A 57,671-nucleotide genomic window follows, 5' to 3' on the forward strand; every position below is an offset into this window, starting at 1 on the left:
CATTATTTGTAAGATTAATTTTGATAAATTTCTCTATTTTATCGTTTGTTCCAATTGGTACAGTTGACTTTATGACAACCACACAATCTTTTTCAATACTTTGAGCAATTTGTAATGCTACTGCATAAACAGAGCTTAAATCAGCTGAACCATCTTGTTTTTCAGGCGTGCCAACACCTATGAAAATTACATCTGCGCTTCTATATGCTTCTTTATAATTGGTAGTAAAATTTAGCCTCTCCATATTACTAACCATTAGCTCCTCTAATCCTTGTTCATATATTGGAGATATACCAGACTGCATTAATTTAACTTTGTTTTCATCGATATCTACACATGAGACAAAATATCCGTGTTCAGCGAGACATACACCTGTTACTAATCCGACATAACCTGTCCCTGCTACTGCAATTTTCACACAAAACACCCTTTTTCTAGAATAATATTTTCCGTAATTTTAAATTAACTATTAGGTTAAATTATTATGTTCCACTGTTGAAATCCACAATATAAAATTTCCATACCTATTTTTATTATTAATAGTTTAATATATATAAATAGTTCATCAGAAGAATAATTACATATATTTTTATATGCTGTTACCATCTAAGTGGATCTTTTGACAGTAACATACACTAAAATGAAAATTATATGTAGATATTCAATTACCTTACTATTTTTTTGCCTGGAAATAGAACAATGAAAAAGAAGAATATAATTATTATACTCATTAAAGTCTGAGTTATCCTTAAGTTACTAAGATGAAAGTTCAACATAATAAAACAATATACCATTATAGAAAAACCATTGTAATTGGATCTTTTCATATAATGATATGCTAATTTGTAAATAATACCTAGTAGAAACATCCCTAAAACAATTCCAGGTATCCAAAAGTTCATATACATAGTCCCTAACGTTTCTGAGGGAAACGATGATGGATATAAATCTTTAAATGGCATAGAAGGTTTAACTTCCAAGTACCAGTTTTGTACAATTGTCTGTAAATAGACCCCTTCATCACTTGGTGGTTTATTCGGAAATATTGAACTAGGAATAGGAGCATATAAAAGATCAATAAAGCTCCGACCAAGCCAAATATTATTTATAGAGAAATGGTTTAAAACCAATAAATAGTTATCTACATAACTTATTTGCTGGGTTAATTTCCCTATATTATTCCCTATCTCCTCTATTAAAGCTCCTGGGGTATTCATATAGTAATCAACGCCTGCAGGATTCCTTAATATAGGTACAGCTATGATGTATACTAATAAAAGAGGAACTAGTAACCATATCTTTACGGGTATCCGTTTAAAACGTTTAACTCCATAGTGCCAAGCGATGATGCAAAACGCAATCAACTGAAGAGTCTGCTTTCTACCGCCAAATGATGATAATATAAACGCCACACATAAAATTAAAAGAACTAAAAATAAATATTTCAAAAATGTTTTTTTAAATCTAAAGCTACAAATATAACATACTACTGACATCATTAACAAAGTAGTAGTAAGGGACATTAGGTAACCATTGCCGGCAGTCAATTGAGTTCTAATATTTAAATTAGTAACTAGTGAATTAAAGCCCCCTACTTGTTTCAAAAATAGCATATATCCTGAAAAACCTAGACCAAAGGTAACGAAGAACGCGAAAAGGTACCTTTTTCCGCTTTCAATTCTTGCTATGACTGGAATCTTTGTAAACTTTTCAATTAGTGGTAATTTTAATCCTAAAAGTAAGGATAAAGAGCCAATAACTAAAATAAACGCAAAATATGCGATCGATTGATTTAGATTATTTAATCCAATCTTACTTAAAATAAGGGGATAAATAATAAAATTGTTTCCAGATATAGTGAATAAGTATGGAACAGTTGATATAATTAGGAAAAAGAATGCAACCATTCTGGGAGCTAAAATTTCTCCTCCCTGATTTCTCCATCGAATCATAGGCACTAATAGGATGATTAACAATAAAAAAGCAACAAACGCAATGATCATTATAACCTTCTCACTATCAATTAATATTTTTTCTTAATTATTTCTGTCATCCCAAATCTTTTTATATCAGGGAAAAACAGGGGTTAATTAATATTTTTTTGTTGATATGTTATTCATAGGCGTAGGATATGGAAATCCTTCCTTTCAAATTTAAGAAAAGTTAGGATTTCCTTCACAAACGCTCTTGATACTCTATTTCCCTCGTTAGTCCTCTTAAAAGTTCGTGGCTATTTCTCTGATAAAGGTCAATATCCTTAGTAAAAGAGGTAAAGCATTGTAAGAGGGTTATTTTAAGGAATTTAATTTTTCGTGATTCCCGATGAAAAAAGCATAATACTATCTTTTACTACACTAGTATCTATAATATGCTTATTAATATATTCATTAATATTATCTGACCTTCTTTTCATCTCAATATCATCCATGTTATAAATCTCTTTAAATGCTGCAGAAAAACGGTTATGTTCCCCAAGTGGAATATCCCAACCAACACCACTTTTTTCTAGTTCTCTCCATGGAGTTTGATCACTCAAGATTACCAGACACTTAGATAATAGGGCTTCAACTATAACATGACCATAATTTTCTCCATGAGTAGGGAAGAAAAATGCATCATGTCTTTTAAAAACATCTTGAACTTTATTGTTATTAATTTCCCCTTGATAATTAACCTTAATATTACTTGGTAGGGTTTTTATGATCTTTTGACATTCTTTCCAATAATCTAAGTCTTCAATTGGTCCATATACATTAAATGTTAACGGGAAAGATACGTCCTTTAACATTCTAAGGGCACCATCTAGGTTTTTCTTTGGTGAGATTCTAGACAAAAAAACTAACTTTAAGCTTTCTTTCTCTTTCTCCCTATTTTTAAAGTCTCCTTTATTAATTGAAGGAAGATTAGGGACAACTTGGGTTGCTATTGCATTCCCGAATTTTTGTTTAATATGTTCTTGTTCTTCAAAGCTTGTGGCATGCCAAATGACGTTAGAATGCATATCTATTAATTTTGATAGTGTCATAAAAACTGATTTTTTTAGTTTCTTGATGTTAAGAGCTCCTGGTGAAAATTCCCCTCTAGGCGCTAATATTATAGGCCGGTAAGGAACTAATTTTAACTTTCTTAATAAAACTTGTACTATAGAGAACTTAAATGAAAAGAAGCTGTTTAAATAAATTGAATCGTACTCAGTGTTTTTTAATAAGCTTTTTATATTACCGAAGGACAACCATTTGTGACTAGCATAAAATACTTTTGCATTTCCAAGGTCATTCCAGGAATTCTGTACAATACCATCGTATGGACTTTCATCCCCTAAATCTCTATCATAGGTAATGATTTTAAAGTTAAAATCATTACCTATACTAGCCACTAAATTACTAATAGATCGTATAGGTCCTCCACCTTTGAACCCTGGGACATAGTAAGGAGTAAATATTAAAATTGTTTTTTTCTCTGCCATGGCTACCTCCATAATATTTGTATAAATCAAAAACAAAAATTTAGTATTTAATACTGCTTACTAAATACTAAATCTCTTAAGTAGTTAAAAATCACCTAACCCTATTTTTTATAATTTTACAGTAGATGAATGTAGTAACTATTAATCTTGCTATATGGCTAAGTATAATTAGTAGACCAGCACCCAATAATCCATATGAAGGTATTAAAAATATTGCACCAATGATAGAAACTACTGTAGTAATAATATAAATTAGCATTTGACTATTGAATTTCCGAGTTGCCATTAAAGCAGTTCCTATAAAACTTGATATGTACCATATAGTCGCAGCAATCATTAATAAAATAAAAAGAATATTAAATTTACTGTAATCTGGACTGTATAAAACCGATAATATTAAGTCCCCAAAAAATAAACTTATAATAATGCCAAGGAGCCCTAAAACTATTGCAAATACAATAAGCTTCTTTAACAATAAAACAAACTGTTTTGTACTTTCATTATATAGACGAGCCAATCTTGGCGTTGCGGATTGGGCCAATGCAGTAATTATAGTGCCTCCACTCGCCATAATAAAAAATATAGCAGAGAAGTACCCTACATACTTTTCATTCATAAAGTACTGTAAAAAATATCTAGGAATATTTGCATTAAACGAGTCAAGCGAAGCAGCAATTCCTAAAGGTAATCCAATAATAAATAGCGACCATACCTTTTTGTAGCTAAAGTTATTTTTAATATTAAATACTTCCGTTTCTAGCTTTATCCCCGTAATCTTATATATTTTATACAAATTATAAAATATAAATGTTAACAAGAATGATACCCCATTTAAAACAACTGCTAAAAATAGATTATTAAAAGTGACAATCGCAAAAGTGACAAAAAGTATAGATAATAAACTCTGAATAACCTTGGACATTGATACATAGTCCATTCTTTCATTTTGTTGAAACAAGCCGAAAGATACATCGCATATAGTTTCTAGAAACTTACATATACTCATAATAAATATAATAATTTGAGTCTCTTTATTTAGATTAAGTCCACTAATAATACAAAGAACAACCAATACACCTATTAAATTTGTAATATTTCTATTATAGAAATAATCAATAAAATTGTACTCACTTTTAGTGTCAGTTGCTTGTATCGCTCTCAAATTAACATTTAAGAATAGAAAAACAGGGGCCGTTATCGCTAGACCTAATGAGTATCTTCCAACCATTTCAGGTGTACCAAACTTCGCTATCAACATTACTATAATCCACTGACTAAAAGCATAGCTCAAATTTCCTGCTAGCGAGTAAGTAAAATTTCTCTTTAAAGAAAAACGTTTTGAAGACATGTTTTTTTGGGATTTATCAAGTAATTGCATTTAAATACTCCATAGGTTTTTGTATATATTTTTTTGCTTTAGTATTAAACATCATTAAAATATTTGATTTCTATTTATTCCATACAACCTTATTAATTATTTTTACGTAGCTTTGAATTATTTTGACGACTTTTACAGAAACATTTTTATCTGTATAATCTAATGCTAATTCCACCTGTTCTTGATTTTTTGACATTTCACGAGATAATTCTACAGATTGTACAATATCTTGTTCTGCAATGCCACCTATTACGACTGTTCCTTTATCTAAAACTTCCGGTCTTTCTGTGGACGTTCTTATTAATACACCTGGGAAACCAAGTATTGCAGATTCCTCAGATAAGGTTCCACTATCCGAAAGTGTGCAAAATGAATTCAATTGTAGCTGGTTATAATCAAAAAATCCAAAAGGTTTTAATTGTTTTATTAGCTTATGAAATTTAAATCCACTTTCTTCAATCCTCTTCCAACTTCTTGGATGAGTAGAATAAATAATAGGTAATTGATACGTTTCAGCAATATTATTGAGAGCGTTCATTAATGATAAGAAATTCTTTTCATTGTCAATATTTTCTTCCCTGTGAGCAGAGACTAAGATATATTTTTCTGCTTCCAGTCCAAGTTCATCTAATACATTACTTTTCTCTATTTTATCCATATTTTTATATAAAACTTCTGCCATAGGAGAACCAGTAACAAAAATATGCTCTTTTTTAATACCTTCTGATAGCAGGTATCTTCTACTATGCTCAGTATACGCAAGGTTAATATCTGAAACATGATCCACAATTTTTCTATTAATCTCTTCAGGAACATTTTGATCAAAACAGCGATTTCCAGCTTCCATATGAAAGATAGGTATTTTTAAACGTTTAGCTGAAACCGCACTTAAACAACTATTTGTGTCCCCTAAAATTAATAGAGCATCCGGTTGTTCTTGTTTCAAAATTTTATATGATGCGGAAATAATATTTCCCATAGTTTCCCCAAGGTCTTCACCTACAACTCCTAGGAAATGATCGGGTTGTCTTAAGCCTAACTCTTCAAAGAATATATCATTAAGTGTATAATCCCAGTTTTGTCCTGTATGGACTAGAGTATGATCAAAGTACTTGTCACAAGCTTTTATAACCTCAGATAATCTTATAATTTCAGGTCTTGTTCCTACTATAGTCATAACTTTTATTTTATTCATTTCTTTTAAACCTCCAGGTAATATGTGTCAGGTTTTTCTAAATCAAAGCATTCATTTGCCCACATTATTGTTACGAGATCATTCTCTCCTACATTCACGATTGAGTGAGTATATCCAGTTGGAATATCTATAACTTGCAGCTTTGATCCACTTACTTTATATTCAATTATTTCATCCGAGTGTAGCTTTCTAAATCTAATTAAACCTTCCCCACTTACTACCAGGAATTTTTCATTTTTAGTATGATGCCAATGGTTACCTTTCGTTATTCCAGATTTTGATACGTTTACCGAAACCTGGCCTCTCTCAGGCGTCCTGATAAATTCTGTAAAAGACCCTCTATGGTCAATATTCATTTTGAGATCATATGAAAACATATCTTCCGGTAGAAAGCTTAAATAAGTACTATAAAGCTTTTTACTTAGTTCCTCTTTCATATTTGGAATACTTAAATTTTCTCTGCTTTCTTTAAAACTCTTTATTAGCTCAGCTAACTCCCCAAGTTTAATATTATGTGTTTTGGGTACAATACAATAATTATTTTGAATAGTGGGTTTTCCCTCTAGAGCTCTTAAAAACTCTTCTAACAAATCATCTATATAACATAGATTAAGATCTGTATCTGGATTATTTACATGGATATCCATACCCCTAGCTACATTGTGACAAAATGTAGCTACAACCGTATTGTAGTTAGGTTTGCTCCACTTGCCAAATAAGTTCGGGAGCCTATATACATAGACTTTCGCATCTGTTTCCATATAATGATTAATTAGCAAATCTTCTCCAGCCTTCTTACTTCTTCCATAAGGATTATCCATTTCTGCTTGAATAGATGAAGTAATCAGAATAGGGGCTTTATTTTCATGCTTTCTAAGTAATTCTATTAATTGAGCAGTGAAACTAAAATTACCTTCCATAAATTCACTTTCATTCTGTGGCCTATTTACACCAGCTAAATGGAATACAAAATCACATTTTTTTGTATATTCTTCAAGCGATGATAGGTCACTTTCTCTAGTAAATTCAAATATATTATTATATCCTCTATTTTTAAGCTCGGCGATAAGATTTTTCCCTACAAAACCTTTTGCACCTGTAACAAGAATATTCATAAATTAATTCCATCCTTTAGTTTATTACGTGCACATCTTTAGTCCATTTTGTCAATTCGTTTTGAACATATTCTAATTCAAGTAGCTTTTCTTTAATTTGTTCGATGGTTAGAATTTGTGTATTATCAGAATTATATTCCCCTATAGTGGTAAGTTTTTTATCTCCTTCGGCGAAATACTTGTCATAGTTAAGGTCCCTTGTATCAGCAGGAACTCTAAAGAAACCACCTAAATCTTCTGCTACTACATATTCCTCTTTTGTGAGAAGAGTTTCATAGCGCTTTTCCCCATGTCGAGTTCCAATAACTTTAATTTCATTATCAACATTAAATAATTCCTTTATAGCTTGGGCAAGATCACCAATAGTGCTAGCAGGGGATTTTTGGACCATAATATCTCCCGCCTCAGCATTTTGAAAAGCAAATATAACTAACTCGACTGCTTCTTCTAAACTCATTAGAAATCTTGTCATATTTGGGTCAGTTACTGTTAAAGGCTGTCCATTCTTAATCTGTTCAATAAATAATGGGATTACCGATCCACGTGAAGCCATTACATTACCATATCGCGTTCCACAAATGAGAGTTTTATCTGGAGACACAGTTTTAGATTTTGCTACGAAAACTTTTTCCATCATTGCCTTCGATATGCCCATTGCATTGATTGGGTAGGCTGCTTTGTCAGTTGAAAGACAAATTACTTTTTCAATGCCATACTCTATTGCAGCTGTTAAAACATGATCTGTACCTAAAATGTTAGTTTTTACAGCTTCGATTGGGAAAAATTCACATGAAGGTACTTGCTTCAATGCAGCAGCATGGAAGATATAATCAACACCATGCATAGCATTTTTAACACTTGCTAAATCTCTTACATCTCCAAGGTAAAACTTAAGCTTAGCATTTTTATACTGTTTTCTCATATCATCTTGTTTTTTCTCATCCCGTGAAAAAATACGAATTTCTTTTATATCAGTATCTAAGAATCCCTTCATAACTGCATTACCGAAGGATCCTGTACCACCCGTTATTAATAGAGTTTTATCTTTAAACATATTCTTTACCTCACTTTTTTGAAATGGCTCTCTAATATTTCAACAGAACGTTTTACATTAAATTTATCTTCTAAATAATTGCGGCCGTTGATACCTATCATCTTCAACTTTTCTGATTTAGACATTTCTCTAACTTCATTTATGAAATCCTGGGTATCACCTGACCATACCCAACTACCAAAATTAGCCTCTTCAATCAATTCCTTAAGGTCTGTCACTTTATCAGTAGCTGCGATTACAGGCTTAGCGTACTCCATGTAAGATAGGATACGAGATGGATAGTTTGGTATAGAGAACCGTGGATCAAGTACAATCAGTCCAACATCACATTCTTTAGTTATCTGTTCATACTCATTTCTTGGTAGGTTCTCAATCACCTGAGCGTTGTTAATACCAAACTCTTCTATTGTTTGCTCCAATTTATATCTATCTGTTCCCCTGCCAATAAAGAGGAAATATATATCTTTTTCTTCCTTGCACCCTTTAATAACTTCGCATAAAAGATCGATATTCTGTGGTCTCCCCATGTTTCCACCAAAAAGAAAAACACATGTATCTTCAGGGATTCCAAACCTTTTTCTCATTAGAAATTTTTCTGGATTTATATTATTTGTCAATTTCTTGGTGTTAGGGAATATTTCAATTTTTGTCGAATCAATCCATGCATTGTTATTTATCACATATTTCTTATTGGCATCAGACATACAGCCAATATAGTCTGCAGATTGTAATAATTTCTTTTCTTTTCTTTTGAAATATCGGTGCAAAATGCCGCCCTCATTTATAATTCCTAAATCTACTGCATTCTGAGGAAAAATATCTTTAAGCATTAGATAGGACGGACAATTGAAATATTTTTTTGCCCATGCTACCAAATTTGCGTTAGTCACTGGTGGTGATTCAAATAAGATGAAGTCAAACTTCTGTTTTCCTAAATACTTTTTAATACTTTTTTTCATTAACAATGGTATTTTTAATGTAGTTATACCTTTTTCTATAAAACCTACATCGTAATAGTTTCCAGTAACAGTTCGCAAGACATCAAAACCACGTTCTTTCTTCATTTCCGTATGTTGTTTATTCTTCGCTTGTTCAGATACAGCTACTGTAATATCATGTCCAGCTTCATTTAATGCTTCTGCCAGATCTGTATATATTGTAGCTCCCTTCTCAGGCTCCGGAAATGAAGTTGCAATGTATAGTACTTTCAAAAGAATCTCTCCTCAATCTCTGATGACAACGTTTTTTTGTGCAATCCATTCTAAAAATTCCACAAATGATAAACTTGATGGCATCCTACTTGTTTACATCCAACTTTATTATAAAAGTTAATTGCTCTTGTGTTCCGTACTTGGGTACCTACATTAATTTTCCTGCAGTCATTTTTATATGCTTCATATTCCACGGCTTTAAATAAGCTAGTTCCAATACCAGTATTCTTCTGATCTTGAGATACAGCAATAAGCTCAATTACACATGTCTTATCTGAATAGGAATATAAAAGAAAACCATTTATTTCATCATTTTCATTCCTGGATAACACGTAAAACTTGTCTGGTCTGTTAAAAGAATTTATAACCCATTGACGATATACTTGATCGCCTCCACGTTTAGCTAATTCAGGATCCTCTATAAATTTTGAAAACTGAAAATTTGCCATTTTGATGATTTGATCATTTTTCTTTAGGGAGTTATGAATAGTAACGTTTTTTGGAAATTCATATGGACCTAAAAGTTTCTTAACAAATTGAATATTGACATCCGATAAAAATGATGAAGTATCTTTTCCTATTATCCACGCATTTGTAGGTTCTGAATTTTGATTCACAATTGTAATGAACTGAAAATCTTTAAACTTTACTTTTAACTCATCCCATTGATTCAATGTGAGAGACTTATGTAAAGTGGCTCTAGCACTAATAACCCCAAAAAACTCGGTATCCCACTTTAATTCACTGAAAGTTACTGTATTTTCTAATTCTTTTCCCCTCATAAATAAACTCCTACCTTAGGATCCTATGCCGGTATTTTTATTTGATTTAGTATTCTTATCATCTATAAATACATCTTCACGCTTCAAAACGGATATAGCAGTTTTAAAAAATATTTTAACATCGATCAGCCAGGAGAGATGATCAATATAGTAGATATCATGTTGGATTCTCTCTCTCCAAGGCACAGTATTTCTAAAGTAAGCTTGGTTATATCCAGTAACTCCTGGTCTAACCTCTAGTTTTCGTTCTTCGTTATCTCTGTATAATTTAAGATGTTCTGGCAAGTCAGGCCTTGGTCCGATAATACTCATGTCACCTTTGATAATATTTAACAGTTGCGGTGTTTCATCAAGACTTGTTTTACGAATGAATTTTCCAATCTTAGTTAATCGAGGGTCATCTTCGGCATTAAAAGTTGAACCATCTTCATTTCTAAGGTCGGGTGCATTCATTTTCATAGAACGAAATTTATACATTTTAAAAACTTTTCCATCCTTGCCTAGACGCGGAGCATTGTAGAAAATGGAACCTTTATCCTGGAAATAAATAGTTGGTCCTATAATCATTAAAATAACAAACCAGAATGGAAGGGCTAATATTGCTATTATTAAGTCAAATACTCTTTTAAAGAAATACTTATACATTTTGTCATCCCACTTTATATTTCATTTAAAATCCTTTTTAGATTCTCTATTACATATTCCACATCCTCATTGCTCAAAAGAGTATGGAGTGGAAGGGTAATTTCATTCACATATTGATTGTAGGAATTTGGGAAATCTTTAATGTCAAATCCTAGGTTCCTATAAGCCGTAAACATAGGTAATGGCTTATAATGAACGTTACATGCAATCCCAGCCTCAGCCATTTTAACTATTATTTGATTTCTCTTGGCTTCGTTAATACCAGGTATTCTTGTTAAATAAAGATGACCGGAAGAAGAGAAGTTCTCATTGTAATGCTGTAAGCTATGAATACCTAATGGTAAAAGTGCTTTATCATATGTTTTAATAATCTCTTTTCGCTTTTTCAATAGGCTTTCATATCTTTTTAATTGTATTAAGCCAAAACCAGCCATAATGTCGGTCATGTTACACTTATATGCGGGATAAACAATGTCATACTCCCATGCGCCTTTTTGTGTTTTAGCTAGAGCATCCTTAGATTGACCATGAAGGCTATATAGCATGAATTGCTTATACAGCCATTCATCATCCAATCCTAGGTCTCTGTTCCAAACCACTGCTCCACCTTCAGCTGTTGTTAGGTTCTTTACTGCATGAAAAGAGAAGCAAGTAAAATCTGCAACCTGTCCACACTTTAAACCATTTCTTACGGCCCCAAAAGCATGAGCCGCATCGGTCATTACAATTACTCTATTAAATAACTGTTGAAGTTGGTTGTTAGCTTTAAATAGTTCTTTCTTGCTTTCTACAATCTCATATATTGTATCGTAATCACACATCTTGCCGGCTATATCTACAGAAATAATGGCTTTTGTTTTCTCCGTAATAGCCTCAGAAAGCTTCGAATAATCCATCTCAAAAGAATCTGGAGCAGTATCAACTAGCACAATTTTTGCCCCAACATGATCTATAACTGAGGCAGATGCTGTATAGGTATATGCAGAAGTTATAACCTCATCTCCTGGACCAATTCCTAAAATTCGAAGTGTAAGTTCCATAGCTGCTGTAGCAGAATTTAAACAAACAGCCTTATTAGTACCAATATATTGAGCTATATTCTTCTCAAACTCCTTCGTTCTAGGGCCAGTTGTAATCCAACCGGATTTCATAGCTTTTATAACTTCATCAATTTCTGCATCTGTAACATCAGGTGGAGAGAAAGGTATATTTCTTTTTTTAGTAGTAATCATTTTAGAATTCCTCACTTTTGTGAATATTTGTCTCATTTCCTCGCTTGACGCCTCTAACCTACTCTACGAATCAATTAAATTAAAACACTTCGAATTAAAATATTAAGGATCATTATTTGGTTCCATTCTCTCAATAAAATAATTCAAACCTAGTATTTTAAAAGGACGCAATGATTCCATATTAATGTGCTTCATTCTCAGGTATATTTTGTGAATCTATAATATAAACATCTATCCTAAATTTAGTTAGCGCTCTTCACGGATAATACATCTTTTTTATTAGCCAATCCCAAAACATACTCCCTAATGTATGATGAATTATAACCTTCATAATTTTCAATTAAATTTCTCACTTGAGAATAATCTACCTTGACCGATTTGCCAACGAATATCTTAGGAAACACAGCTTCACCATGAATTTCATTCTCCCCTAAGAGTTCCTCATACATCTTTTCCCCTGGACGAATCCCAGAATATTTAATGCCAATTTCATCTTCTGCATAGCCAGACAGACGAATTAGATTTTTTGCTAAATCAACTATTTTTACTGCCTCTCCCATATCCAAAACGAAAATCTCACCACCAGAAGCTAGTGCACCAGCTTGCATTACTAAACGTGATGCTTCCGGAATGGTCATAAAATATCTTGTCATATCAGGATGTGTAACAGTAACTGGTCCTCCAGCTTGAATTTGTCTTTTAAATAATGGAATAACACTACCACGGCTACCAAGGACATTTCCAAAACGAACAGCTACAAACTTCGTTTGACTATGTTTGTCTAATTCTTGAATAACCATCTCCGCAATCCTTTTGGTAGAACCCATTACATTTGTTGGGTTAACTGCTTTGTCAGATGAAACAAGTACGAAAGTACTAACCAAAAAGGTATCCGCGGCTTCTGCTACATTCTTTGTACCAATTACGTTATTTTTCACGGCTTCCTTTGGATTATATTCCATTAAAGGAACATGCTTATGAGCAGCCGCATGATAAACAACATCAGGTTTATGTATGTCCATGACATCAAAAATCCGGTGACGATCCTGTATATCTGCAATTATAGGGATAATTTCAAATTCATCCTTGTATTGATTCTTTAATTCCATATCAATAGAATAAATTGAATTTTCTCCATGCCCGAGTAACAGCATTTTTTTCGGTTTGAATTTACTTACTTGTCGGCAGATTTCTGAACCAATAGATCCCCCTGCACCAGTCACAAGGATCGTCTTTCCGGTTAACTTCTTAGATATACTTTGAATATCAAGCTCTACTGGATCACGTCCCAGTAAATCCTCAACTTGCACATCCCGGAATTGATTGACGGATACTTTACCTGTAATAATATCTTCTATCATTGGCATAATTTTTATTTGGGCCTTTACTTTACTACACTCCTGATAGATTCTTTGAATTTCAAATTTGCTAAGTGATGGAATCGCAATAATAATATGATCAATTTCTCTCTTGTCTACAATATCGGGGATATCTTCTATTTTTCCAAGTACCGTTACGCCATAAATTTGAAGCTTCTGTTTTTTTATATCATCATCTACAAAAGCAACTGGTTTTAGTTTACTGTCATTATTTTTTAATAATTGGCGAACAAGCATAGTACCAGCTGCACCTGCCCCAACAATAAGTGCATTCTTTGTCTGAATGTTTGATCTAATAAACCTTCCTCTAACCATTCTCCAAGAGAATCGGGATCCACCTATAAGGCACATGTGTAAAAGCCATGTAATGAATAACACTCGAACGTATGTATTTCCATTTACAAGAAACTGAACAATGGCCGCGGTTGCGATTGAGAACGTGATAGCTTTCACAATTGCAATAAGCTCTCCTACACTTGCATATTCCCAAGCCTTATGATATAAGCGATAAATAAAAGCAAATACATGATGACTTAACAGTAAGGTCAAAGAACTAATCATTAACATTTCTAGACTGTAGACGTTAAAATAAGGATTTAGAATATAATATCCAATAAATATCGAGAATAGGACGATAAGTGAATCCATTCCTATGAGCAATGAAACTCGCTTTGAGTAACTCAATTTGACCCCTTCTTTACATAAAATTTTATTATAAAAGATATCTGATAAAAAAAAGCAACGTTTGTACTCTCTAATTAGACATCTATAAATGTCTATCTAGTACTTTCTCTTTTTCTCTTATCAATTGCATCATTTATTACCTTTTGAATATCTACTAATTTCTCTAACGGTGCATCTTGGTAGATATAGCGAACTGCTTTTTTTATTGTTTTTGGTAAGTCCTTAAAATTACTCATAGTTCTCTCCTATTAGCAAAATTAAAAAATTCCTAAAAATTTTTTACACTTAATTTTACTTGGCTCTTGTCTGTATACAGATTGATCCTGCACGAGAAGCTCAGCGTTCTCCTGAAAATAATAAACAACCTGACTCCCAAATTCTTTATGTACTTTAGAAATCGATTCCCTCATATGAAAATTTCTTGTTGACGTGTTATGCGCGTCAGAAGCAATAAAATGGGTAGAGTTTGCCTCAATCAACTGTAACGAAAACTTCTGCACCTTTTTCCCAAAGTGTCCCGTCAAACTACCAGCAGTAAGCTGGGTAAGCGCACCTTTCTTAACAAGACTAAGTAATTTCTCAGGGTTCTTCAAAACTTCAGCATTTCTCTCCGGATGCACGATAATTGGTGTCACCCCTTTTAATTGCATCTCAAACAGGAGTTGTTCCGTATACCTTGGAACATGCCCAGAAGGCAATTCAACAAATAAATAGTTTGTGTGATTAAGAGTTAGAATATCCCCCTTCTCAAAATCATCTAACAACGATCCATAAATTCGTGTTTCCTGACCTGGCAAAACCTCTAAGGAAATATTCTCACTTTGAAGCACATTATTGAGCTCTTTTACTCTTTTTAAAATATCTTGTTTCTTGTTAAAATACATTCCATTCTGGTGATGTGGGGTAGCAATTATCTTCGTAATCCCTTCGTCCAGCGCTAGTCTCGCCATATTAACAGCATCTTCCATGGCTGACGCACCATCATCAACACCAGGCAAAATGTGACTATGAATGTCAATCAAACTACTCGCCTCCAACGGACTTTTTGTAGATTCTTCTTATTTTTCTCCATAGTAGTAAGGGGTATCTTTCTCTTTTTTATTATTGTGTACAACCCCAAGAATTTTCGCTTTCGCACTCTCGAGTAGTTCCTTTGCCTTCTTGGCAGAATCTATCTGTGTATTCCCGCTACTAATAACAAGAACCACTCCGTCAGTTAAATTTGCCAATACTTGCGCATCTGTCAAAGCTAATACTGGTGGTGAATCAAGAATAATGAGATCATATTCATTCTTTACCTCGTTCAATAAAGCATTCATACCTTTTGAACCAAGAAGTTCTGAAGGGTTTGGTGGAATCGGTCCACTCGTTAAAACCCATAAATTTTCTTGTCTAGATGTCTTCACTGCTTCTTGAAGTGTTACTTGTCTAGTTAGGACATTAGATAAACCAACATGGTTCTCTGTATGGAATGTATAATGGACAGTCGGTTTACGTAAATCAGAATCGATTAACAAAACACGCTTTCCTTGCTGAGCAAATACAACAGCAAGATTAGCAGTTATTGTTGATTTTCCTTCCGCTGGATTGGGAGATGTAATAACCACTGACTGTAAATCCGTATCAACACTTGAAAATTGAATATTTGTACGAAGTGTTCGAAATTGTTCAGCTATTGATGATTTTGGATTTGTTAAAGAAATTAAACTTCTATTTCTTAACTGAAAAATCTTCTCTTTATCTTTACGAGCCAATTGAATCACCCCTTGTTTCATTAATATATATTTTGCTACCGTTTTTCCTTGTGGCCTCATCTATATTAATAATAGTTATTGCGCCTAGGACAGGAAGACCAAGTTGGTCTTCGATATCTTGATCTTCTTTAAGTGTGTTATCTAAGTACTCAAGTAAGAACGCTACACCTACGCTGACCATTAATCCCACTACTAAAGCAATGATCATATTTAATATAGGATCAGGTTTAATCCGTGCACCTAATTCGGCTTTTGTTAAGATGCTCACATTATCAACATTCATAATAGATTTAATTTCACTTTGAAATGTTGTTGCAATCGTATTTGCAATATTCTTCGAATCTTTTGGATTTTTATGTTGTACTGTAATATTGACAACTTGTGATTCTTGTTCGTTTGAAACAGAAATTAATTTGTTCAATTCTCCAGTAGTCATTTCTAAATTTTCCTTTTTAATGACCTTATCTAAGATTGCTGGACTCTTAATGATGGCATTATATGTGTTGATCAATTGAAGGTTGGTCTGTACTTCATTAGGACTATAAACTGCATTCTCACTTTTTTCCTGATTCACAAGAATCTGTGTTGAAGATTGGTATATTGGTGTTAGAAAAAAGTAACTAACTATTCCACTTATTGCTGTAAAAATAGCTGTGATAATAATAATAAGCAAGAGACGTTTCTTTAATGTTTGAAGCAACTCTTTTAGGCTGATTGTTTTCTCCATGATGACCTCCAAAGGTTTTTGATCTATTAATTTAGTAAAGATAGAACATTAAAGAATACTCTAATTCACTTTATTATAAAGGTAAAATAACTTGAAAAATAAGGGTGTATTTCAAGTGTTTTCCGATTGAAAGCTTAGCTTTAAGATCATCTTTACATTTTTTACAGAATATATACTAAATTCTTAATGAAAGCGCTACCCTCGTTTATAAGATAGTAGAGTTATGAAATGATTCACCTATTATTCAAGTTTTAAAATGATTCTAGAACTATCATGCGTTTAGAGAGAATTTTTGGTGTAGTTATGAAACTACTTATGTAATGGTTTATCGTTGATCCTTTAACCCTTTCTATCCTATAAAATGGTATATCGAAACTATAATAAATACCCAAATGGGAATGGCAATAGCTAATCCCCATAAACATCCCTTCATGAAACTATTTTTTTGCATATGATACTCCTATGTGAGAAAAACATTTGCTTCTCTGATTGATTTTATGTTCTAGCCAAAATAAATGACACCAACACTTCCTGAAACGGGCATAATTGTTTTAGTATGTATTCTAAATTAAAACGTTGACATTCCTATTCATTTAGGTTAAAAAACTAAAATGCTAATAAAAACTATAATAATTTCTTAATTTATCTTAGTTTTTAAATCATCTGGATTTAAATTAAGCAGATGCTCACTTTTTTTTCCTTGTTTCCTCAGCTGCAATTCTTTATATTTGCTTTCTATTAAGCTACAAACTACATCCTTCATAGTTATTTCATATTCTTTTGATATTTCAGACAACATTTTTTTTATAGAAGGATGAGCATCTATTACAATTCTTTCAGTTACTGGCATATCAAATTCCCCTTATTTTGATATTTTTTTACAACTTTTTCATTATAATGTACGTACATAGGATATTCAACCTCTTACCTAAAAAAATTACAATTATTCTCACCTAATGTTTTATAATAGGTGTGGAAAGCAGGAATATAGGCATGAAAAGTAAAATGTAAGTTATGATATAAGGCAAAGGACTTACAAAGACTTTAAAGTATTTACATTAGAGCTTAAAACAAAAAAGACACTTTCATATTCTTATTTAATTAAGAGTACGAAAGTATCTTTCCTATAGTGTTAAATATTAAAAGTTATTGTTTTATTACAGATTTTCTGAATGGGAAAGCTAACTCTTTTTTATTGTATATCTGTTGGAGTTTATAAGCAAAACTAATACAATGTGTATATGAACGAATATAGAGGAACAAATACAACCGTATCATTCTTTACTATCATTTCGTTTTTTGTCCCCGGTATAGAAGGAAAATATTCCTTCGTACTGATGTAGAGGAACGATTTAAACAGTTGGTACAAGAAATATGTGAAGAATTGAAAATTGTCATTGTTGCTTTAGAGTGCGACAAAGACCATACACATATGTTTCTTCATACACTACCAACGCTTAGTCCCGCTGATATTATGGCAAAAATCAAAGAAGTAACTTCAAGAAAATTAAGAGAAGAGTTTCCTCATCTTCAACACTTGCCAAGTCTATGGACACGTTCCTAGTTTGTATCTACCGCAGGGAACGTATCGAGTGAAACGATTAAGCGTTATGTTGAACAACAAAAAACAAGGAGGTGAAACGTATGTCACAAACAATAACAGTTAAAATCAAACTGCTTCCAACAAAAGAGCAGGCTTCTATTTTGCGTGAGATGAGTCAAACGTACATCTCCACCATCAATGCGCTTGTTTCTGAAATGGTTGCTAAAAAGAAAAGCACAAAGAAATCAAGCAAGGATGTTCCTGTCCATTTGCCAAGTGCGGTCAAAAACCAAGCAATCAAAGATGCAAAAAACGTATTCAAGAAAGCAAAGAAAAGTAAATTCACTACCATTCCTGTGCTTAAGAAACCTGTATGCATTTGGAATAATCAAAACTACTCTTTTGATTTCACGCATATTTCAATGCCAATTATGGTTAACGGCAAAACAACTAAAACGCCTATTCGTGCTTTGTTAGTCGATAAAGATAATCGAAACTTTGATTTGCTAAAACACAAACTAGGTACGCTTCGAATCACAAAGAAAGCGAACAAATGGATTGCTCAAATTTCTGTCACCATTTCTACAAGCGAAAAAACAGGGTTAAAAGTCATGGGAGTAGACTTAGGCTTAAAAGTACCTGCTGTTGCTGTAACAGACGATAAAAAGGTACGCTTTTTTGGCAACGGCAGACAAAACAAATACATGAAGCGAAAATTCCGTTCTGAACGCAAAGCATTGGGCAAAAAGAAAAAGTTAAATGCTATTCGTCATTCAAAAGATAAAGAACAGCGATATATGAAAGACCAAGACCACAAAGTGAGTCGTGCAATCGTCAATTTCGCTAAGGAAAATAAGATTTCTGTCATTCGTTTAGAACAATTAACGAATATCCGGCAGACGGCAAGAACGAGCCGTAAAAACGAAAAGAATTTGCACAACTGGTCATTCTACCGCCTATCTCAATTCATTGAATACAAAGCGAATTTGGAAGGTATTAAAGTTGAATATGTGAATCCTGCTTATACTAGTCAATCATGCCCAAAGTGTCCTGAAAAGAATAAGGCACAAGACCGCAAGTATAAATGTAAATGTGGATTCGAAAAACATCGTGATTTAGTCGGTGCTATGAACATTCGGTATGCACCTGTGATTGATGGTAATAGTCAATCAGCCTAAGATGCTATATGCACTGTCTTAGGAGGGGCAATGAGATGCCCTCATCTTGAAGGCTGTTCAAAACGGAAATGGACTGCGAACGCTTAGTCATTCAAGAATCCCACCCGTCATACCGTAAGGTGTAGGGCTTGCGACTTTAGTCGTGGGAATCTCAATTTGGAGAAACGGATCCTCCTGAGTATATTTTATGTGCTCTTTGAGTTTTAAAACTATTACAACTTTCATCAGTTCTCACTTTGATTTTATGTTCCCCACAATACTTTGAGATAGTATTGAAAAAACAACATTTAGCACAGTTCTTTTTTGAGTCTTCAGTTGTATTAATTCCAGCTTTGTTCTTATAAAATTCTCTAATTTCCTTTTTACTGATACCCTTTGACAAAAGTTTCCCCTTCTTTCTAATCGTTCTAACAATTTATCGAGTGCTAGCTAGACTAGACATATGAATACTTTCTTTCATTGTAATGTTGCTGAGTCATCTGAAAAAAAAGTACATGAAACATCTTTATCTAGAAACTAAAATAAGTTATACCTCACTATATATAATGTTATTATGTATCTTCGACATGAATTTTACAATCTTTGTATGATAGCTGTTGATAAGAATTCTAACTATTTTATAGTTAGAGATGATCTAAAAAAAGCCGTCAAAATTCTGACGGCTTTTTTTGCTGCGTTAAAATTATCCAAAGCTTATAAGTTAGTAACCTTACTACGGTACTTACATAGTATCTAAAGGATAGCTACTGCAGTTATTAATCAGTAGCTACTTCTTTAGTGTTACCGCATTAATACAAGCTATATGCACGTAGTGGAGCTAATTTTGTTTAAAATATATATAAAAGGCTACCATGCATAGTTATGGTAGCCCTTTTTATTTATTGTTTATTTAACCCTTTTTTGATTAATTCGCGAATCGTTTCATTTCGGTTTTGTAGTCTTTTTTCGTGCCAGTATGTTTCGATTTCTTCTAATAGATCATGAGGTATTGTGACAAGTACTTGAGTATTTTTTTTCTTATCCACTACCATATTTTCATTCCCTCCTTTCAACGAGTATATCTCATATCGGTTATAAAACATATATGATAAATATTACTCATAATTTGTAAAAATTATCTTTTGAAGAATAAATTTACATGATATAATCTATGTACATAATATTTGTAAAATAACCAATATTATGTATAATTTCTACATTGGTTATATAACCTAAATAAGTTATATTATTTAAAGGGGATGGGATTGTGAAAAAAGTAGTTAAATATCTATCAGTGTGTTTGATTGTGCTGTTTGCGGCAGGTAGCTTTGTAAAAGCGCCTTTAGCATCAGCAGCAGAAAAGAACAATGATTTAATTATCATTAACAAACAGTACAATAAGCTAGCTTATTATCATAATGGATACTTAGAAATGATTGAGCCAGTAGCGACGGGGAAATCATGGGAGAAAACGCCGGTTGGATTTTTTAAGGTAGTGAATAAAATAAAAAATCGTCCATATTATACGGGACATATCCCTGGCGGAGATCCACGCAATCCTTTAGGGAAACGGTGGATAGGGATTGATGCTAACGGAACTAAAGGTGATACATACGCTATTCATGGTAACGCGAATGAATCAAGCATCGGTAAATACGTGAGTCAGGGTTGCGTTAGAATGCATAATGACGCTGTAGCAAAGTTATTTGATAAAGTGAAGGTTGGAACACCTGTTACAATTACAAATTCTTATCGGAGCTTTGAAGAGTTAACTAAACTCTACGGATATGACTTCAAAGGATATAATACAAAATAAACAAAAGGCACTCGCTATATGCAAGTGCCTTTTTTCTACGTTGAAATTGTTGAATAGATATTGTTAAACATCCATTTTATTATAAGTAAATGTTCTTTAATATGCTACCAAAGTACAAACATAAAGCCCTTACTCTTCAATTTCAAATAACTCTTCTAGAGATACATTTAAAGCTTTAGCGATCTTAATTAAGTGTAAATCAAGGTGTTGAGAGTTTTTATCAAAACGAGATATGCTAGCTTGTGGAATGCCAGTCATATCAGCAAGTTGATTTTGCGTAAGTTTTTTTTCTTTCAGTAGCTCGCGTAATTTTGGTTTTACGTTCATATAAACAAACACCCCATCTATCAGTGGTCATTACTCAATCATTATACAGTATACACAAGTGCATAAAAAGATAATGTTATTTACATGCAAATTCCACTAGTGTATAATGTATATATTGTGAATTATATGGAATAAAATAACATTTATAAGTGGAGGTATTAAAAATGAGAGAAAGTTATTATCGCTTGGTCCTTCGTCATTTTTTGAAATACCCTAACGAAATGTTGAACGCTATGAATGACGATGATTGTGAAGAAGAATACGAAAAAATTGTTAGTAATGCTGCTTGGAGTGAAAATCTTTACGTGTGAAAGAATAAAAGTTTTACTACATTTTTAAATTCTAAATGTGTAGTAAAACCCAAAAGGGAGCTGGTTTTATGAAAGTGAAAACAACAGAACCTGGATATCTTGCAAAACAAAAAGCAAAAGGAAAAACGTATTTGTTTATTAAAAAAACCTATCGTGAAGGAAAAAAAGTGAAGAGTAAATCGTTATATAGTTTAGGAGCCATGCCGGAAGCACTTGAACGTCTTTATTGGCTACGCGATCACCCAGACTATTTTCCAAAGGATTTGGAGAAAGCAGGTTTTACACTTGCTCATATATATAAGTGGGTTTTAGCTATTGAAATAAGACAAAAAGAGAATGGAGCCCCTTTCGATGTGTTTAATTAATCTTCGGACAAATAAAAAAGCCACTTTAATTACTAAGTGGCTTTTAGCTACGTTAAAATTGTCAAAAAGTCATAAGTTAGCAACCTTACTGCGGTACCTACATAGTATCTAATGGCTATCTACTTCATTCATTAATCAGTATCTACTTCGGTAGTGTTACCGCGTTAATACAGGCTTTATGGGCGTATTAGAGCTGATTTTGGAATTTGTAAGAAAGATGATTTGGAGAAGAGAAAAAACGGAAAGGCAACTAGGGAGTAAACTGACGTGTAGAGCAATGAATGTAAATATGAGATAATTTTGAATATAAGGGAAAATCACGGGATGGGAGATTAAAAGGATGAGCATTCGAACAACGGAAATCAAATTCAAAAAAATGGTGTGTGTCTTTGATGGTCAGGAAGAAGGATTGAGTATTAAAAAAGAAGAATATTACGGGTTTGAGACTGCTGACGCAAGGGGTTACAACGTTTTTTCGGATATGAAAGTGGATAAGGATGTTTTATCTAATTGGATAGGTTCATATCCAAAGGCTTATTTTGAATTAGTTGATGATAAAAAATAGGTTGCTGCGTTGGAAAAAAGTATGTAAAAAATAATCAATACATGTAAGGGAGAAGTAAAAATGTCATTCCACACGTTTGTAGAACACGTTAGAAATCCATACTTTCGCGGTGAAGTTGATACTACAACTGATTTCGCTAAAATGCTAGATGAATGTTCAGATGAGGATTTAGTTAAAAGAGCGCAGCAACATGTAACGAATTTATTGACAGCTCAAAGAGAATTGTTTTCTATCAAGATGTATGCCGCACTTGAGGAATACTTAAATAATGACATTTTCTTGTTGCTTAGTCTGGTTGCTGATGCATTGCACAACATGCCTCAGCATTTGACAAATTCGAATGAAGTAGAATTAAAAGTTGAGTTGCTACGATTTTATCAACTAAAGGAATTGATTCTACAGTATATAAGCGAGTTTGTGGAAAATAAAAATGTTAAAATTGTATTTGAAGCACTATAAAACAAAAAACATCTAATTAAAAGTTAGGTGATTTTTGTACGTTGAAATTTATCGATTAGACGCCTAATTACATTAAATTATACAGTTAGTTTTATGAAAAACATTATAGGTCATTCATTATATATTAATAGGTATTTTTAAGTATATCTAAATAAGTATATTTGTTAAGTTTTTAAGAGGTCATATAAAGGTCTAAGGATTTATAAACATCCACTGTAAAAAATTATAGTTACACATATTGTAACTTCAATCAAATACTAAATGAAAAACCTCGATAAAAGCCTTACTATAAATAATGTTAAAGCTTTTTTATTATCGCTAGTTTAAATATCAAAAAAATCATCCGTTTTTTTACTTTTATCTATTGTTCTTATTGTTTTCATTACTTTTTTTAGTGTAGATGAGCTTGGAATATAATCTTTTTCGTTGTATAGCTTCCAAACCGTTCTCCGAGAAACTTTACTTTTATCTGCAAAGTCTATTTGTGTTACGCCTTTACTATCAAGCCATTTTCCAAACTTAGAACGTTTAGGGGTTTTCCACCACGTCATAATTAAAACCTCCTTGCTAATAACCATCATTGCCAATTTGAGCAAAAATATTCTCACTGTCTGCAAAAAAATGCGAATAATGTACAAGTTACAGCTCATATCATTTATTAAGACGTCTAGAAGGCATCATAATCTCATGAATGGAGCGAGTAAAATGACAAAAGAATTAGCATTCTTTTTATTAAATCGAAAAGATGTCTATTTGACATCGGAAGGTAAAAAGATATTGGAGGTCATTCTGAAAGAAAAGAACGCGTATGAAGGAAAATAAGCAACTGACATCTTTCAGAATAATGTCGGAATTTTTGTCATAAACATATAGCATGAATATAGTTAAGACCGCCTTATACACTAATACATAATGGGCGGTCTTTGTTAAAGATATTCATATTTTTATAGAAAAAGAGCCTTGTTCTTATAAGAATAAGGCTCTTTTCTGTTATGCACAATGGGATAAAAGCGTTTTAGTATATCATTTTACAATCAGGTTTTAAAAAAAATCACAAAAACTTCTTTTATTTTTCAAAATTAAAGATTACTAAGAAGTAATTATAGTTCTTTTAATGCTCGCTTCTAGAACTTTACTTACCTAATAATCGTTGGAACCAACCTTTCTTAGTAGGTTGCTCCTCATGTTGACTTACTGCAGTTAGTTTTTTACCTTCTAACATCTCACGCATGGCAGCAGTAAGATTTTCATTTCTTTCTTGCAAGGTATGTTCTATATAAGTATTTTGCTTAGTTAGCTGTTCTGCTAAGTTCATAAGTACTTCATCACGTTTTTTATCACGTTCTTCTAACTGATCAAGCCGTTCTCTCATCCTTCTCATTTCATCAGCTAATATCGAATCAGCACTTATTTCTGGAACAGGCTTAAACGCTTCTCCTCCCGTATCAAGGTATAAAGCTATCTCTTTAAGTGTATACTCTTGATCTCGGTTTAGATGTTTAATTAATTGAAATCTTTCTAACCCATCTTTTTTAAAAATACGATATCCATTTTTCTTTTTCGTAAAAGGAATATAGCCCTCAAGTTCTTTTAACCAATTACGTATGGTATGTGGCTCTTCTTCTAAAATTTCTGATATATCCTTTATAATGTATTCACGTTCTTCGATTTGTTCTTCAAAACCTTGCTTTTCATCTCGATTATCATCAGTATGCATGTTTTTACCTCTCTTCCTATCAATGTAACTATAAAACTTATGTAAACTCGATTATCAGCACTATAATAGTTAGAACCTAATTTAAAACTTATAGAAAACTATTACGTTAAAATCATAATATATCCTCTTTTTAAATTCAAAATCTTTTTAGTTGTTCCTTTGTAAAGATAATTATTTCAAATGTTAATACGTATGTTAAAAGGTGAAAAGTGCCTATTATACACTTTGGTAATAGTGTTTAAACATGGTTAAATGAGTGGGAAATCGTTTTAGTTTAACTTAAGTTAAACTAAAAATCTAAATTTGGATGTTTCTATGTGTATTGAATTAACTAGTTGAACTTAAAAGGTGATTATGTTGATATATAGCTTATTTAAAAAGTTTGTTAGTTCAACCTAAAAGGTATAAACCTATGTACATATGAAATTACCAATCTTTAGTTGGATTTAAGTTCAACTAATGTAACCATGTTTTAAGTATAACCTAACTCTTTAAGGAATAATAAAATCCAATAAGGTTAATGCTAAAGTATTTTATTTTAAAAATGACAAAACGCGTAAAATCTTAAAAGATCTCACGCGTTTTGAACATTGACTATAGCATTAAAGGTGTAACTTTATAACATAATATTCGATAAATAATACACTAGTATTATAACATGTTCTAAGGAGATAAGGTATAGAAAACCAGTGGAAGATATGATTGTTTGCACGCTAAGTTATTAGATAATTTAGAATAAAATGGTTATGTTTTTTCATTTTATACTTGTAAAGTGGTTAAGTTTAGCAGTATCATAGAAGTACAACTAAATGAACGGAAAAAAAGCAAAAAGCTCAAGCGATTAGAATCGGATTGCCGTCCTATCTAATCGTTCACCGTAACTTCCCTACGGTAAACTGCTGCTCAAGCTTTTCACTCCATGTACGTATTCCACGTACATAATGTATTTTCCTACTTGGAATTTTACTACAAGTAGAAAATATAATCAAGATATTATGAGTGATTAATTTGAACAGGTAACGCTAAATTTATAGGGTTTCTCTATATATAAAAGCGTCGTTTACCATTTAACGGTAAACGACGCTTTTTGTGTTTCCGAGTAAATGGAGGGACACGTGTAATGAGAAACCTTGCGCAACAAATCTATGGGAACCAGTTGACGGAATATTCAAAAAAACAAACACAAAAACAAAAAAATGGATACAGTAGCCGTTTAGGGTGGATATTCGTATCAAAAGACTTTACGAAAGAGACAACAAAAGCTGTTCGTACATATGGTTCATTATTTAACGTCAGCAAAGACTATACATACTTCACGCCAAATACGTTTTATCGCAATGATCTACGTCGTTTAAGTACACTACGTTGGATTAATGCGATGTCGATTGATATTGATGCAAAGAACGGTGAGAACGAGGGGATGACTCTTCCGGATATGCAAGAGTTGATTACACAAGCAGGACTTCCAATGCCTTCTTTAATCGTTCAAACGCCTTCTAAAGGGTTTCATGTTCATTGGTTTTTAGAACAGTCAAAACGGGCTTCGGACAAGTTAAATGCTCATTATAGCCGTATTCAAACATGCATCGCTGAGATGTTAAAAGGGGACGTAAATGCGATTGGTCCTGAGCGATTATTCCGTTTACCAACGGATGAAAATACAGTCTTTCATTCACAAGAACGTGTATCTTTTGATGAGCTATGTGAATGGTTCCAACTGGTTCAAGAACAAGATCAAGTAGACGTACAAACATACAAAAAAGGATTCTGCAAAGGCTATGAATCTCTTTTAAAACATCCTGCTGTTCAAAAGATCCTAGAAGGTGTAAATGAAGGCCAACGTGATACGGCTTGCTACACACTTGCACTTGCTTATAAGGCAGCTGGATACGATGAAAAAACAGCAGAAACACACTTACATAACTGGAATCAAAAAAATAAGCCTCAAATGCGCCAAATTGAGGTTAAACGTAAAGTTAAGAGTGCGTACAATGGCCGTTTCCATGCTCCATCTGCGAAAAAAATTCGTGAGTTATCGGGCATGCTATTTAGCTATGTCATTTGGGAAGAAGCGAAACCACGGGAAGAACGTACATACAGTCATATCGAAGAGTGGGAAGGGGATGTATTAGCATTTATCCGTTCTCAAGGAGGACAAGTATCTGGTTCACAGCGCGACATTGCGGATCAAATCACTTCAAGTGTTGATGCTGAAAAGAAAATCCCTTATGCAACGTTCAAAAAAGTGATTGCGAGATTAGAAGAGCAAGAAACCCTTTCGAAAAAGGTCTCTGGTAAGGGAAGAGGGGCTTCGACAGAGTTAACTATCATTGATGAATTAAAAGCTCATAGAACGCAATCTGATGCGTCAAAAAAAGAAGGGCAGACTCCTTCTAAAATTAATGGGTTCAATTCAAATACAATTAAAGATACGGTGGTGGGTGGGACGGCTCTACCTCTCTCTACAGGTTCTAGTCTCGCTCTTCCTAAAGAAACTTTAACACCTGTTAGCTTACCTACGTCTTCTACTCTTTCTAAGCCTGCTCCTATCCCTGGGAATGTGCCTATTGCGTTCGTTAGTGCTCTTTACAATCGTGGTTTTGTAGAGGGGCGTTTTATCTTCCGTGCGTGGGGTAAGATTCAACTGGCCTTCAAGGCGTTTGGTATTACCTATCATTCTATTGCAGCTACTGACGACTATCTACGCTTATCTATGGATGCTGTCGCGGTAACTGTTGAGAAAAAGGGTTCTATGATTGCAGGAGACTTCCAGGGTGACGAACCTTTCTTAAAGTATCTTTTCGGCACGATGAAGGGTTTATTTGCGAATTATCGTTCTGATCAGCTTACACAGTTTGTTGAAGAAATTGAGGGTTTAGGTGAAATTACATTATCACATGTGGGCATGGAATTAGAGGACGAATTGAAGGCATCTAGGGTCGTAGATCGAGAGTTATTGGAGGTTAAATTAGCTGAAATTGAACGTGAGCAATCTGCACGTCAAAGACGCAAACACTATCAAAATCATTCTGCTTTTGAGCTTCATTCAAGCTTAAATCAGTTCAAACTTTTTATGAAAACAGATGATTAATTTCTGTAAAAAAAGAATCAAGAAAAGATATAAAATCTCTTCTTGATTCCACTCACGAAGTTAACTATTCCCCTTACAGAATAATCAAAGATAGTGTATACAAATAACGAAATAAAGGCAATTGTTATCTTGAATTGATTAAAACTCTATTAAAGACTTAGATGAGATATTGAAGAGCAGGTTAATATATACATTATCGAATATATAATAATAGGTTTAATAATAGATACTTAATAGGTTAATAGTAATGCTAATACGAAGATGAAATGAGGATTTTCTAAAAAATATGACCTTAAAGGTCTATGTAGTAAAACTTCTACTAGGCATTAGGTCAGTTTTACTGGAAATCCCTTGAAGCTCTAAGGTGTGAGGCATATAATGGAATTAAGCAATAAATAACCCAAATTTTTCAAGATACTTTCCTAGAGGTAACATTGATTACGTTAGTAATCATGTACCGATAGGAGAAGCTCTCTATTACTCCTGTTTTTTCGTTTGTATCGTTTATTCGTATCGGCGGGGGGCGCACCAAGCGTCCAATCAACATGCCCTTACACATGCTGACACCTATACGAACCTATACAAACAAATACAACATCGTTCTTCCTTACAACACAGAACCCAACTTCAAAACAGCTTAGAACCCAACAGCCAAAGAACCTCGTTCCTCGAAAACTTCATAGCTCTTTTCCTTCCTCTCTCTCAACAAGGAGGGGAAACCAATTGCAAGAAAAACCGTCAAAAAAACAAGCAACGATCTTTGACGATATTCTCGACCAACTGATCGAAAATCCACGGCAGGGGATAGCTGTTGTACTTCTTGGTTTGACTGGCATGGGCGTTTGGAAAAAAGACTGGCTTTTGTCTCTTTTGCCATACAGTCCAGAAACGATTCATCATTGGCTGACCATTTGCATTTATATCATTCAAATCCTAGTTGCTTTGCTGCTTTTCTTTCTGTTGATTCGATGGATATGTGCTATCTTTCGGATTCAGAGACATTTTGATTATGTTCAACTGTTGCCACATACGGATGATGGTGTTTCAAAAGAAATGCTGAGTCAGTTAATGCGGCGGATTCACGGAACAAAACGAAGATGGATAGAAAGGCTATTTCTTGGAAGAGAACGCTTTTCGTTTGTTATTCGTTACACCATTGATGATGAAGCAGGCGCGCAATATCGTTTCTATATTGGAGCTGAAAAGAATCAACTAGAGGCAATTAAGTCCAACTTTCACAGTGTTTATCCGAATCTGACGTTCTTTCCTGCAGATAACTTGGAGTTTCCAAGTAAAAAAGCAGTGGCAGGTCGTTTGAAATTAAAAAGCAATAACTTGAAAAAGTCATTGCCACTTTCACGCTACAAGTCAGATCAACTACCCGGAATCATTTCACATATGAAAGCTGATACGTGGTTGCAGGTGGGATTCACACCTAACGATGGGTGGAAGCTTCGAAAAGCCATTCAGAAGCTAGAAGAGGACTTGAAAGGGGATAAACCTTTTAGGGATCATTCAGCCTTTGATAAAGAAGAATTAGCAAGCCTAAAACATCGTTATTCTGGAAATGAAGTTGCCTTTGATTGTACGGTGTCAATCGCTTCCGAATACTACCCAGGTGTACCCGTTGTTAAAAGTATCGCAAACGCCATTCACTCCGTTCTAAACAATGTGAATGAACTGAAATATAAGAAGTGGAAAAAGGCCGTGCAATGGTATCCGACAGGAACGCCTTACAACATGACCTGGACGGGAAGTGAGCTTGCAAACCTTCTTCATTTACCGCACTTTGACGAACGAAACTTGATGCAGAAACTTGCGAAAGAAATACCACACTCCAAAAGGGGTGAAGAATTACTTCCAGATCATGTTCTAAGTAATGAAGAAGGTTCTGTCGATTTTGGTGTGCAGCATCATCAATTTGTTAAAAATCGTACCGTACGGATTTTAATGAGTGTCCTGCAAAAACACTGGTCCTTACTTGGTGTGACGGGTTCAGGGAAGTCAACGTTACTCAATAATGTGTTAATGAGTTATGTTCAGTCCTTTATCAAACACGGTAACGAAGGCAAAACGTCCCCTGGTTTCTCATTTGTTGACCCAGCAAGAAACACAGCCATGATTTTACTCAATCAAATGTTGAAAGCTGAACATGACGGGGCAGAGATTAATTGGAATAAAGTGCATTGGATCTCGTTTAAAGATACGGATTATCCACCGGCTTTAAATTTATTGCATCGTTTTCCGAATGAATCTCCTGAACGAGTGACACAAATTATTATGCGAATCATCAGTGAAAACTTCCAAGTGGCCAAACAAACCGAACGTCTTTTGGTGAATTGTATCAAAACGCTTGTATTGGACACAGGAGAGCGTCACACGATTTTAGGCGTAAAACCATTAATAAATGATTTTTCGTTCCGACAGCGCATTCTGAATCGTTTAGAAGATGATCCAGAAGCTTATGACGTATTAGATTTTTGGCGGAATGAAGCAGAAGACTTAATTGATGCCAGTCGCATTGCTTTATTTAATCGCTTAGATACATTTACCTCAAATCCATTATTACGCAGGATGTTTGGTCAAAAAGAGTTTACTCTTCCTATCCTTCAATGGATGGATGAAGGACATATTATCTTTTATGACTTTAGTGGATTAAGTGAAGAAGAAGCTGGATTGATTGGTGGATTTCTCACGTATTTGTATTACCGTGTTGCCGATACAAGAGGGGGAACACCTCTTATGCATCAATTTGTTTTTGATGAAGCCGCACGACTAGAGAAAATGACTATTCTTCCTCGAATTATTGCCGAGCAACGTCAAAAAGGACTATCGTTAGGGATTGGGACACAATCCATGCACCAATTGGATCAAGAGCTAAAAAATGCATTAAAAGAGGTGCAAGGTAACTTCTTTGTATGCAGGCAGGGGCCAGAAGGGGCGGCAGCAGCGAGTAAGATGTTTAGTGTTCCAGGTGCGAAAAAAGATCAACCTCTTTTTTCTGAATCCTATTTTACTAGCTTGCCAGATTTAGTTACCGTCATTCGTACACAAGACCAAATCAATGGTTCGAACGAAATCGTTCAATGTGTGGTTAAATTGCCACCTTTAGATCGTTACATGCCAAATGGACAAAAAGCTACGTTTAAAAACGAAGTAGAAGAAGCAAAAGCCAATGCCTGGACCGCACAAAAAGTAAAAGAATTGGCATCCAAAAACGGTTATCACAAATCAGAAGTTGATGTAATGATTCGTGCTTATTTACAAGGTGAAAAATACGTGCCTAAAAAGCAGTTGACAAAGGAAAAGAAAAAGCCGAGAGCTCCTTTACAAGCTCAACCAGAAACACCTATTTCTTTGCAAAAGAAACAGCGTGTAGATACTGAAAATGTAGATTCTGAGAAAGTAGTTGAAGTTGGACCGGATGTTACAAAAGAGACAGAAGTAGAAGTGAAGCCAGAACCAATTCAGCCAACTATCAAGCTTTCAAGGAAAAAACAAATAGAAGAAACGGTGTCAGAGAAGACAGAAAAACCTGCACAAAAGCAGCCGTTTAAACCGATGATTAAGCTTTCATGGGAGAAGTCTGTAAAGGCAGAAGGACAGTCGATGAAAGAAACGGCTACTGCTGTTGAAAGGATTTCGGAGGATAAAGAACAGATTCGAGAAATAGAGCCTACACCTATTGAACCTGCTGTCACTTTAAAACAAAAAACAGAAAAGTTACCAAAAGAACCACAAACTATTGTGTCATTACGAAAGAAAAAACCTTCAGAAAAGAATGAATAGAGACGGAAGGAAAAGAGGGAAAGTAAACGTTTTATGTGAAAAAGGGAAGACTTTTTACACATTCACGAAATTAACGTTCCTCTTATAGACAAGGGAGAGGCGAAACAGAATGAAAAAATATATCACGCTGAATGAACAAGATACAGACTTATTAATTAAACTACATGATTTTATCTATATTGATTCAAATTTTATTGTTGACCATATTTTAACGAATTACGCTGATCGAAAATATGTGATGCAACGCTTACGATTGCTTGAAGAATCGAAGCATATCAAGAGTTTCACTGTTCCAATGCCAGGATATGAGAAGCCAGGGAACTTATATACGTTGGATGCCTTTGGTGTTGAAATCGTAGAAGAGCTACAAGGGTTCTCGAAATGGCAGAAAAAATGGTCAACAGATGTGCCAGCATGGTATCAGCATCAGTTGATATTAAATCGTTTGGTTTTATCCTATAAGCAACAAGCAGAAGAACTAGGGCTTGCGGTTAAAGAGTGGATTCCAGAAGCGAGAGGAACGTTCCAATATGGAAAAAGTAAATCAGAGGTTATCAAACCGGACGGCGTGCTCGTTGTTGGTGAAGCTGATAGCGACCAAAATATTGGCTTGTTCGTTGAGCTAGAACGTAGTGTAGCTAAGCGTCAAAATACCATTCAGAAAATCATTCGTTACAATGACTTTTTGAAACGAGGAAAAGAAACGCTTGAAAAATACGATATGCATGTTGGATTTGAAGAACCTATTTTAGATTGGCGGGTCTTATTTATTGCAGGGAATGAAACGAATACCAAAAAAACCATGCGTGATCTCTTGAGTATTCCAGCTCAAGAACGAACACATATTAAAGTTCCTGTGTTAGCAGCTAATCTTGAAGAAACAAAAAAAGATGCATTTGGGGACATTTATCATTATGTATTTAGTAACTCGTCAGATGTAAAAAAAGGATTGTAAGGAGGGGGAGCTAGTGGTTCGCAGTTTATTTAAAACCCTTCTTTATATCGCTGGAATTTGTCTCGTAGGAAGTTTTATCCTACGGACATTCCCAGAAGCGAACGTACTTTGGGAAACCGGAAAAGATCAATTTTCGGTTTTCTATAACCAAAGCGTTGCAAGTTATGGGGTTACAGGAACAATTATTCTTATAGCAATTGTAGTCTTCTTGTTTGCTGGTAAAAAGTAAGGAGGAATGATGATGAGAAAATGGCAGAAGAAAAAGAAGCCTACTCCTAATGAACCGTCACAAGGGATAAAGGAAAGGGTGAAAGAAAAGGCCAGTACTTCAAAAAAGTATATGCCGAATTTGCTAAAGAAAGATGAAAAACAAAAAGAAAAAGATCAAGTTATCATCAAACGAGCCAATATGAAACGTTCTACAGCTACAACGATTGGAAGAGTCCTCATGATTGGAAGTATCGTGATTGTAGCGTTAGGTGTCTTTAGTGCTTTTCGACACAATCTCGTTCTTAGTAATTTAGAAGATCAAGTTTCAGCTCAACAACAAGATCAAAGCCCTAAAAAGAATCAAAATACTCAAAATATTTTGTCTATTGAATACTTTACTACTCAATTTATGCGTCATTACACAAGCATCGAACCAGGAGAGGACAAACAAAAGGAACGTGAGGAAGCTTTACAGAGCTTTCTAGCAACCGGTCTAGATAAAGATGCTGGAATCGATTATGCCAATGTTCCTGGTATTCAACGCTATGACAGTAGCGATGTGGTTTCCATTAAACAAAAAAATGACCATATTTCAGATGTATCTATCAAAGTCCATGTAACCTCGATTAAAGAAGTGGAAAAGAAATCAAAAGATAAAGATGGAAAAGAAAAAGTTGAGAAAAAGAATGAAGAGAAAAAGGCAACCATCTACTATTTGGTACGTGTATATGAAGATAAAAATGGTTATAGCGTCATTGATTTACCACAACCCTATATGCCAAAACAAAATCAACGCGTAACTGTTTCAGAGAATGAAGAAAACAAGAATACAGATGCGGTTGTCAATAATGAGGTTCAAAGCTTTTTAGAATCATTCTTTAAAACGTATACAGCGAAAGATCGAAGTGATGAAACAAAATTCTTTTTTAAAGATTCTAGTAAAGCTCAGTCTTTAAACGGACTAATGAATTATAAATCAATGAACAATGTATCTGTCTATGAAAAGAAATCGACTAAAGGTCAGTATATTGTCAGATGTTCAGCCAAATTAGAACAGCCTGTCACGGGTATTCAAAGCAATCACAGCTACGAATTTGCCATTCAACGTGACGGTCAAGATAAATTCGAAATTTTAACCATGAAACCTGTTTCTTACGAAATTAAATAAACTCTTAGGGGGATAAGAAATGCTTACAACTTTTTTACAATCATTTATGTTGGGTGATATCAATTTGCAAGGTGTTAGTAGTCAAGGTGACACCAATGTCATGAGTGTTATTCAAACCGTTTTTATCTGGGTATTGCTGTTTGCCATTATTGGTTCGCTAGTCGTGAAAAAGTATCGTGGGGCGCTTATGGTTCTTGTTTTCGGTGGAATTATTGGTGTATTTATCTATGGCCCAAGTAACATTATTTCTTTAGGTGATTCGCTCTTAAAATTCTTCGGTCTTTCAAGCTAAGGAGGTACATTCATGAGACGCATTACAGGATATTGTACCAATAAGATTTTTGCCATTCCAAACATTGTGAGAGGGCTAGCAGGGGGAAGGGAAAGCATTTCGCTTCCCTTTTCTGTGACTGTTACCCAAATCATTGTCATATTCGTTTTCTTTCTTCTGAGTATTCCATTCAGCATTTTAATGACACCCCTTATTCCCAACAAAATTGCACGTATCATTGTTGTTTGTATTGCAGCACCTGGATTTTTTGGTTATCTCTTAGGTTCTCAAACCAAAGAACATATGAACATTATTCGCTATTGGCAAGTGAAGTATAAAACGTTTATGGAGCCAAAAGAGCTTTTTCGATTTGAAGAAGTCGAACAAGCAAAAAAGATTACCTACAAACGCAAAATTCCTATTTATCGAAAATGATGTGAGGAGTGAATGTGAAAATGGATATTCAAAATGACATTGTAGCTGTTTGGCGAAATGTTGTCATAACAAGGGATGCACGGGAACAAGGATGGTTTAAATTTAGTGGGTTTCATACAAGTTTTGATTCAGAAGCACAATTAATGGCTCACTTTTCCGAATTGAAACGGTTGTTTAAAGAAATCAAACGAGAAATTCAATGTATCGTTGTCCCAACGCGGCAATCGATTGATGATATTCGCGAGAAATACTTATCGATGATTCGAGGTAACTTACGAGTCGTTGCTAGTTCACATATTCAATCCATTTTTAATTATCTTAAAACAAGTGATGAACTGGGTGCGGAAGAGCGTCGCTATGATTTTTACATCGGGGTTGAACTAGGTAAAAGTACGCTAGATGACGAAGCAGAGGATATGACGTACAGAGAAATGTACCAAGCCCTAAAAGATTGGCTTTCCTCTAAATTTGCAAAAATACGAGGAGATCATCATGTGTATTTAACAGAAGATCGTTTACGAAAAATCTCTCGTTCCAATAAAGAAGTCACGAAGTTTCTTGAAGGTTTACCCTTTTCGTTTACGCCTGTATCAACAGAAGGGATGACCAAGTTAATTCCATGGATTTTTAACATAGGGTTGCGCTTTCCTCCTAATTGGCAGAATTGGGAAGATCGTTTTACACCTATCTTCAATAAAAAAGGGGAGCTCATTGCTCGCATTCAAACGGAAGACGATGTGTTGAATCTTCAATTGACAGGGATTGAAAATCCTAAATCCCGTCGATATTTAACACTGCATCAAACAGACGCGAAAGGATATAACCATCAGACGCATGTTGCTTTCTTGCATATGGTGGGTATGCCAGAGGAAATTCATTTTCCAGAAACGCGATGGTTAGAAGCTTTACGGTCATTGCCTTTTGCGGTAGGTGTGAACTTGAAAATGAGTTATCAAGATGCAGACCAACGGTTGCGGAAGCTACGCCGTAAGAAATCAAATTTAGAAGATCAAGCGAACCATTTGAACGCCTTCGGAGAAGATGCAGGCTCAAACGTTTATCAAGGTATTTCACATGCTGAAAACATCATTGCTAACGTAGAGAAGGAACGAGAAGGCGGCTACTTAATGAGTGCTATTTTTTCGGTTAGTTCTTCTGATCGGGATGAATTAATGCAGCGTGTCAATGACTTGATTGATGAGTATGCAGGTATGGGAATTACACTTCAAAATACGTATGGTCTTCAATTACGAAGCTTGCTTGAATGCTTACCAGGTTCAAGACGCTATGTAACTGAATTTATCCAAGACGTAGACATTAATGCGGTAACAGCTAGCTTTTTTGGAAATCGACAAGAGCTAGGAGATGAATACGGCTATTATGCAGGAAGAACATTAAGTGGCACGGCTGTTTATGTATTGCCTGGTTTAGCTGCATCGGGTGCGGCTCTTACACAATCCCTTGTAACAGTGTATACAGGAAAAACGGGTTCTGGAAAATCAATGGCTGCCAATCGGGATATTTATGAAGCAGCTTTATCAGGAGCTAAAGTGTTATTGCTCGACCCTAAGTCAGAGAGAAAAGACATTTGTAAATGGGATGAAAAATTAACTGAATTGGGAAGTGAGCTTAACTTTATTTCTTTTTCGACAAAAGATGAAGATGCAGGGAAATTAGACCCGTTTCTATTATTTGATAACAGGGCCGAAGCTGTCGAAGTTTCCCGAGAAATAATCTATTACTTGTTAAACATTAATATTCGAAATGATAGTGCAAAAAGTTCGATTGTGACAAAGGCCGTTAAGCGTGTCGGTCAATTGGCAGAGCCTTCTATTCGATTTGTAAAAGATGAATTACGAAACCTAGTAAAAGAAAGTGAAACCTTACCAGAAGATCATCGACCAATGGCATTGGAGTTAGCTTCTATTTTAGAAGAATTTGAAGATGTGTCACTGGCTCGTTTGATCTTTGGAAAGCGTATGGATGATGAAAACGTCTTGAATTATGCGAATCAATTCAATGTGTTACAAGTTGATAATCTACAGTTACCGAAAAAGAGCACGCCATCAGAAGAGTATACAGAGGCTAACATTGTGTCAGTAGCGATTCTGTTTAGTCTTACAGCCTACATGATGAAGTTTCTACGAATGTTTCAAAATGAATTGACGGTTGTTGCGATTGACGAAGCGTGGAACTTCTTCCAAAATCCAGCAGGGGAGCGTTTGATTGATCGTTTATTCCGTGAGGGACGTTCCTTGTTTTCACCGATTTATTTAATGACTCAAAACTTAATGGATATTCCAAGCAGTATGCGAGGTCAGATTGGTACAGCATATTGCTTCCGTACAGATATACCAGAAGAGATTGAAACGATTCAAGAGTTTATGAAATTAGAGGATAGTGCAGGTCTAGAAGATATGATGCCTAAAATGCAGTCAGGTTACTGCTTGTATCGTGACTTGCATCAACGAACAGGCGTAATGCAGGTTCGTATTTTACAAGAACATCTATTTGATGCATTTGACACGTCTATAGACGTCAGAGAGCTTGCAAATCAAGCGTAGAAATAAAGCCTTCGTTTATATATGACACGGAGGGTGGGCCTTTTAAAAGGTTTAGAGTAAAGGAGAATAAACATGAAAAAGATACTAACCTTTATTTCGATCATTTCAATTGTGGGTGCACTTGCAGGTTGTGGGAAAGAGGAAGCAACTACAGAGCCGAAGCCCAAAACATGCGAGCAAATTGAGCCTTGTAAAACGGCTTTGCAATATGCAACTTATTATGAACAAGGGGCAGCAGATAAAGCATTTAAGATGGAATTAGATGATGATGATGGAAGAAGTTATGAAGATATAACAGATGCAAAAGAAAATATAGCCGGTGATTACAAGCAATACCAACATAAGAGGATTAAAAAATATGGATTATTAGAATATGAGTTGTCACCTCCAAAAGAATATCTTTATAAGTTCAGATTCAAGGATATGAGAAACAATGAAAATAAAAATTTCACTGTGCGTCTTGAAAAACAAGGTAAGAGATATTTAGTAGATCAGTATTACGGGGGAGCATCTAAAAATGATGTAACAGTAGGAGGGGAGATAGTAAATCATAAAACATACTATTCAGCAGGATTGACACAGCAGGAAAAAACAGAGCTAACACCTTTACCAATTGAAGAATAAGGGGGTATAGGGAATGGGAAAAAGCCTATGTAACAAATTGATGTTAATCATATTAATGTTGTTTATGTTGTGTCCTGTTTCATCTGTTTCAGCTGCAGCACCAAATGTTATGGATGAGTTAATGCCACAAACAGATTTACCGCAAACAAATGCACCTTTACTTCGTTACAATGAAGTACCATTAGAAAATTATGATATTGATATTTATAACAAGGATGACCAAGACAGTCATTGGTATGATTCAATCAATGTTTTTAAAGTAGATGAAAAAATTTATGATAACATCGCAGCTTTACAACAACAGATACTAAGTGGTATTTGGTACGGATATTTGGTGGTTGTAAATTTCGGAATTTTCTTGATGGAACAGGCATTTACCTTTGACATTATCGATAGCATGTTATCTTATGTTTCCACCTTTATAGCAGAAGCTGGGGGGAGTTATGGTATTGGTCAATTCATGGGGTTCATGATGATAATGGTAGCCGGTTGGTTGGTCTATTCATTTGCTAAAAGGCAGTATCGTGCTACTCTATCGGGGTTAATTGTGGCAGCTATCTTATCAGCCGTTTTCACCGTTTATGTGCAAAATAGTGATCAGCTCTTAGGTCAATTAAATAATGGGAGGAACGCTCTTACTTCCGCCGTTCTTGGAGCATCGACTTATTCATTAGGGAATGATTCCTCCAAAGAAAAGAGTGCAAAAGATCAAGCGAATACCAACTATACCAATGAAGATTCGGTTCGTTATGGTTTATCCCAAATTCGCAATTTGATGCATGATTTATTGATTGTAAAACCTTATCTGTTACTGGAATTTGGTACAACGAATTATGGTGTGATTGGTGGAGGAAAAGCTAAAAATTCATCACCTGCACAAATAAAGAAGGGGAAGGAAACTGTTAAAGAATTATTAAGTAAAAAGCCAGGTAGTGATAAAAGAAAAGCTTTTGTTACAAAGAATGCTAGCAATTCTCTTTTTGCACCAGAACATACAAATAAGCGTATTGTTTTATCACTGTTAATTTGGATTCCAGCACTTGTTATTCTTGTAATGGTCAGTTATTTAGCTACATTCATTCAAATCTACGGTGTTGGATTCTTACTTACAGCTATTACAGGGGTATTTGTCTTGTTTCTCAGTATCTTCCCAGCACTCCGGTCATTTGCAAAACAATTTACATTGAAATTGCTTGGATTCTTGATGATGTGTGTAGGACTTACCGTTCTATTGGTTTTACTGTTTAGCTTTGTCAATATCACATACAAAGTAGCGAGTGAACATAATTGGACCTATGCTCAGATAATTGTAGCCGTTCTTATCATTGTAGCTGCCCTGTTTGCTCTTCAAAAACAACTCTTTGGCTATAAGATATACAACCAATATAAACAGCAAGTAAAGCAAGCTTGGAGAGAAAAAGTAGATGCGATTACGTATCGAGATCAGCAAAGACAATACGCAAGAGTAGAGCCATTTTATACAGGTTCGAATGTTCATTCTACCTCCCTAGCTAGTCAGCCAGGAACAACAGATTCACAGATTCGTAGACGGATGCAGGAGACAATGGAGAAACAAAGTAATAAACCTACCCTTCGTCGTAATCAACCAATTGAACAGGCATCAACTGGTACTGATGACACTAGGGCAACGAATAAAATTAGACCATTTAGAAAATCACAAACAAGTGATAAGCAAACGATATCCAATGAAAATGGTGTAATCCCTAACCCTCATAAAAATATTAAGAGTAATGATGAGGGTGACAATCATAACAAGGCTGTATCTGGTCAGATGGTTAAGCAGCAACGAAAAAATCAAAATCATGCACCATTAAAAGCACAACCGAAAAGTCCAGAGAAGCAAGCATCTATGAACGACAATAACTCTACTTCTGGAAGTCAAAGTGAACAGGTTATGACAAAGGTACGCCAACAAGAGAATCAAGAACATGCACCGATAAAACAGCAGCCACAGCAAGAAACATCTCCTTCTACTCAATCAAGTAAAGTCATCGAACAAATGAGAAAACAGGAAGCACGTACAGAACAGCAAAAAGCACCTATTCAACAGCCTAACAGACCATTGGTTCCAACAAATGGTGAGATTTCAACCAAACAATTTAATCAAGAAAAGGCGCCATTAAAAGCAAAACCACAGCCACCAAAAAACCAACAATTTGAAAAGCAAAGAAGACGACATCAGGCGCAACAAGAGATTCAAGAAGGAAAAGAACAAGTGTCTACTTCCAACGAAAGTGATAAGGAGTATATAGACCGTTCTAAAGAATTAGAGCAAATGAGACGGCAATCCCAACAAAAATAAAGGGGGGGTATAATCATGAGTGTTCGACAAAAGAAATTTATTGTTTTATTAAGTGTAATCGTCTTTTTAGGCATTATGATTAGTGCCTTTACCTTTAAACAACGGCCTGCTTCTTCCTCGCAAGAGGAGAGGCAAGCTCCTTCTTCTGAATCTGTACAAGAAGAGAAAGAGGTAATGATTGAAGGTAAGGAAAATCCATATGACCAAACCCAACGAAATACAAAAGAAGATTTACAGAGTACAAAAGAAATTGCAACTGAATTTGTCAGAGCCTTTGCAAGTTTTAATGGGAAAAATCCTTCTGAACATATTGAAAAAGCAAAGCCTTATATGTCAGAGGAAATGTATCAAAACTATAAGAATCAAAAAGAACGTGGAACATTAACCTATGATAGAGTCGTGCCAGAAACCCTTCAAACAACAGAGGTTTCAAACGATGATTCGGACGTTATTCAATGGAATGTTGTTATGCAAGGGAAAGTATATGATGTAGAGGGAAAGGCACAACCAGAGGAAGATTGGTACTTGGTTACACTCAAAAAACAAGATGATGGATATAAGGTGGTGGGTGTGCGTGTCAACTTACCGAATTAGACCCATTCAACAATTAAATCGTTCTGCTAAACGAAAGTCTAAGATATTACTAGCTATTATCGCAGCTTTATTAGCTTTGGGCGTGGTATTTGGTGTTATGGCTATGGTAAGTGTGTTTGGGATGATTCTACCTGATCAGGAGGAAGCAACAGGCGTTGACGGTGTAGGAGTGAATATTGGAGATATTCAAATATCAAAAATCGGGGAAGGGCAAATTCCAAAAGAATACATTGAAATTTATAAAGCAGCAGGAGAAAAATACAATATCCCCTGGACACTCATTGCCGCGATTCACCGCGTCGAAACGAACTTTGGACAGGATCTAAATACATCATCAGTTGGGGCAATCGGACACACACAGTTCATGGTAAAAACGTGGGTTGGATGGTCTTATCCAGGCGGTACAAGGCTAGGTGATGCTGCTATTTCAAAAGATGTTTTGATGAATCTATCCATGATTAAAAAATACGGTGGATTCGGTGTTGATGGGGACGGGGATGGAAAAGCAGACCCTTATAATGTGACGGATGCCATGTATTCAACAGCAAACTATCTGAATGCTAATGGTGGCGCCTCTGGAAATTATCAAAAAGCTGTATTTGCTTATAATCACGCTACGTGGTACGTATCGCGCGTTATGGGATTCATGAATGCCTATTCTAGTCGTTCTGTTGAAGCTGTTTCCATAAAAGGTGGTTCTGCAAAAGGTTCCGCAGCCATTGAAAAGGCAATTCAAGTTGGCTCTTCTATAGTCGGAAAAAGCCCATATGTGTGGGGCGGCGGACGAAATCAGAGTGATATCGCTGCAAGGAAGTTTGATTGCAGTTCCTATGTAAGATGGGCATATAGTTCAGCCGGTGTAGATTTAGGGCCAGTAAGTGCTACTACAACAGATACGTTAATCAAGCGTGGTAAAGTCGTAAAAGCAAGTGAAATGAAGCGTGGAGACGTCATTTTCTTTGATACGTATAAGATCAATGGACACGTAGCTATTTACCTGGGAGATGGAAAATTTCTTAATGACAGTAGTTCACAAGGGGTTTCTATTGGTGATTTAAATAATACGTATTGGAAAGCAAAATTCAACGGAAATGTTCGACGGGTAGCCTAACTTTAAATAGGGAAGTGAATAAAATGAATGAGGAAAAAATAGCAGCCATTAAGTTAGAAATAAAAGAAAAGATCAACGTATTCTGGTCTGAACATTGGCTGCTTACATCAGCGATGATTTTGTTTTTTGCTTCATGTTATTTGTTCAATTTAACTCATAGTGGATTTTTGTATCTACCTATGATTGTTTCTGGATGGGTAGTGGTGATGTTTGCTTTAAAATATAAAAGTGAGCATTCGCTCTTTTCCTCAAAATCTTCTCAAAAAAACATGCAGCAAGAATCTTCTTATGAAACGTACACAGTGTTACGCGTGTATACGAATGACCCAGACTTTCAAAATTATATGCAAAATCAAGAATATTTTCACAGTCAACACGTTCAAATGGAAAACCGAGTGATTGACCATAGTCAAGATATTGAATCTCAAATTATGTTTATTCGAAAACCGGATTTTGCTTTTTGTTATCACTTGTTGATGGACAGAAAAAACGAAATGTATTTCATTGGTGAATACGTGTAAAAAGAGATCCATTCTCCTAAATAAAAAATATGATGTTACTGAGAAGCTCTGTGACGCAATTAACCTTTGTATTACGGGTAATTATTTATCTGCTTTAAATTTGATTGCTTCTTACGATAATGTTTAAAAGTAATTATACAAATTAAAACAAGAAATTTTAAAAACTTATAATAACAGGAGGTTCTTTTATGTTGTGTCGAGGTACATTAACAAGAGTAGAAATTGTAAAAGAGTATGATATAGCTCCTATTGCTCATGTAAAGCTTTTAGCAGGTCAAGAAAAAAAGAGTTGCACTAATGATAAATTAGAGCATAGATATTATTGTTTTTCTTATAAACATAAAAAAGATAAAAATAAAAGTGGTACTTTTATTTGTGGAAAGCATGCAGCAGACCATTTCCTAGAACTTTTAAATCATAAAGAAATTCCTCTTTTTAACCCTTTATCTAGTGAGAGAGTCAGTCATGGTGGGGGATCTGGTAAGGGAGATGTAACTAGAGATACGAGAGAATGGAATCCGATAGCAAAAGAGCTATCTAATGCTATTAATTTTTTAATTATATCCTGGAACAAACCTCCAAGAGATGTATTAAGTGATATTAAGAAGAGGATAGAAGCTGCTCCAATGCAAAAACCTAAATTAAACGACGTGAAAGCAGTAAATACAATTGTATCTTACGATAAAAGGAAGAGGAAATTATCAGATATGATAGAAGAACTACGTAAAGATAATCCTTCCTTAAAAGAGTATAGTTTTGGACGCTTGAATCAAATATTAGCCAATGAGGATAAACCATCTTATTTTAGTTAACTTTATAGAAAAATTGATATTATTTATAACGAGTTAAAGAAATAAAAGTTCACAAACAGTGAACTTTTATGGCATAATAGTAAGAAGAGAAGGGTGTTAACATCATTTCAATATTATGTTAATAGTATGTTTACTTATGCCCTGGTTAAATTAAGTTTCAAAAGTTAATTTAATAATAAAATAAAAAAGAAACGAATGATTCCAGTCATTCGTTTCTCATAGCAAAATATCTTGATGTTTAGTTTTGGGTTAATCATTCACCCTGAATTAATTTTATTTTTTGTAATATTTTTATTTTCTACATTATGATTCCAGTCGTCATGTAGAAAGCGTATGGAACTATTTTAATTTCGCAGATTAAGATAGTTCTTTTTTTGATGAGTTTTTCTTTTCATTGGCTAAAGTATTAAAGTTCAATCCGAATAATATAAGGGTATCAGGCGTGTTGATTTTATCAATTTGTACAAGCTCAGAGCAGTCTTTTATTAATCCTATTAAAGTAGCCAATATATTTAATCCATCTATCAAATTCATAATTTTATCCCCTTTGTAGTTCAGGGGATAGATTCAACCAAAACTAATTCATAGTGTGTGGTTCTATTCTAACTGAGAACTTAGAGTACTGACAAGTTTTTATTTTTTATTTAATGTAAAAAAATGTAATAAAAGTGTCATAAATATGTGGAATAACATGTAGAATAATATGTCATAAATATGTAGAATAATATGGAAAATAAAAAACATTTAGACAAATTTCGACAATTAATTGAGGTTGCAAAAAAACTATTTTCTATAATAGAGGTTAAATACAAAACTGCTTTCCTAAAATATAATCAAAAGTCGTTCTAAAAGTAATAGCTTCTTTATAGAACGACTTTTTTAAATTCAAATCCTTGTAAATATTAAATACTAATTTTTTTGAAAACAAGTTAGTATTTAATATTTAGAAAATCTATTTACCACTTAAATCTTTGTTTTTAATAATAAATTGCTCAAATTTAGCTTTTAAAGTATTAATAAAGTAAATTTACGAGACAATAGACATAAGGGATTTTTTAAAACTTTGTAGATATTTATAATTTCTCCCTTGAAAGACACTGCGTAAAATAAGCATCTTTTGTAATAAATGAATATAGTTAATTTGAGCGTCTGAAAAATTTAGATCATTTATATCTTTTAGCTCATCTTGCAGTCTTTCCACTAAACCATCTGAAAGACTAATTAAATTATTTCTAATAGAGGTATTTCTATTAACCTTAAAAATTAAATTTAATATATTTTCACTTTTATTAGCAACTCCTGTATCAATTATCTGGTCAATTATCTCATTTATAAATTCAGGGATATTCCCTTCAAATAATGCACTAATTTCCTTGACTATCTCTCTATATTTTGGATTTGTTCTATTATTTAAAACTTCTTTTAATTCTATTATAAAGTCAAGTGAACCTTGGGGATTTTTTCCTAATAGATTTTTCAATAATGTCTTTATGTTTCTGTTATTTATAATTTTCTTAATCACTTCTAGTTCGCTACTTTTTGAGAGTAGGCTATTTATTAATTCTAAATCATCGAGGGTTGTTTGTTCAACAAGGTCTTTTATTTCTGGTTTTGAGTGAATAATTTCTACAATATCTGTTAAATCTCTTTCTTGTCGAACTGTTGTAAGAATATTTTCCAATGCTTCAACTAATTTGTACTGTTCGATAATTTGTACGATCTGTACTTTTATCTGGCTACTTAAAGACTGATTTTTTGTTTTGATTAATGTGGATACCAAATGATAATCGTTATCTTTTACCATACTTTGTAACATGTTTGCTCTTAACTCTTTTGATTTTTCTTCTGCTAATTTACACCTGTATAATTTACATACTTCAATTGTTTTTTTACCTTTATCTGTTACACCAACAAAGAAAATGCCATCTTCTATTCTAATATGTTGTTCATAGTGATCAAGATAGGCATGAACTATGGAAACATTATTAGTGTCTATTGGATAAAATATACTTTGTGGATGGATAAAATTATTTACTACATTCGTTTTACCTTTGCATGTATTACAATTAGAACATGATATGGTTAAGTTAAGTGGAGCGAAAGTGTACTTAGGATAATTACTTTTATCTATTATATGTTCTATTGGAATTGAGCTAGTACCGAGATTTAATTCAGTTTTACAATAAAAGCATTTTTCATCGTTTAAATCAATTAAATACTCTCGTACATTCCTCTTTAGTTCTTTAAATATGCTATTGTTCCACAGGTTAAAATCGACAAAGTTAAAATTCTCTTGAATGAGCCTTATTTCCGCGTTTGTAAAAACATAAGGTATATTCAGCAATATTTTCTCATCTTCAAAAACATAGAGCAGACTTTTCATTTTTCATAATCAAACCTATCAAATATTATTTTAATTACATCTTTTAATGGATCGACTTCCTTTAGATTTTGGTTTATATCACTAAGCTTTTTTAGTTCTTTTTGAATATTTATTTTATCGATCTCATTCATACTTATTTTTTTAAGGAACCCATCTATCTCATCAGCAATATATAAATTTCTCGTGGTCACAACTCCAAATATATTGTATAAGATATCCTCTACGGACCATCCAAATGTATTCTCATCATGAAGTTTTGCTTCCAATCCTTTTTTATCTTTGGAAAAATTAAGAGATATTATTGTGGATGATCCAGGTTCCAAATCAGAAATCATAAAATGTGAATGGGTTGCAATTAAGAAATGACAATTTTTATACTCCTCAAAGATTTCTTTAATATATTTTATATATTTAATTTGCCAATTGGGATGAAAGCTTATTTCTGGTTCATCTAGCAATATTAGCGATCCATAATCTATGTGTGATAATATGTTTATCATTGAATAAAGAAACTGTTTTTCACCAGAACTAGCATTATCAAATCCATATGGAGAATCTCCATATAATAATAAATTAGGTTGAGATAGTATATTTAAACTTACTAATGTATCTAGAAAATCAGAGTGTTCAGATAATATATTATTTTTATAAGGGATTTTAAAATCTATAGAGTATTTAATTACAAGAAAACGAGAATCTTCTTCTAGGTTTTTTGGATTAAAATCTTTTTTTACGAAATTGATTAACTTTTCTATATAGTCATCGCTCAGTTTTTTTATCTTATCTGATCTATAATCAAACCTACGCCTTTGCTTTGCTATTTCAAGATGAATTTTCTGTATAATTTTTTCTTTATCAAATAATTGTTTGCTTTTGAGCCTAAAGTATATATCCATGACAGGAGGTAAAGAAAGAAATTTCATAACGGATTTTAATTTTTTAAGGAAGACTTCATTAGTTGTTTTTTTTATTAAAATATCAATGATTTTTTTAGTTATGGAGTTGACAAAAGTTGCGTTACTAGTTTGCCTTGTACCAAGGTAATAATATATATCATTCAAATCTCTACTATCATTAAATACAAATTTATCATTAACCATAAAAGAAATCGCAAGGATTCTCTTAGGTAAATCAATTTCTTCAACACTAATTATGTCTTCGTCTTTTCGTATCTCTAGGTCCTCTTCATACGTTATTTCATAAAGTACTTTTCCGATCTTGTAACTTAAATATAGACCCTTTTCAAAAGTGTTCCTCTTCATTTTATTATCTGAAGTCTTTAGTTCGTTAATAAATCTTAAAGTTTCTGATATCTCAGAAAGGAGACGTGTCTTCCCCGTACCGTTTGGGCCAATTACTAAACTGGTAAATACAATATCATCGTACTTTTTATCCTTATCCATAAAACGCACATGTATTTTTTTATTTTTATATTCCACTAATCTAAAATTATCTTCCATTTAAATCCACCTATTCTTTTATATTTCAAAGAACTTTAATTTAACTTAATAGAGGAAAATTTAATGGTTATTAAATAAAGTCCGTTGTGAATATTTTACCATTTTTATAGATTAATATGTATATATTTAGACCATAAGTAATCATATATTGGGATTTGAACTTATTAAAAGAAATAGCGTTATAAATAAGTATTCATATCTAATATATAATTAAGTTGCTTTTCAAAATATTAAATCATGTAATTATATGGCATAATATAACTATTAATCATAATTTAATATAATCAAACAGACATAAGAATTGAATTGATCTCATGCTAAAACTGCATTACAGTTGCGGATAAGCGTTCCAATTATATTTTATTTTTCTTTAATGTTTTTAATAATATTAAAGTAGCTTATTTGTATACATAATACCTAAAATATATTTTTATATAAGAAGGGAAACTATGGAAAATTTTAATTATTTAAATTGGTGGTTTGGTTCGTGGGAGGCTTGGGGTGCCAAACATACCTCCGATGTTTTGGCAATCATGTTTGGGTTAACGGGAACAATCATTGCATTAGTAGGGTTAATAGCATTATTTATTTCACTTAATACACAGCATATTCTTCAAAAATGTAGAGAATTATATTGGGAAATGGTTTCTATTTCCTATAAAGAAGAAATTTATGATAATTTTCAAAATAGAGAAAGACACTATAAAGAATTAAGCGAGTTGGACAATGAAAATAGCTTAGATAAAGGATACTTTGATAAAGGAGAATCATGGTTATCTGATGATATAAATTTCTATCAACAAAATTTTAATGACTTTTATGACAAATATAGACTTTACAAAGAAATTTATGAAAGTGAGCCTGAAAACTTTTTTACAAAGAGTATAATTAAAACTGCGCAATTAGCAATTATATTAGTTATAATTGCGTGGGTTGCTTTACTAATTTACTTTATACCTTATTTTTATATAGGAGAATTTTTATTTTTACTATTTTCAGTAAGTTCTTCTATATATATTCTTTATCGTTTTAGTAACTACTTAAATCAATTAAAAACTGTTATAGCTGATAATTTAAATAATCCTGATGATTTACTGGATGTATCTAAAATTGATAAAACAAATATAAATACATATGCTTTGTTACTTCCTAACTTAAAGTTAATAGTTGAGGATCATTTATATGATTGGGAGGACCGTGAAACAGGAGAGCTTATAGATTTATTTGGGAAAACATTTTATTTAAGTACCCCTTACAAACCGAAAAATATCAGTGTAAGATATGTTGGACTTCACGCTTACCATGTGAATGCTCAATCTACTGAAGATTGGGGAGAAATTGGAAGTTCGAGCTATGTAAAACTGATAGAAAATAAAATATTATATAATTTTTATGTCTTTGGAAAACAGAAATTTAACTACAAGATTTTACACGTAGAAGAAGATGAATGCCTATCTTTTGAAGACTACAAGGAGAATGCAGGAATTCAAGTAACTTTTTTAGACGATTCGGATAAATATCATTATACTGTTTATTTTAACTTTAATCTTAAACGTACGGTAATGCCATCTTTGCCTTATCATGAATATCTCCCTGCTAAGATTGTAAAAAGTCACTTTTATTAATAATAGAATTTAACTTAAACAGGAATTATTATATTAATTGTTCTAATTAAGATTAATAACATAAATTTATTTGCTATGTATATCATTTATATAGTAATTAGTATAGAAAGTTGGTAGGTGGAAATTGCGGGACTAATTACAACGATAGTCACAAGTGGGGTAGTTTCAAGTTTAATAACAATAGGGTTACAAATGTTTTTAAAAGGGAGAATAAACTATCATTTTAGTAAGAGGCTTGACTCATTTAAAGAACAATTCAGTAATCAAGCTGAAATCAGAAAGATGGATATTGACAAACAACTCCATGATTTTACGCTTTATTCAACAAAAAGACATGAAATTCACCCTGAATTGTTTAAACAAATTTATAAATTAAATGGAGAGTCCCACAGACTTAAAGCAATCAAAAAGGACAGCCGTTATTATAACGGCTGTCTTTTTTAGCAAAGTTGAACAACTAAATAATCTACATAGTATCTAAGGAATAAATACTTTGTTCGCTAATCATTATCTACTCTATTAGTGTTACCGTATGAATACAAGCTTTATGCACATTGTGGAGCTATAAATGAAAGTATGGAATATGGCTAAACTCACTATATTAGTTGTTCTTATAAACTTTCCTACCTACACAATAAGGACAATTCCTATGTTTGGATTTTGTTCTAATTGCTACTTTCGTTTGCCACTTATGTCCCTGGTCACAACGCCACCATACCTCCTTATTTGAATAACGAGAAATATCCTCGGGGGTTAAAGGCTTATTTTTTTCATAATCCCACTGTTTTGCTACTTCGGGTTCTAAAATAGCTAAAGAATGTTCTGGTGCTACTGTTGTACGCTTAACCTTAGGACAATGAGGGCAGCCCCGGTATTTAAGAGTTGTTCTGCTTGTTACTTTGGACTGCCATTCATGTCCCTTCTCGCAACGCCACCATGTCTCTCTTGTTGAATAACGAGAAACATCACTAGGGGTTAAAGGCTCATTTTTTTCATAATCCCACTGCTTAGCTATTTCGGGTTCTAAAACAGCTAAAGAACGTTCTGGTGTTACTTTTGCACGCTTAATCATAGCACAATGAGGGCAGTCCCGGTGTTTAAGTTTTGTTCTACTTGTTACTTGGGCCTGCCATTCATGTCCCTGATCACAACGCCACCATACCTCTCTTTTGGAATGACGGGGAACATCGTTAGGCGTTAGAGGTTTATTCTTTTCATAATTCCACTGCTTTGCAAGCTCAGGTTCCGAAGTTGATAGAGAACACTCTAAGGTTGCTAAGTTAGCAGCACAATGAGGGCAGTTCCGGTGTTTACGTTTTGTTCTACTTGTTATTTTGGACTGCCATTCATGTCCCTGATCACAACGCCACCATACCTCCCTTATTGAATGAGGAAAAACACCATTAGGGGTTAAGGGCTTATTTTTTTCATAATCCCACTGCTTTGCAAGCTCGGGTTCCAAGGTTTCCAAAGAACGCTCTAAAGTTACTAAATTACCAGCACAATATGGACATCCGGTTCCTGATGAACTTCTGTGTGAAATACTAGTTTTCCACTCATGTCCTTTTTTACATTGCCACCATACTCTTTCACGAGAACCAGCGAATACACCTTCAGGAGTAAGAGCTCCATTCTTTATAGGGTGCCATTCAGTAGCTAAGTTAGCATCGACATAAATCAAACTCTTTTCTTCTGTTACATATTTTGCACGCTTTAAAGCTTCGTATCTATATTTTGAGACTGGTCGGTCCTGAAGTTTATGAATTGGATATTGAGAAATATTAGCATGAGTTAAAAAAATATCATGTAAACCATAGATACATTCTTCAAGTGAGGAATCATTTCCTAGATTTTCCCTAATAATAGTATGCCAAACGTTTCTAAATTTAGTTTGTTTAGTACTCTTTAAACTTTTTTCTTGTATGCGAATTAAAGGAATATTTCTTTCTAACATAAACTTATTCTTCTGTTCATCTTTTTCTTTTTTGTTTTCATGATAGTATGCTCCATCATATTCAATTGCTACATTGATTTCTGGTATATAAATATCAATTTCAACGCCTTCTATTTTGTACCTGTTTTTGGTACATGGAAATACATCTTTAAGAGTCAAATAAATAATTTGTTCAGGAAAAGATGTTCCTGTACCAAATGAGCAGTGGGGACACCCTGATTTTTTTCGTGAATTAGGTGATGCTTGCCATTCGTGCTTTCTTTTGCATTGCCACCATACCTTTTTATCAGAGCCTGCTACTACATCAGCAGAAGTAAGAGCTCCATTCTTTATAGGGTGCCATTCAGCAGCTATTTCAGGAAAACGTGTCGCTAATGAGTTTTGAGGAGTTGCATAACGATTGGAACAGTAGGGACATCCAAGTCCTTTATGACGATCAACTACTCTTCTTTCCCATTCATGCCCTTTTGGACACTGCCACCATACTGTTTTGCCCGACCCTGCTACTACATCATCAGGAGTAAGGGTTCCATTTTTAGTAGGGTGCCACTCTTGAGCAAGAGTTGGGTTGGATGCTGTTAAATTATTGTCTAAATGAACTTGCTTATTTTTACATATAAGACATCCACTACCTCTATTACGATTGTTTACTTTTGCTTGCCATTCATGCCCCTCTTTGCATTGCCACCATACTTTTTTATCAAATCCTGCTACTACATCATAAGGAGTAAGAGTTCCATTTTTAGTAGGGTGCCACTCTTGAGCAAGAGTTGGGTTTATTGTTGCTAAACAATTATCTAAATGAACTTTTTGATTCACGCATATCGGACAGCGTCTTCCTTTCTTATGACGTTCTTTTATAACAGCCTGCCATTCATGTCCCTTTTTACATTGCCACCATACTTTCTTATGTGAACCTGCCATTACATCTTGCGGGGTAAGATTTTCGTTTTTAGTAGGATGCCACTGGAATGATAATTCTGGATTATTAGTATAAAGGCTATTTCCTGCCCATACACGTTTATTTGAACAAAAAGGGCAACCTGTTTTACCCTTACCTGTACGCTGATAAACATTAGTAATCCACTCATGACCATTCTTACATTGCCACCATATTTTTTTATCGGATCCGGGTGTAACATCCTTTGCAGTAAGAGTTCCATTTTTGGTCGGATGCCACTCTTGAGCTAATTCAGGATATAATGTTTCAAGACAGTTATCCAAATTCACTCGTCTTCCCGAACAATATGGACATCCGTTGCCATCTTTACGACTTTTTACAACAGCCTGCCATTCATGCCCCCCTTTGCATTGCCACCATACTTTTTTACCAGATCCAGCCACTACATCTTGCGGAGTAAGATTTTCATTTTTAGTGGGATGCCACTGGCTAGCGATTAAAGGATTTTTATTAGCTAGTGAATTTAATCCTAATGTGTTTTTTTTAAAACCCATATATTACTCCCCTCTCTGTTTATTAAAAGAAGAGGCTACCTTATAAGCAGCCTCTCCTTGAGAACATCACACATGTAGAAGTATAGACAATTTCTCAACGGTCTCTAACAAATGATGTTTGCGATTAGCATTCTATTATATTCATTTATAGTAATTGATTATAGTACAATGAATCTATAAAATGTATTTTTTTTCTTATTATACAGGATGTATAAAACTCATATATAGGTAGAATTCCACATATTAAGATGATATAATTTTCATTAATCGAAAAATGAGGTGTCTTCATGTCACAAGATCCAATAAAACAACAGGTGAAAAAATTAAAGAAAAAAGCTGAACAGAATCGGCAAATGCATTTCAGCATTAGTAAAACGGCAAACGTACTGAACAAAATACTTCATGCTACCGCTTTAATTGGTTCTTCTATAACGGCTATTCTTACTTTTGCAGAATTTGAAACATTTTTACCTTGGCTATCATGGTTAACCGATGGAACCTATAAATTAATTATTGGACTTTTTGCTGGTTTGATTTTTATTATCACCATATTAGAAGAGTATCTTGGGTTAGGAAAAAAGGCTGCTGCACATGAAACTATAGGGAAACAGTTAACAACATTCATAAGAAAAGCAAGTACTTTGGAAACTTATGAAACTCTCACACAAGACCATATGGATAAGGCAGTAAGTGATTATAGTTCCATTAATGAAAGTGCACCTATAATCCCTGATAGGGTCTTCCTTAGAGAAAAACAACGCCTGTGCATAAAAATTGATGTTAGTAAAAAACTTGAACAAACTCCTCATATGTCAGTACGCTTATATCTTATTAAAATGAAATTAAAGCAACTTTTCTCTTCAAACCAAACTTAAAATGAAAATAGGGAGAATTAAGATGACTAAAGAGTATTCTACTTGTTCAGTGTTAATATTGTTGAGTGGAGGAATAGATTCTTCAGCATTAGTGCAATACCACATTTCTCAAGGAGAAAAAGTTGAAGCAGTCTTTTTTGATTACGGACAAAAGAGCTGTAAACAAGAGCTCTTATCTGCCAAAAAAATCAGTGATTATTATGGCATAAATCTTCATCATAAAGAATTGGGATTTAAACTCAGTGATTATAAAGGTGAATATTATTGCCGAAATAGTCTTTTTATTTTAGCTGCATGTGGATTTTTAGAAAAGCCTACATCACTAATTTCTATTGGTATTCATTCAGGTACCCCGTTCTATGATTCTTCTCCAAACTTTATTAAAGATATTCAGACAATTCTTAATGGTTATTTTGGAGGAACAACAAGAGTAATAGCTCCATTTTTGGATTATTCTAAATGCCAAGTCTATGAATATTCTATTAAAAATGAAGTACCTATTGAATTAACATACAGTTGTGAATTAGGAAGAATAAAACCGTGTGGAAACTGCCTTTCATGTATTGACAGGAGGCTATTAAATGAATCAACACCTAGCTAAAATTCGGAATATTAGAACAATAAAATATAATACCCCTATTCTAGTGCCATCTTTCTCAAGCAAAGGCTTTCCTCATGTTAAAGAGTTACATAACTACCTTAAAGAAAAACTTACTGAGGTATCCCTTATAAGCACATATGATTTGCATTATGAATATTTAGAACTTGATCAAATTTATGAATCAGATATTTTAATTGTGGATAGTGGTGGATATGAGAGAAATCAAGAACATGATATTTCTGACGTTTATAACTCTTTTTACATAGCGAAGGAATGGAATGAAACTTTATATGAAAAACAAGTTAGAAAGCTACATCCTATTACAGATATATTATTAGTTAATTTTGATTACCAAGAAGCATATCCACTTAAAAAACAAGTTCAATTTGCTCAAAAAAACTTTGAGAAATTCCCTGAATTTGCATCTGACTTCTTATGTAAACCAGTTTCGAACAATAAATTCTTTATAGATGTTGATAATTTAACTAAATCTATTGATCTTCTTTCATCTTTTGACGTAGTGGGCTTTACAGAAAAGGAATTAGGAAATTCCATATTTGACAGAGGCACAAGCATTTATAGAATTAGGAAAGCTTTGATGCATGCGGGATTAGATACACCTATTCATATTTTTGGATGTGTTGATCCTTTGTCAATCGTATTATATTTTTTATGTGGAGCTGATATTTTTGATGGCTTATCTTGGCTACGCTTTTCTTTTAAAAATGGTACTCCAACATATCTAAATCACTATGCATTAAGTCATGGACTGTGGGATAGGCCAGATAACGAAGTGAAGATAATGGGATATCTTGAAAATTTAGAATTACTATCTAAATTGAAGAGTCAATTGACTTTATTTACTCAATCCTCTGATTGGGAAGAACTACATTTAAAATCAAGAGAAGTTCAAGAACTTAAACATATTCTTGCAAGGATAATCAAAAATTATGAGTAGAGGGGGCAGAGCAATGGGAGGCGGTGGTGGTTATAATATTCCCTCTAAGACGCTCAGTCAATTAGAACAAGAAAAACAAGATAGGATAAATCAAGAAAAGCTTGAAGCAGATATAAATCAACATATTAAAGATTATTTCCAAAGAATCAACAATCGTGATGTTGATGGAATTAATCGCCATTTAGAAACAATAAAAAGTGCTCTTGAAAAAGATATTGAAGGCTTTGTTGACTTAAAGTTTGGTGGCTCAATAATTAAAAGTACTTATTCAAAAGGAATAAGTGACGTTGATATGTTAGTCCAAATTAATAATAGCCATTTAAGAACAGCCAAACCTATTGAAGTTTTACATCATTTTAAAGAGCAAATACAAAAGAGATTACCTAAGACAGAAGTAGAAATTGGGAAATTGGCTATAACTGTAAAGTTTGCATCTGGTCATGAAATTCAATTACTGCCTAGCATCAAAACGGAAACAGGTTATCGTATTCCGCGACCAGGGGAAAACAAATGGAGCAATGTAATTAGACCAAGTAAATTTGCTGAGAAATTAACTAATATTAATAAATCTAATGGTAATAAGGTAGTACCCCTAATCAAATTAATGAAAAACATTAATGCTAGTTTGCCTGAACAGAGACAATTATCAGGATATCACCTTGAATCACTTGCTATAGATGCTTTTAAAAATCCAGCTAATACACCTAAAACATATAGAGGAATGATTGAACATTTCTGTCGTCATGCTCAAGGTGCTGTCTTAAAACCAATTACTGATAGCACAGGGCAATCTGTCCATGTTGATACTTACTTAGGCAATGCAGGAAGTTCTGATCGAAAAAAAGCAAGTAATACATTTAAGCAATTACTTAAAAAGATGGATAAAGCAAACTCTCTGAATGCATGGAAAGACATTCTAGGTGAAAAATAAATAATCTTCTCTTTTCCTTTTATAAGGAAAAGAGAAGATTATTTATTTAATTAGAAAGATGAACTCTTTTTCTACCTAATTGATGATGTATTTGAATTAAAGAATGAAATGCCACTAGCAGCATTAATCGATCTTAGGTTTAAATAAGTTCATAAGCAAAAACTAAAAAGCAGCCAAAATATATTATTTTGGCTGCTTTTTAGCAAAGTTGAACAACTAGATAAGTTGATTCTAACATTATATTTCTCTTTTGTATATTTTTACGAGGTAACCGCACATGAAAAGTGAGATGATGAAGAATTATTCTTCAATTTCAAATAAATCCTCTAATGATACTCCTAGAGCTTTAGCGATTTTAAATAGATGCCAATCAATATGCTGATTATTTCGATCGAATCGTGAAATACTTGATTGGGGAACCCCTGACATTTCAGACAATTTCATTTGTGTCAGCCCTCTTTCTTTCATTAAAGCATTCAATCTAGGTTTTACAACGAACATGGGAATCCCTCCTAAATTAAGATTTAACCATTATACACTATACACAACCGAATAAATATAAGGAAATCATTTACAACCCATTACCCACTAATGTATAATGGGTAAAAATAGAGAATTAAATTTTGGGGGTGCTAAAAATGAAGGTGAAAGAAAGCTATTATCGCTCTGTTCTGCGTCATTTTTTGAAGCATCCTAATGAGCATTTAAAAAATATGAATGATGATTGCGAAGAAGAATACGAAAGAATTGTTAGTAATGCTGCTTGGAGTGAAAACTTTTACGTGTGAAGAATTAGGAGGTTTTACTACATTTTTAAATTCTAAATGTGTAGTAAAACCCAAAAAGGAGCTGGTTTTATGAAAGTGAAAACAACAGAGCCTGGGTATCTTGCAAAACAAAAAGCAAAAGGGAAAACTTATTTATTTATAAAAAAAACCTATCGTGAAGGAAAAAAGGTGAGAAGTAAATCTCTATACAGTTTCGGGTCCATGCCGGAGGCCCTTGAACGTCTTTATTGGCTTCGCGATCATCCAGACTGTTTTCCAAAGGATTTGGAGAAAAAAGGTTTTACACTTGCTCATGTATATAAGTGGGTTTTAGCCATTGAAATAAGACAAAAAGAAAATGGAGCACCATTCGATGTGTTTAATTGATTAATTATCAAAGTCAAAGGAGCGAGATCGTATGAATGTTGAAGAAATAAAAAAGAAGTTAACTACCCAAAACTTCAGGGAATGTGGGCTATGTCTTTTTATCGATTAATAAATTTTTATGGGAAAGGAACCCGTTTTGATAATTGACTCTAAAGGCAATAGAAACAAAAAACACCTAATTAAAAGGCGGTAGGGAGTTTTTTCTGCTTGTAGCAAGAGTTTCGAATGTATGCTTCTTCGCATCTTGATTAGTTTTTTTAAGTGATAAAAAATATTCTATTTAGGGAAGTTTTCTAGAAAATAGAAAAAAACCACTGGACCTAGGGACTGACCCCTGATTTCGAGACAGGGATCAAAACACCTTTTAAACAGCCAGTTGTCGGTATTGTACCGGTGACTGGTTGTTTAGTTTCGTTTGAATACGGATATGGTTATAATAAGTAATGTAGCTTTCGACAGTTTGTTCTACGATGGCAGTCGTAGTACATGTTAACTCGTCGAGGTAAAACGTTTCAGACTTTAGGCTGGAATGAAACGATTCAATGGAGGCATTATCTGCAGGTGTCCCTTTGCGGGACATACTCATGATGATGCCTCTTTCTTTGACTTTTCGTTGATATGCATATGATGTGTAAACCGAACCTTGGTCGCTATGCAAGGTACATCCCTGAGGTAAAGGAGGGAGTTGACTTAATGTATCTAAAACAAACTCTACGTTTTGACAATCACTCACTGAATACGCAATGATTTCGCCATTAAATAAATCTTGAATACTTGAAAGATACAACTGTTTAGGTCCAAAAGGCAAGTAGGTAATATCGGTAACCAGCTTTTGAAGAGGGCGCTCTGCTCGGAAATTACGATTTAACACGTTTTCTGCAACCTGATAAGGTTGTCCTGTTTGTTTCCGTTTCTTCCTTTTAAC

55 protein-coding genes and 1 pseudogene (1 of these 56 running past the window's edge) are annotated in these 57,671 nt (G+C 33.7%); 29 read left to right on the plus strand and 27 right to left on the minus strand.

Going from position 1 to position 57,671, the window contains the following annotated elements; all coding sequences use genetic code 11:
* From SB717_RS27710 to SB717_RS27790, 17 genes are all read right to left on the minus strand, one after another.
* On the minus strand, positions 1-418 hold a 418-nt coding region (locus SB717_RS27710), incomplete at its 3' end, for a 3-hydroxyacyl-CoA dehydrogenase NAD-binding domain-containing protein (protein WP_410905800.1).
* A 247-nt stretch (positions 419-665) separates the two neighbouring features.
* Entirely contained in the window at positions 666-2,003 is a 1,338-nt protein-coding gene (locus SB717_RS27715; RefSeq protein ID WP_410905802.1) for an O-antigen polymerase, read from the minus strand.
* 299 nt (positions 2,004-2,302) lie between these two features.
* Positions 2,303-3,466, minus strand: a complete 1,164-nt coding sequence (locus SB717_RS27720; RefSeq protein WP_410905804.1) for a glycosyltransferase family 4 protein — start codon at positions 3,464-3,466, stop codon at positions 2,303-2,305.
* 91 nt (positions 3,467-3,557) lie between these two features.
* Positions 3,558-4,844 (minus strand): oligosaccharide flippase family protein, encoded by a 1,287-nt coding sequence (locus SB717_RS27725; protein ID WP_410905806.1) that lies wholly within the window; start codon positions 4,842-4,844, stop codon positions 3,558-3,560.
* Positions 4,845-4,914: 70 nt separating this feature from the next.
* Positions 4,915-6,039, minus strand: a complete 1,125-nt coding sequence (gene wecB / locus SB717_RS27730; protein ID WP_410905808.1) for a non-hydrolyzing UDP-N-acetylglucosamine 2-epimerase — start codon at positions 6,037-6,039, stop codon at positions 4,915-4,917.
* A 5-nt stretch (positions 6,040-6,044) separates the two neighbouring features.
* Positions 6,045-7,154: a capsular polysaccharide biosynthesis protein CapF gene (locus SB717_RS27735; RefSeq protein WP_410905810.1), complete on the minus strand. Its 1,110-nt coding sequence runs from the start codon at positions 7,152-7,154 to the stop codon at positions 6,045-6,047.
* A 16-nt stretch (positions 7,155-7,170) separates the two neighbouring features.
* Positions 7,171-8,208, minus strand: coding sequence for a polysaccharide biosynthesis protein (locus SB717_RS27740; protein WP_410905812.1), 1,038 nt, complete (start codon positions 8,206-8,208; stop codon positions 7,171-7,173).
* A gap of 5 nt (positions 8,209-8,213) precedes the next feature.
* Complete coding sequence (locus tag SB717_RS27745; RefSeq protein WP_410905814.1) at positions 8,214-9,419, minus strand: glycosyltransferase family 4 protein; 1,206 nt, start codon at positions 9,417-9,419, stop codon at positions 8,214-8,216.
* 50 nt (positions 9,420-9,469) lie between these two features.
* Positions 9,470-10,201 carry a GNAT family N-acetyltransferase gene (locus tag SB717_RS27750; RefSeq protein WP_410905816.1) on the minus strand — a complete coding sequence of 244 codons (732 nt, stop codon included), beginning with the start codon at positions 10,199-10,201 and terminating at the stop codon, positions 9,470-9,472.
* A 15-nt stretch (positions 10,202-10,216) separates the two neighbouring features.
* Positions 10,217-10,846, minus strand: a complete 630-nt coding sequence (locus tag SB717_RS27755) for a sugar transferase (protein ID WP_410905818.1) — start codon at positions 10,844-10,846, stop codon at positions 10,217-10,219.
* 14 nt (positions 10,847-10,860) lie between these two features.
* A complete protein-coding gene (locus tag SB717_RS27760; protein WP_410905820.1) occupies positions 10,861-12,078 on the minus strand; it encodes a DegT/DnrJ/EryC1/StrS family aminotransferase in 1,218 nt (405 codons plus the stop codon).
* 242 nt (positions 12,079-12,320) lie between these two features.
* The gene (locus tag SB717_RS27765; RefSeq protein ID WP_410905822.1) at positions 12,321-14,141 is read right to left on the minus strand and encodes a polysaccharide biosynthesis protein; all 1,821 of its coding nucleotides are present in this window, start codon (positions 14,139-14,141) and stop codon (positions 12,321-12,323) included.
* 92 nt (positions 14,142-14,233) lie between these two features.
* Positions 14,234-14,377, minus strand: a complete 144-nt coding sequence (locus SB717_RS27770) for a hypothetical protein (protein WP_410905824.1) — start codon at positions 14,375-14,377, stop codon at positions 14,234-14,236.
* 21 nt (positions 14,378-14,398) lie between these two features.
* Entirely contained in the window at positions 14,399-15,163 is a 765-nt protein-coding gene (locus SB717_RS27775; protein WP_410905826.1) for a tyrosine-protein phosphatase, read from the minus strand.
* Positions 15,164-15,199: 36 nt separating this feature from the next.
* On the minus strand, positions 15,200-15,895 hold the full coding sequence (locus tag SB717_RS27780; RefSeq protein WP_410905828.1) for a CpsD/CapB family tyrosine-protein kinase: 696 nt from the start codon (positions 15,893-15,895) through the stop codon (positions 15,200-15,202).
* Positions 15,885-16,622: a YveK family protein gene (locus tag SB717_RS27785; RefSeq protein WP_410905830.1), complete on the minus strand. Its 738-nt coding sequence runs from the start codon at positions 16,620-16,622 to the stop codon at positions 15,885-15,887. Before SB717_RS27785 ends, SB717_RS27780 begins: the two co-directional genes overlap by 11 nt.
* Before the next feature lie 637 nt (positions 16,623-17,259).
* Entirely contained in the window at positions 17,260-17,472 is a 213-nt protein-coding gene (locus SB717_RS27790; RefSeq protein ID WP_410905832.1) for a hypothetical protein, read from the minus strand.
* A gap of 391 nt (positions 17,473-17,863) precedes the next feature.
* Here SB717_RS27790 and tnpA point away from each other — a divergent pair.
* Both tnpA and SB717_RS27800 read left to right on the plus strand, forming a co-directional pair.
* Positions 17,864-18,261: pseudogene (gene tnpA, locus SB717_RS27795) on the plus strand (IS200/IS605 family transposase).
* Between the two features lie 5 nt (positions 18,262-18,266).
* On the plus strand, positions 18,267-19,343 hold the full coding sequence (locus tag SB717_RS27800; protein ID WP_410905834.1) for an RNA-guided endonuclease InsQ/TnpB family protein: 1,077 nt from the start codon (positions 18,267-18,269) through the stop codon (positions 19,341-19,343).
* Positions 19,344-20,221: 878 nt separating this feature from the next.
* Here SB717_RS27800 and SB717_RS27805 read toward each other — a convergent pair.
* Positions 20,222-20,374, minus strand: coding sequence for a CopG family ribbon-helix-helix protein (locus SB717_RS27805; protein ID WP_410905836.1), 153 nt, complete (start codon positions 20,372-20,374; stop codon positions 20,222-20,224).
* Positions 20,375-20,628: 254 nt separating this feature from the next.
* On the opposite strand from SB717_RS27805, the gene SB717_RS27810 reads away from it, so the two are divergent.
* Positions 20,629-21,138, plus strand: coding sequence for a L,D-transpeptidase (locus tag SB717_RS27810; RefSeq protein ID WP_410905896.1), 510 nt, complete (start codon positions 20,629-20,631; stop codon positions 21,136-21,138).
* 129 nt (positions 21,139-21,267) lie between these two features.
* Here the strand turns inward: SB717_RS27810 and SB717_RS27815 are convergent, their stop codons facing one another.
* Positions 21,268-21,465 (minus strand): helix-turn-helix domain-containing protein, encoded by a 198-nt coding sequence (locus SB717_RS27815; protein WP_179891686.1) that lies wholly within the window; start codon positions 21,463-21,465, stop codon positions 21,268-21,270.
* 164 nt (positions 21,466-21,629) lie between these two features.
* Between SB717_RS27815 and SB717_RS27820 the strand changes: the two genes are divergently transcribed.
* The 4 genes from SB717_RS27820 to SB717_RS27835 all read left to right on the plus strand — a co-directional run bounded on the left by SB717_RS27820 (position 21,630) and on the right by SB717_RS27835 (position 23,165).
* Positions 21,630-21,776: a hypothetical protein gene (locus tag SB717_RS27820; protein WP_410905838.1), complete on the plus strand. Its 147-nt coding sequence runs from the start codon at positions 21,630-21,632 to the stop codon at positions 21,774-21,776.
* A 68-nt stretch (positions 21,777-21,844) separates the two neighbouring features.
* Positions 21,845-22,141: a hypothetical protein gene (locus SB717_RS27825; RefSeq protein ID WP_341284961.1), complete on the plus strand. Its 297-nt coding sequence runs from the start codon at positions 21,845-21,847 to the stop codon at positions 22,139-22,141.
* Positions 22,142-22,481: 340 nt separating this feature from the next.
* On the plus strand, positions 22,482-22,706 hold the full coding sequence (locus SB717_RS27830; protein WP_410905840.1) for a hypothetical protein: 225 nt from the start codon (positions 22,482-22,484) through the stop codon (positions 22,704-22,706).
* Positions 22,707-22,766: 60 nt separating this feature from the next.
* The gene (locus SB717_RS27835) at positions 22,767-23,165 is read left to right on the plus strand and encodes a hypothetical protein (protein ID WP_410905842.1); all 399 of its coding nucleotides are present in this window, start codon (positions 22,767-22,769) and stop codon (positions 23,163-23,165) included.
* A 323-nt stretch (positions 23,166-23,488) separates the two neighbouring features.
* Here SB717_RS27835 and SB717_RS27840 read toward each other — a convergent pair whose 3' ends face one another.
* Together SB717_RS27840 and SB717_RS27845 are read right to left on the minus strand one after the other, a co-directional pair.
* The gene (locus tag SB717_RS27840) at positions 23,489-23,716 is read right to left on the minus strand and encodes a helix-turn-helix domain-containing protein (protein WP_274157912.1); all 228 of its coding nucleotides are present in this window, start codon (positions 23,714-23,716) and stop codon (positions 23,489-23,491) included.
* A 581-nt stretch (positions 23,717-24,297) separates the two neighbouring features.
* Positions 24,298-24,882: a MerR family transcriptional regulator gene (locus tag SB717_RS27845; RefSeq protein WP_410905844.1), complete on the minus strand. Its 585-nt coding sequence runs from the start codon at positions 24,880-24,882 to the stop codon at positions 24,298-24,300.
* A gap of 1,120 nt (positions 24,883-26,002) precedes the next feature.
* Here SB717_RS27845 and SB717_RS27850 point away from each other — a divergent pair.
* From SB717_RS27850 to SB717_RS27915, 14 genes are all read left to right on the plus strand, one after another.
* Positions 26,003-27,973 carry a primase C-terminal domain-containing protein gene (locus SB717_RS27850; protein WP_410905846.1) on the plus strand — a complete coding sequence of 657 codons (1,971 nt, stop codon included), beginning with the start codon at positions 26,003-26,005 and terminating at the stop codon, positions 27,971-27,973.
* Positions 27,974-28,696: 723 nt separating this feature from the next.
* A complete protein-coding gene (locus SB717_RS27855; RefSeq protein ID WP_410905848.1) occupies positions 28,697-31,762 on the plus strand; it encodes a TraM recognition domain-containing protein in 3,066 nt (1,021 codons plus the stop codon).
* Positions 31,763-31,871: 109 nt separating this feature from the next.
* A complete protein-coding gene (locus SB717_RS27860; RefSeq protein WP_193426746.1) occupies positions 31,872-32,717 on the plus strand; it encodes a replication-relaxation family protein in 846 nt (281 codons plus the stop codon).
* A gap of 13 nt (positions 32,718-32,730) precedes the next feature.
* The gene (locus SB717_RS27865) at positions 32,731-32,946 is read left to right on the plus strand and encodes a hypothetical protein (protein ID WP_410905850.1); all 216 of its coding nucleotides are present in this window, start codon (positions 32,731-32,733) and stop codon (positions 32,944-32,946) included.
* 12 nt (positions 32,947-32,958) lie between these two features.
* The gene (locus tag SB717_RS27870) at positions 32,959-34,095 is read left to right on the plus strand and encodes a conjugal transfer protein (protein ID WP_410905852.1); all 1,137 of its coding nucleotides are present in this window, start codon (positions 32,959-32,961) and stop codon (positions 34,093-34,095) included.
* 19 nt (positions 34,096-34,114) lie between these two features.
* Positions 34,115-34,387, plus strand: coding sequence for a hypothetical protein (locus SB717_RS27875; RefSeq protein ID WP_410905854.1), 273 nt, complete (start codon positions 34,115-34,117; stop codon positions 34,385-34,387).
* Between the two features lie 12 nt (positions 34,388-34,399).
* A complete protein-coding gene (locus tag SB717_RS27880) occupies positions 34,400-34,801 on the plus strand; it encodes a PrgI family mobile element protein (protein ID WP_335541764.1) in 402 nt (133 codons plus the stop codon).
* 20 nt (positions 34,802-34,821) lie between these two features.
* A complete protein-coding gene (locus SB717_RS27885) occupies positions 34,822-37,365 on the plus strand; it encodes an ATP-binding protein (RefSeq protein ID WP_410905856.1) in 2,544 nt (847 codons plus the stop codon).
* Positions 37,366-37,437: 72 nt separating this feature from the next.
* Positions 37,438-37,989: a hypothetical protein gene (locus tag SB717_RS27890; RefSeq protein ID WP_410905858.1), complete on the plus strand. Its 552-nt coding sequence runs from the start codon at positions 37,438-37,440 to the stop codon at positions 37,987-37,989.
* Between the two features lie 13 nt (positions 37,990-38,002).
* Positions 38,003-40,312, plus strand: a complete 2,310-nt coding sequence (locus tag SB717_RS27895; RefSeq protein ID WP_410905860.1) for a CD3337/EF1877 family mobilome membrane protein — start codon at positions 38,003-38,005, stop codon at positions 40,310-40,312.
* 15 nt (positions 40,313-40,327) lie between these two features.
* Positions 40,328-40,906 (plus strand): hypothetical protein, encoded by a 579-nt coding sequence (locus SB717_RS27900; protein WP_410905862.1) that lies wholly within the window; start codon positions 40,328-40,330, stop codon positions 40,904-40,906.
* The gene (locus SB717_RS27905; protein WP_410905864.1) at positions 40,887-42,017 is read left to right on the plus strand and encodes a bifunctional lytic transglycosylase/C40 family peptidase; all 1,131 of its coding nucleotides are present in this window, start codon (positions 40,887-40,889) and stop codon (positions 42,015-42,017) included. Before SB717_RS27900 ends, SB717_RS27905 begins: the two co-directional genes overlap by 20 nt.
* A 23-nt stretch (positions 42,018-42,040) precedes the next feature.
* Positions 42,041-42,538 (plus strand): hypothetical protein, encoded by a 498-nt coding sequence (locus SB717_RS27910; protein ID WP_410905866.1) that lies wholly within the window; start codon positions 42,041-42,043, stop codon positions 42,536-42,538.
* A 188-nt stretch (positions 42,539-42,726) separates the two neighbouring features.
* The gene (locus tag SB717_RS27915) at positions 42,727-43,350 is read left to right on the plus strand and encodes a hypothetical protein (protein WP_410905868.1); all 624 of its coding nucleotides are present in this window, start codon (positions 42,727-42,729) and stop codon (positions 43,348-43,350) included.
* A gap of 357 nt (positions 43,351-43,707) precedes the next feature.
* Here the strand turns inward: SB717_RS27915 and SB717_RS27920 are convergent, their stop codons facing one another.
* The 3 genes from SB717_RS27920 to SB717_RS27930 form a co-directional block, all read right to left on the minus strand.
* Positions 43,708-43,884: a hypothetical protein gene (locus SB717_RS27920; protein WP_410905870.1), complete on the minus strand. Its 177-nt coding sequence runs from the start codon at positions 43,882-43,884 to the stop codon at positions 43,708-43,710.
* Positions 43,885-44,377: 493 nt separating this feature from the next.
* Positions 44,378-45,733 carry a hypothetical protein gene (locus SB717_RS27925; RefSeq protein WP_410905872.1) on the minus strand — a complete coding sequence of 452 codons (1,356 nt, stop codon included), beginning with the start codon at positions 45,731-45,733 and terminating at the stop codon, positions 44,378-44,380.
* Entirely contained in the window at positions 45,730-47,193 is a 1,464-nt protein-coding gene (locus SB717_RS27930) for an AAA family ATPase (protein ID WP_410905874.1), read from the minus strand. The genes SB717_RS27925 and SB717_RS27930 overlap by 4 nt, the downstream gene beginning before the upstream one ends.
* Positions 47,194-47,642: 449 nt before the next feature.
* Here SB717_RS27930 and SB717_RS27935 point away from each other — a divergent pair, with 449 nt between their 5' ends.
* Positions 47,643-48,818, plus strand: coding sequence for a hypothetical protein (locus SB717_RS27935; protein WP_410905876.1), 1,176 nt, complete (start codon positions 47,643-47,645; stop codon positions 48,816-48,818).
* A 117-nt stretch (positions 48,819-48,935) separates the two neighbouring features.
* The gene (locus SB717_RS27940; RefSeq protein ID WP_410905878.1) at positions 48,936-49,262 is read left to right on the plus strand and encodes a hypothetical protein; all 327 of its coding nucleotides are present in this window, start codon (positions 48,936-48,938) and stop codon (positions 49,260-49,262) included.
* Positions 49,263-49,419: 157 nt separating this feature from the next.
* Here SB717_RS27940 and SB717_RS27945 read toward each other — a convergent pair whose 3' ends face one another.
* Positions 49,420-52,227: a zinc-ribbon domain-containing protein gene (locus SB717_RS27945; protein ID WP_410905880.1), complete on the minus strand. Its 2,808-nt coding sequence runs from the start codon at positions 52,225-52,227 to the stop codon at positions 49,420-49,422.
* A 287-nt stretch (positions 52,228-52,514) separates the two neighbouring features.
* Between SB717_RS27945 and SB717_RS27950 the strand changes: the two genes are divergently transcribed.
* The 4 genes from SB717_RS27950 to SB717_RS27965 are packed head-to-tail and all read left to right on the plus strand — an operon-like array spanning position 52,515 to position 55,592.
* Positions 52,515-53,102: a hypothetical protein gene (locus tag SB717_RS27950; RefSeq protein WP_410905882.1), complete on the plus strand. Its 588-nt coding sequence runs from the start codon at positions 52,515-52,517 to the stop codon at positions 53,100-53,102.
* 22 nt (positions 53,103-53,124) lie between these two features.
* A complete protein-coding gene (locus SB717_RS27955) occupies positions 53,125-53,703 on the plus strand; it encodes a 7-cyano-7-deazaguanine synthase (protein ID WP_180231597.1) in 579 nt (192 codons plus the stop codon).
* The gene (locus SB717_RS27960; RefSeq protein ID WP_410905884.1) at positions 53,684-54,661 is read left to right on the plus strand and encodes a hypothetical protein; all 978 of its coding nucleotides are present in this window, start codon (positions 53,684-53,686) and stop codon (positions 54,659-54,661) included. Before SB717_RS27955 ends, SB717_RS27960 begins: the two co-directional genes overlap by 20 nt.
* Before the next feature lie 13 nt (positions 54,662-54,674).
* Positions 54,675-55,592: a CBASS oligonucleotide cyclase gene (locus SB717_RS27965; RefSeq protein ID WP_410905886.1), complete on the plus strand. Its 918-nt coding sequence runs from the start codon at positions 54,675-54,677 to the stop codon at positions 55,590-55,592.
* A gap of 300 nt (positions 55,593-55,892) precedes the next feature.
* On the opposite strand, the gene SB717_RS27970 is transcribed toward SB717_RS27965, so the two are convergent.
* Complete coding sequence (locus tag SB717_RS27970) at positions 55,893-56,093, minus strand: helix-turn-helix domain-containing protein (RefSeq protein ID WP_098399970.1); 201 nt, start codon at positions 56,091-56,093, stop codon at positions 55,893-55,895.
* Positions 56,094-56,230: 137 nt separating this feature from the next.
* On the opposite strand from SB717_RS27970, the gene SB717_RS27975 reads away from it, so the two are divergent.
* Both SB717_RS27975 and SB717_RS27980 read left to right on the plus strand, forming a co-directional pair.
* Positions 56,231-56,380, plus strand: coding sequence for a hypothetical protein (locus SB717_RS27975; RefSeq protein ID WP_410905888.1), 150 nt, complete (start codon positions 56,231-56,233; stop codon positions 56,378-56,380).
* 69 nt (positions 56,381-56,449) lie between these two features.
* Positions 56,450-56,746 (plus strand): hypothetical protein, encoded by a 297-nt coding sequence (locus tag SB717_RS27980; protein WP_410905890.1) that lies wholly within the window; start codon positions 56,450-56,452, stop codon positions 56,744-56,746.
* Between the two features lie 364 nt (positions 56,747-57,110).
* On the opposite strand, the gene SB717_RS27985 is transcribed toward SB717_RS27980, so the two are convergent.
* Positions 57,111-57,671 (minus strand): IS3 family transposase gene (locus tag SB717_RS27985; RefSeq protein WP_098622528.1) (it continues 596 nt past the right edge of the window). Within the gene, positions 57,111-57,671 belong to an annotated coding region that runs on past the window's edge; the region does not span the whole gene.

It is taken from the genome of Priestia sp. SIMBA_032 (genome assembly GCF_046535215.1).
GTDB classification, from domain to species: domain Bacteria; phylum Bacillota; class Bacilli; order Bacillales; family Bacillaceae_H; genus Priestia; species Priestia aryabhattai.

Coding starts and splice junctions, on each gene's coding strand:
- SB717_RS27790 (WP_410905832.1), bottom strand. CDS start 17,472: ATGCCAGTAACTGAAAGAATTGTAATAGATGCTCATCCTTCTATAAAA.
- SB717_RS27950 (WP_410905882.1), top strand. CDS start 52,515: ATGTCACAAGATCCAATAAAACAACAGGTGAAAAAATTAAAGAAAAAA.
- SB717_RS27830 (WP_410905840.1), top strand. CDS start 22,482: ATGAGCATTCGAACAACGGAAATCAAATTCAAAAAAATGGTGTGTGTC.
- SB717_RS27750 (WP_410905816.1), bottom strand. CDS start 10,201: ATGAGGGGAAAAGAATTAGAAAATACAGTAACTTTCAGTGAATTAAAG.
- SB717_RS27715 (WP_410905802.1), bottom strand. CDS start 2,003: ATGATCATTGCGTTTGTTGCTTTTTTATTGTTAATCATCCTATTAGTG.
- SB717_RS27935 (WP_410905876.1), top strand. CDS start 47,643: ATGGAAAATTTTAATTATTTAAATTGGTGGTTTGGTTCGTGGGAGGCT.
- SB717_RS27975 (WP_410905888.1), top strand. CDS start 56,231: ATGAAGGTGAAAGAAAGCTATTATCGCTCTGTTCTGCGTCATTTTTTG.
- SB717_RS27880 (WP_335541764.1), top strand. CDS start 34,400: ATGAGACGCATTACAGGATATTGTACCAATAAGATTTTTGCCATTCCA.
- SB717_RS27725 (WP_410905806.1), bottom strand. CDS start 4,844: ATGCAATTACTTGATAAATCCCAAAAAAACATGTCTTCAAAACGTTTT.
- SB717_RS27770 (WP_410905824.1), bottom strand. CDS start 14,377: ATGAGTAATTTTAAGGACTTACCAAAAACAATAAAAAAAGCAGTTCGC.
- SB717_RS27740 (WP_410905812.1), bottom strand. CDS start 8,208: ATGTTTAAAGATAAAACTCTATTAATAACGGGTGGTACAGGATCCTTC.
- SB717_RS27945 (WP_410905880.1), bottom strand. CDS start 52,227: ATGGGTTTTAAAAAAAACACATTAGGATTAAATTCACTAGCTAATAAA.
- SB717_RS27820 (WP_410905838.1), top strand. CDS start 21,630: ATGAGAGAAAGTTATTATCGCTTGGTCCTTCGTCATTTTTTGAAATAC.
- SB717_RS27875 (WP_410905854.1), top strand. CDS start 34,115: ATGCTTACAACTTTTTTACAATCATTTATGTTGGGTGATATCAATTTG.
- SB717_RS27850 (WP_410905846.1), top strand. CDS start 26,003: ATGAGAAACCTTGCGCAACAAATCTATGGGAACCAGTTGACGGAATAT.
- SB717_RS27760 (WP_410905820.1), bottom strand. CDS start 12,078: ATGATTACTACTAAAAAAAGAAATATACCTTTCTCTCCACCTGATGTT.
- SB717_RS27915 (WP_410905868.1), top strand. CDS start 42,727: ATGTTGTGTCGAGGTACATTAACAAGAGTAGAAATTGTAAAAGAGTAT.
- SB717_RS27870 (WP_410905852.1), top strand. CDS start 32,959: ATGAGAAAATGGCAGAAGAAAAAGAAGCCTACTCCTAATGAACCGTCA.
- SB717_RS27930 (WP_410905874.1), bottom strand. CDS start 47,193: ATGGAAGATAATTTTAGATTAGTGGAATATAAAAATAAAAAAATACAT.
- wecB (WP_410905808.1), bottom strand. CDS start 6,039: ATGAATAAAATAAAAGTTATGACTATAGTAGGAACAAGACCTGAAATT.
- SB717_RS27735 (WP_410905810.1), bottom strand. CDS start 7,154: ATGAATATTCTTGTTACAGGTGCAAAAGGTTTTGTAGGGAAAAATCTT.
- SB717_RS27840 (WP_274157912.1), bottom strand. CDS start 23,716: ATGACGTGGTGGAAAACCCCTAAACGTTCTAAGTTTGGAAAATGGCTT.
- SB717_RS27800 (WP_410905834.1), top strand. CDS start 18,267: ATGTCACAAACAATAACAGTTAAAATCAAACTGCTTCCAACAAAAGAG.
- SB717_RS27755 (WP_410905818.1), bottom strand. CDS start 10,846: ATGTATAAGTATTTCTTTAAAAGAGTATTTGACTTAATAATAGCAATA.
- SB717_RS27835 (WP_410905842.1), top strand. CDS start 22,767: ATGTCATTCCACACGTTTGTAGAACACGTTAGAAATCCATACTTTCGC.
- SB717_RS27885 (WP_410905856.1), top strand. CDS start 34,822: ATGGATATTCAAAATGACATTGTAGCTGTTTGGCGAAATGTTGTCATA.
- SB717_RS27845 (WP_410905844.1), bottom strand. CDS start 24,882: ATGCATACTGATGATAATCGAGATGAAAAGCAAGGTTTTGAAGAACAA.
- SB717_RS27925 (WP_410905872.1), bottom strand. CDS start 45,733: ATGAAAAGTCTGCTCTATGTTTTTGAAGATGAGAAAATATTGCTGAAT.
- SB717_RS27980 (WP_410905890.1), top strand. CDS start 56,450: ATGAAAGTGAAAACAACAGAGCCTGGGTATCTTGCAAAACAAAAAGCA.
- SB717_RS27920 (WP_410905870.1), bottom strand. CDS start 43,884: ATGAATTTGATAGATGGATTAAATATATTGGCTACTTTAATAGGATTA.
- SB717_RS27955 (WP_180231597.1), top strand. CDS start 53,125: ATGACTAAAGAGTATTCTACTTGTTCAGTGTTAATATTGTTGAGTGGA.
- SB717_RS27815 (WP_179891686.1), bottom strand. CDS start 21,465: ATGAACGTAAAACCAAAATTACGCGAGCTACTGAAAGAAAAAAAACTT.
- SB717_RS27910 (WP_410905866.1), top strand. CDS start 42,041: ATGAATGAGGAAAAAATAGCAGCCATTAAGTTAGAAATAAAAGAAAAG.
- SB717_RS27970 (WP_098399970.1), bottom strand. CDS start 56,093: ATGTTCGTTGTAAAACCTAGATTGAATGCTTTAATGAAAGAAAGAGGG.
- SB717_RS27900 (WP_410905862.1), top strand. CDS start 40,328: ATGAGTGTTCGACAAAAGAAATTTATTGTTTTATTAAGTGTAATCGTC.
- SB717_RS27895 (WP_410905860.1), top strand. CDS start 38,003: ATGGGAAAAAGCCTATGTAACAAATTGATGTTAATCATATTAATGTTG.
- SB717_RS27805 (WP_410905836.1), bottom strand. CDS start 20,374: ATGGTAGTGGATAAGAAAAAAAATACTCAAGTACTTGTCACAATACCT.
- SB717_RS27785 (WP_410905830.1), bottom strand. CDS start 16,622: ATGGAGAAAACAATCAGCCTAAAAGAGTTGCTTCAAACATTAAAGAAA.
- SB717_RS27890 (WP_410905858.1), top strand. CDS start 37,438: ATGAAAAAGATACTAACCTTTATTTCGATCATTTCAATTGTGGGTGCA.
- SB717_RS27825 (WP_341284961.1), top strand. CDS start 21,845: ATGAAAGTGAAAACAACAGAACCTGGATATCTTGCAAAACAAAAAGCA.
- SB717_RS27960 (WP_410905884.1), top strand. CDS start 53,684: ATGAATCAACACCTAGCTAAAATTCGGAATATTAGAACAATAAAATAT.
- SB717_RS27860 (WP_193426746.1), top strand. CDS start 31,872: ATGAAAAAATATATCACGCTGAATGAACAAGATACAGACTTATTAATT.
- SB717_RS27965 (WP_410905886.1), top strand. CDS start 54,675: ATGGGAGGCGGTGGTGGTTATAATATTCCCTCTAAGACGCTCAGTCAA.
- SB717_RS27720 (WP_410905804.1), bottom strand. CDS start 3,466: ATGGCAGAGAAAAAAACAATTTTAATATTTACTCCTTACTATGTCCCA.